This window comes from Pseudomonas sp. SWRI99, assembly GCF_014270125.1.
GTDB classification, from domain to species: domain Bacteria; phylum Pseudomonadota; class Gammaproteobacteria; order Pseudomonadales; family Pseudomonadaceae; genus Aquipseudomonas; species Aquipseudomonas hamedanensis.
Genome location: NZ_JABWQR010000005.1, coordinates 56,615 through 114,285 on the forward strand (window position 1 = coordinate 56,615; position 57,671 = coordinate 114,285).

The window sequence follows — 57,671 nt, forward strand, 5'->3', positions numbered from 1 at the left end:
GCAAGCCCCCGGCTGGCCAGATCATCCGGGTGCATCAGCAACTGATGACGCGGCTTGCCCTTCACCAACCGGTGAAAGTTGTGCATCCAGGAATTGTTGCTGCGCACATGGCGGCGACCGATCATCAACAGCTCATCGGCTGCCGGCGCCTGCAATGCTGCAAAGCGTGCGAGGTCGGCGAGGATTTCCGGCGGTGCAGCCTGAACACGCTGATTCGGCGTTTTCAGGCGTGTGGCCAGATTCGGTTTCAGCGCGCCAAGGTCGATGCCGTGCGGATGATCGAACAGCGTCGCCAACGACAGTTTCTGTTCGGACGCATCGCCGTAGCGGCCCATGCGCAGACCCATGTCGATCATCTTCGCCGGCGGCATTGTTGGCTTCAGTTCCTTGCCGGTCCGCTCGGCAAACGCCTTGGCCAGCCCGACGAAGATTTCCCAGTCGTGCAGCGCGCCTTCGGGTTTGGCAAGGATCGCACGATTGAAACGCGTGACATTGCGCACCGCGAACAGATTGAACGTCGTGTCGTAGTGATCGTTTTCCAGCGCCGAGGTCGACGGCAAGATCAGATCGGCATAACGCGTGGTTTCGTTGATGTACAGATCGATGCTGACCATGAAGTCGAGGCCATCCAGCGCCTGCTCCAGTTGCCGACCGTTGGGCGTCGACAGCACCGGATTGCCGGCTACAGTGACCAGCGCACGAATCTGCCCGTCGCCGGCGGTGAGCATTTCTTCGGCCAGCGCCGACACCGGCAACTCGCCGCCGTACTCTGGCCGCCCCGATACACGGCTTTGCCACTTGTTGAAATGCCCGCCCGAGGTCGAGGCCACCAGATCCACCGCAGGCTCGGTGCAGAGGGCGCCGCCAACACGATCGAGGTTGCCGGTGACCAGGTTGATCAACTGCACAAGCCAATGGCACAGGGTACCGAAGGCTTGGGTCGAGACGCCCATGCGTCCGTAGCAGACGGCCGTCGGCGCGGCAGCGAAATCCCGGGCCAGTTGGCGGATCTGCTCGGCAGGCACCGCGCACAGCGGACTCATGGCCTCAGCGGTAAATGACGCCACGGCGCTGCGCACATCGTCCAGCCCATCGACCGGCAAGTGACTGTCGCGGGCCAGCCCTTCGCTGAACAGCGTGTTGAGCATCCCGAACAGTAGTGCTGCATCGCCACCGGGGCGAACAAACACATGCTGATCAGCCATCGCTGCAGTTTCACTACGTCGCGGATCGACCACTACCACTTTGCCGCCGCGCGCCTGAATCGCCTTGAGGCGCTTTTCGACATCCGGCACGGTCATGATGCTGCCGTTGGAAGCCAGAGGATTGCCGCCGAGGATCAGCATGAAATCGGTGTGGTCGATGTCCGGAATCGGCAGCAACAGGCCATGGCCGTACATCAAATAGCTGCTTAAGTGGTGCGGCAATTGATCGACCGAAGTCGCCGAGTAACGATTGCGCGTCTTCAACAGGCCAAGGAAATAGTTGCTGTGGGTCATCAGCCCATAGTTGTGCACGCTCGGGTTGCCCTGATAGACCGCCACCGCGTTTTGTCCATGCCGCTCTTGAATCGCCGCCAGTTTTTCTGCCACCAGCGCAAACGCTTCGTCCCATTCGATCGGCAACCACTCGCTGCCGACCCGGCGCATGGGCTGGCGCAAACGATCCGGATCATTCTGGATGTCTTGCAGGGCCACGGCCTTTGGGCAGATGTGGCCACGGCTGAAGGTGTCGAGGGCATCGCCCTTGATCGAGGTGATCGCGACGTTGCCATCGGTTTCTGTGGTTTCGATGGTCAGCCCGCAAATGGCTTCGCACAGGTGGCACGCACGGTGATGAAGAGTCTTGGTCATGGCCAGTCTCTGTCTTGTTCTGGGCGGGCAATCGCACCCGCGGGAACAAAACTATGGCCCGTGCGCTGATCCCGCGCCAGCGACGTTCGTCTTGTGAATCGACGGCTATCAGGTGCACCGATAAACCGGCGCGATCAGTTGGGCGGCAACTGGGGTGGCGCGGCCAGCTGGATTTCCTGAATGGTTTCGATCTGCTCGTGGGCGACGTGTACGCCGGTGAGTTCGCCGATCAACCGCCAATGCTCATCAAGCCCGGCGCTGATCGTCGCCATGCGGTCGATCATGTGCCGCCCGGCCGACTTGACCACTTCATCTTCACTGCGCAGCAACTCGAACGACATCGAGGTGACCGACGCGGTGAGATGGGTCAGAGAGCGAGCCGTGTGGCCCAGCAGTTCCATTAACAGTTGTTCTTTCGATTCCATGCGGAGGCTTCCTGCGTCGCTCGAAAGTCATTTATAACCCAGCACTTTGCTTTAGCAAATGTTTCAATCTGAACATCCGACCAAGCGAATACACGGCGCCGTGGCCGTAAACCGACCAAGGCCACACCGTCGCCGCCGCGGCGCATTGCCAAGCCCGGCGGGGCCAGTGTACAAAGAGGCTCGCTGCTTTACTGAATCCGGCTTCATTCGCGCAAGTGCCACGGCACTGCGCCCTGCGAATCCTGCAAACACCGTAGCCTATTGGCGTAACGCGACATTTAGTGTCAATATCGCGCCTTCCCCTATTTCGTCGCCCCGTGCGGCTTACGCCGCAGGTCTCGCCCGTTGTTCCGTTAAACAAGGCTTTGAGCATCTGCGGTTTGTAGCAAAAAGGTAGTCAATGATGAGCGCAAGGCACTTTCTCTCCCTGATGGATTGCACGCCCGAAGAGCTGGTCAGCGTGATCCGTCGAGGCGTTGAGCTCAAGGACCTGCGTAACCGCGGCGTACTGTTCGAGCCTCTGAAAAACCGCGTGCTGGGGATGATCTTCGAGAAATCCTCGACCCGTACCCGGATCTCCTTCGAGGCCGGCATGATCCAGCTCGGCGGCCAGGCGATCTTCCTGTCCCCGCGCGACACCCAACTGGGCCGTGGCGAGCCGATCAGCGACTGTGCCATCGTCATGTCGAGCATGCTCGATGCGGTGATGATCCGCACCTTCGCCCACAGCACCCTGACCGAATTCGCGGCCAACTCGCGCGTGCCGGTGATCAACGGCCTGTCCGACGACCTGCACCCGTGCCAGTTGCTGGCCGACATGCAGACCTTCCTTGAGCACCGTGGCTCGATTCAGGGCAAGACCGTGGCCTGGATCGGTGACGGCAACAACATGTGCAACAGCTATATAGAAGCGGCGATCCAGTTCGACTTCCAGTTACGCGTTGCCTGTCCTGAAGGCTACGAGCCCAACCCTAAGTTCATCGCCAGGGCCGGCGATCGCGTGAGCATCGTCCGTGACCCGCAAGACGCGGTGCGCGGCGCGCATCTGGTTAGCACCGATGTCTGGACTTCGATGGGCCAGGAAGAGGAAACTGCCAAACGCCTCAAGCTGTTTGCCCCGTTCCAGGTCAATCGTGCGCTGCTCGACCTCGCTGCCGAGGACGTGCTGTTCATGCATTGCCTGCCGGCGCACCGCGGCGAAGAAATCAGCCTCGACCTGCTCGATGACCCGCGCTCCGTCGCCTGGGATCAGGCAGAAAACCGTCTCCACGCACAGAAGGCCCTGCTCGAGTTCCTCGTCGAACCGGCATATCACCACGCATGAGCCATGAATTACTGCTGAACCTGCGCAACCTCGCTTGCGGCTATCAAGATCAACGTGTGGTGCAGAACCTCAATCTGCACCTCAACGCCGGGGATATCGGTTGCCTGCTCGGTTCGTCCGGCTGCGGCAAAACCACCACCCTGCGCGCCATCGCCGGTTTCGAACCGGTGCACGAAGGTGAGATCACCCTCGGCGGCGAGACGCTGTCCAGCGCCGGGTTCACCCTGGCACCTGAGAAGCGCCGCATCGGCATGGTGTTTCAGGACTACGCGCTGTTCCCACACCTGAGTGTCGCGGACAACATAGCGTTCGGTATTCGCAAGCATCCCGACAAGACCCGCGTCACCGAAGAGCTGCTCGAACTGGTCAACCTGAAAAACCTTGGCAAACGTTTCCCGCACGAATTGTCCGGCGGCCAGCAACAACGCGTCGCCCTCGCCCGTGCTCTGGCGCCAGAACCGCAACTGCTGCTGCTCGACGAGCCGTTTTCCAACCTCGATGGCGAACTGCGACGCAAGCTCAGCCATGAAGTGCGCGACATTCTCAAGTCCCGGGGCACCAGTGCGATCCTCGTCACCCACGATCAAGAAGAAGCCTTCGCCGTCAGCGATCACGTTGGCGTGTTCAAGGAAGGTCGGCTGGAGCAATGGGACACGCCGTACAACCTCTACCACGAACCGGCGACGCCTTATGTCGCCAGTTTCATCGGCCAGGGCTATTTCATTCGCGGCCAGCTCGCCAGCCCGGAATCGGTGCAGACGGAACTGGGTGAACTGCGCGGCAATCGCGCTTACACCTGGCCGATTGGCGGTGCGGTGGATGTGCTGTTGCGTCCGGATGACATCGTTTATGCACCGGACAGTGCCTTGAAAGCGCAGATTGTCGGCAAGACGTTCCTTGGTGCGGCAACGCTGTATCGCTTGCAATTGCCGACCGGGGCACAGCTGGAATCGATCTTCCCGAGCCATGCCGATCATCTGGTCGGGGCTGAGGTGGGGATTCGTGTAGCGGCTGATCATCTGGTGCTGTTCCAGGCCTCCGGCAGCACCGCGGCGCAGATTCCGGTGGTTGAGAACGGCGTGCGCCGGTTCAGCACCAGCCTCTGATCAAACACCATACCCCTGTAGGAGTGAGCCTGCTCGCGATAGCGGTCTATCAGTTGCCGAAGATGTTGACCGATAAACCGCTATCGCGAGCAGGCTCACTCCTACAAAGGGATGGCGGTTAGCTCAGGTGAAGGGTGCCGCTGGCCACCAGCGTCGCATTCCCGCCAATCTTCACCCGCTCACCCTCCAGCCGACAGAATAACTCCCCGCCCCGCGCCGAGCGCTGGCATGCGGTCAGGTTCGACTTGCCCAGCCGTTTGGCCCAATACGGAATGAGGCTGCAGTGGGTCGACCCGGTCACCGGGTCTTCATCGATGCCGATGGCCGGGGCGAAATAGCGCGAGACGAAGTCGTGCTGATTCCCGCGGGCGGTGACGATCGCGCCCAGCCACGGCAGTTTCGCCAGCGCCGCCATGTCCGGCTTGCAGTCGAGCACGGCCTGCTCCGAGTCCAGCACCACGAACAATTCGTTGGAACCGAGTACGTCAACCGCCTCCACGCCGAGCGCCCGCTCGACGTCCAGCGTCACGCCGATTTCCGAAGGCACGATCGTCGGAAAATCCAGCCACAGCCGATCGCCTTCGCGGCTGACACTCAACGGGCCAGACTTGCAGGTGAAGTCGATGCGCTCGGCGCTTTCCTTATAGATGTCGAACAGCACAAATGCGCTGGCCAACGTGGCGTGCCCACACAACGGTACTTCAGTGGTCGGGGTAAACCAGCGGATATGCCAGGCTTGGCCCTCACGCACCAGAAACGCCGTTTCCGCGAGGTTGTGTTCGGCGGCAATCTTCTGCATCAACTCATCCGCCAGCCATGCCTCGAGCCGATAAACCATCGCCGGATTGCCGCTGAACGGCCGATCGCTGAACGCGTCGACCTGATGAAACGCAAGCTGCATGACTTTCTCCCTGAGTGAGTTGGCGCAAGCTTGCAGCGACTGCGACCTCAGCGCCAGTGACAGAACCGGCGAATTTTCTGCATACAGCGCGAGGCTATGCGCGGCCGATGTCGGCAAATATCGCCTGGGTGTGTTGCGCAAGTATCGCAGGCGCCAGTTCGACTTCCAGTCCGCGTCGACCGGCGCTGACATAAATAGTCGCAAACGCCTGGGCCGAGGTATCGATGAAGGTGCGCAGGCGTTTCTTCTGCCCCAGCGGACTGATACCGCCCAACAGATAACCGGTGGAACGCTGCGCCGCAGCCGGATCGGCCATTTCGGCTTTTTTCACTCCGGCGGCATGCGCCAGCCCTTTGAGGTCGAGCGTTCCGACGACCGGCACCACCGCCACCAGCAACTCTCCTTTTTCGCTGGACGCCAGCAGAGTCTTGAACACCTGGGCCGGCGCAAGCGCCAGTTTCTCCGCGGCCTCGAGCCCGTAGGACGCGGCCTTCGGATCATGTTCGTAACTGTGCACGCGATGTTCGGCACGAACTTTTTTCAACAAGTCCAACGCTGGGGTCATGGCAGCTCCGGGTCCGGCAATCAGAGAAAAACCTGCGGTCGATTCTAGGGCATCACTTGGCAAAAGGCTCTATCTCCGGCCGCGATTGCCGTGGCCTGTAGACATATTCGGGCGCGCCTCTGCGCTGATCATTCACCCAGCGAATAGTTTTATTGTGACCGACAGTTCACTTTCGACCTTTGACAGGTTTGTTTCTTGTCTATATTTTTTCGAATCTGAATAATGCAAGAATCAGCGACATCGCAGCACCCAGCAGTAAACCGGGAAACGAATGGGGATTCCAACCCGGTGAAAATCGCGCCCTGCCGTGACGGCAAGACGCCAGACAACAACAAAAACCGAGGTTTTCAATGACAACTGCTTTACCGCAACCATCGCTTTCGGGCCAATGCATGGCCGAGTTTCTGGGGACTGCATTACTGATCTTCTTCGGCACTGGTTGTGTCGCCGCGCTCAAAGTCGCGGGCGCGAGCTTCGGGCTGTGGGAAATCAGCATCATCTGGGGCGTCGGCGTGAGCATGGCGATCTACCTCACCGCCGGGGTTTCCGGCGCGCATCTGAACCCTGCCGTGAGCATCGCCCTGGCAATCTTCGCTGACTTTGAAAAGCGCAAACTGCCGTTCTACATTCTTTCGCAAATCGCCGGCGCCTTCTGCGGCGCGCTGTTGGTGTACACGCTGTACAGCAACCTGTTCTTCGATTTCGAACAGACTCACCAAATGGTTCGCGGCTCGGCCGCCAGCCTGGAACTGGCCTCGGTGTTTTCGACCTACCCCAATCCGGTGCTCTCGACGGCTCAGGCATTCCTGGTCGAGATGATCATCACCGCGATCCTGATGGGCGTGATCATGGCCCTGACCGATGACAACAACGGTCTGCCGCGAGGCCCGATGGCGCCGCTGCTGATCGGTTTGCTGATTGCCGTGATCGGCAGTTCGATGGGCCCGCTGACCGGTTTCGCGATGAACCCGGCCCGTGACTTCGGTCCGAAACTGATGACTTTCTTTACCGGTTGGGGTGAAATTTCCTTCACTGGCGGCCGCGATATTCCGTACTTCCTGATTCCGATTTTTGCACCGATTGTCGGTGCCTGCCTCGGCGCCGCCGGGTATCGCGGGCTGATCGCCCGCCACCTGACCGGCGCCACACCTGCTACAAAGGATGCAGAACCGGCCATTGACGGCAAACCAAGAACTTCTTGAAACAGTCGGCGCCGGCTCCTGCCCGATAGAGCCTGCGCCCCGGCCCACTCTCCCTTATTTCGTCCAAGGCAATCGACATGACCGACATTCAGAACAAGAACTACATCATTGCCCTCGATCAGGGTACGACCAGCTCCCGCGCGATCATTTTCGACCGCGATGCGAATGTGGTCTGCACCGCGCAGCGCGAATTCGTCCAGCATTACCCGCAGGCTGGCTGGGTCGAACACGACCCGATGGAAATCTTCGCCACCCAGAGCGCCGTGATGGTCGAAGCACTGGCTCAGGCCGGCCTGCATCATGATCAGGTCGCTGCCATCGGTATCACCAACCAGCGCGAAACCACCGTAGTGTGGGACAAAACCACCGGTCGTCCGGTGTACAACGCCATCGTCTGGCAGTGCCGCCGCAGCACCGAGATCTGCCAGCAGCTCAAGCGCGATGGCCACGAAGACTACATCCGCGACACTACCGGTCTGGTCACCGACCCGTACTTCTCCGGCACCAAGCTGAAGTGGATCCTCGACAACGTCGAAGGCAGCCGCGAACGCGCGCGCAACGGCGAACTGTTGTTCGGCACCGTCGACAGCTGGCTGATCTGGAAATTTACCGGCGGCAAAGTACACGTCACCGACTACACCAACGCCTCGCGCACCATGCTCTTCAACATCCATTCGCTGGAATGGGATTCGAAGATGCTGGAGATCCTCGACATTCCTCGCGAAATGCTCCCGGAGGTCAAAGCCTCCTCGGAAATCTACGGGCGCACCAAGAGCGGCATCGCCATCGGCGGTATCGCCGGCGACCAGCAAGCGGCGCTGTTCGGGCAGATGTGCGTCGAGCCGGGCCAGGCGAAAAACACCTATGGCACTGGCTGCTTCCTGCTGATGAACACCGGCGACAAGGCAGTGAAATCGCAGCACGGCATGCTCACCACCATCGCCTGCGGTCCGCGTGGCGAAGTGGCGTATGCGCTGGAAGGTGCGGTGTTCAACGGCGGTTCGACCGTGCAGTGGCTGCGCGATGAACTGAAGATCATCAATGACGCCCACGACACCGAGTACTTCGCCAATAAGGTGAAGGACAGCAACGGTGTGTACCTGGTGCCGGCGTTCACGGGGCTGGGCGCACCGTACTGGGACCCGTATGCCCGTGGCGCGCTGTTCGGCCTGACCCGCGGCGTGCGCGTCGACCACATCATCCGCGCTGCGCTGGAATCGATCGCCTACCAGACCCGCGATGTGCTCGACGCCATGCAGCAGGACTCCGGCGAACGCCTCAAGGCCCTGCGCGTGGACGGCGGCGCGGTCGCCAACAACTTCCTCATGCAGTTCCAGGCTGACATCCTCGGCACCCAGGTCGAACGCCCGCAAATGCGCGAAACCACCGCACTCGGCGCCGCATACCTGGCCGGTCTGGCCTGCGGTTTCTGGGGCAGCCTGGAAGAACTGCGCGGCAAAGCGGTGATCGAGCGCGAGTTCGAACCGAGCCTGGACGAAGTCGAGAAAGAGAAACTCTACAAAGGCTGGAAAAAAGCCGTCAGCCGCACCCGTGACTGGGCGCGTGAGGACGCTGAATAAGCCAGGCTTGAGTAACAGATAGGCATCTAACTGGTCGGGAGCGGATTCCTGCGGCATCATGGGCAAATTTGCACGGCAGCCCAAAGGAAGCCCCATGAATCTGCCTCCCCGTCAGCAGCAAATCCTCGAGCTGGTCCGCGAACGCGGCTATGTGAGCATCGAGGAAATGGCCACGCTGTTCGTAGTCACCCCGCAAACCATTCGCCGCGACATCAATCAGCTCGCCGAAGCCAATCTGCTGCGCCGTTACCACGGTGGCGCCGCCTATGATTCCAGCGTCGAAAACACCGCCTATGCGATGCGCGCCGACCAGATGCGCGATGAAAAGCAACGCATCGGCGAAGCCATCGCCGCGCAGATCCCCGATCACGCCTCGCTGTTCATCAACATCGGCACCACCACCGAATCGATCGCCCGCGCCCTGCTCAATCACAGCCACCTGAAAATCATCACCAACAACCTGCATGTCGCCTCGATGCTCAGCGCCAAGGATGACTTCGACGTGCTGCTGACCGGTGGCAACGTGCGCCGTGACGGCGGTGTTGTCGGCCAGGCCAGTGTCGATTTCATCAATCAGTTCAAAGTTGATTTCGCGCTCGTCGGCATCAGCGGGATCGATGAGGACGGCAGCCTGCTCGACTTCGATTATCAGGAAGTGCGGGTGAGCCAAGCGATCATCGCCAATGCGCGCCAAGTGATTCTGGCGGCGGATTCGAGCAAGTTCGGCCGTAACGCGATGATCCGACTGGGGCCGATCAGCCTGATCGATTGCCTGGTCACCGATCAGCAACCGGTGCCGGCTTTGGCGCAGTTGTTGAGCCAGCACAAGATTCGCCTGGAAGTCGTTTAACCCTCTCGAGCATGACTCCCTTGTGGCGAGGGAGCTTGCTCCCGCCGGGCTGCGAAGCGGCCCCCTGCGAAATTCAACCGTTAATCCATGCACACCGTGCTTGCTGGATTTACGACGGCTGCGCCGCCGAGCGGGAGCAAGCTCCCTCGCCACAACCGTGTTCTCTCGCTTGAATGTTCGAAAATTTTCCTTTCTCTGTCCTTCGATGAGTTTTTTCAATCGAAGTCGACTGGCTGCGCGCGTCTTTATGGGCTACCATTTTCGCAAATGAACATTCATGTTCGATTTCAAATATCGAAAACCAAAAAGAGCCCGAGGCCAGCCGATGTCCACCTCTACCTTGCGTACGCCCCCTCTCTCCGAGATCTATGACGTTGCCGTAATCGGCGGCGGGATCAATGGCGTGGGGATCGCAGCGGATGCCGCCGGTCGCGGTCTTTCGGTGTTCCTTTGCGAACAGGACGATCTCGCCAGCCACACTTCGTCAGCCAGCAGCAAGCTGATCCACGGTGGCCTGCGCTATCTCGAACATTATGAATTCCGTCTGGTGCGTGAGGCGCTGGCCGAACGTGAAGTGCTGCTGGCCAAGGCACCGCACATCGTCAAGCCGATGCGCTTCGTGCTGCCGCACCGCCCGCACCTGCGTCCGGCGTGGATGATTCGTGCCGGCCTGTTCCTCTATGACAACCTCGGCAAACGCGAAAAGCTGCCGGGTTCGAAAAGCCTGAAGTTCGGCGCCGACAGCGCGCTGAAAAGCGAAATCAAGAAAGGCTTCGAATACTCCGACTGCTGGGTCGATGACGCCCGCCTCGTGGTGCTCAACGCCATGGCCGCCCGCGAAAAAGGCGCCCACGTGCACACCCAGACCCGTTGTGTCAGCGCCCGTCGCGCCAAAGGCTTGTGGCATCTGCACCTGGAACGCGCCGATGGCAGCCTGTTTTCGATTACCGCCAAAGCACTGGTCAACGCCGCCGGCCCGTGGGTAGCCAAATTCATCCGTGACGACCTGAAAATGGAATCGCCGTACGGCATTCGTCTGATTCAGGGCAGCCACATCATCGTGCCGAAACTGTACGAAGGTGAGCATGCGCACATTCTGCAAAACGAAGACCAGCGCATCGTTTTCACCATTCCGTACCTGAACCACTTCACCCTGATTGGCACCACCGACCGCGAATACACCGGCGATCCGGCCAAAGTCGCGATCACCGAAGGGGAAACCGATTACCTGCTGAAAGTGGTCAACGCCCACTTCAAGCAGCAGCTCAGCCGCGATGACATCCTGCACAGCTACTCGGGCGTGCGTCCACTGTGCAACGACGAATCCGACAACCCTTCGGCCGTCACTCGCGATTACACCCTGGCGCTGTCTGGCGGCGGCGAAGAAGCGCCCCTGCTGTCGGTGTTTGGCGGCAAGCTGACCACCTACCGCAAACTCGCCGAATCAGCGATGGCGCAGTTGATGCCGTTCTTCACCCAGATGCGCCCGAGCTGGACGGCCACCGCCACCCTGCCCGGCGGCGAAGACATGACCACACCGCAAGCCTTGAGCGCGCTGATTCGCGACAAGTTCGATTTTGTCCCGACAGAAATCGCCCGGCGCTGGGCCGTCACCTACGGCAGCCGCACCTGGCGCATGCTTGAAGGCGTGGAAACCCTGGCCGACATGGGTGAGCACATCGGCGGCGGGCTCTATACCCGCGAGGTCGATTACCTGTGCAGCGAAGAGTGGGCGACCACTGCGCACGACATTCTCTGGCGTCGCACCAAGCTCGGGTTGTTCACCACGGCAGATGAGCAGCAGAAGCTGGCGTCGTATCTGGGCAAGGTTGAGCAGAATCGGAAGATCGAGGCGGCTTGATCTCACCGTTTAAACGAAAGCCCCTGGATCGAGAGATTCAGGGTTTTTTTTTGTTGTGTCCGCAAAATCCAGCCCCCTCACGACATTGGATAGATGAACTCACTGCCCCAGATGCACCAACAGAAAATCGATGAAAACCCGCGATTTGTGCGGCAGATGTGGAGTGTTTGGAAAGACCACATTGATCGATTGCGAGGGCAGCGAGTAACCGGGCAGCAGGCGCACCAGACGACCACTGGCAATATCGTCTTCAACCACCCAGGCCGGCAGTACCGACACGCCCAGCGAGGACAGTGTCATTGATCGAATTGCTGTCGAGGAATTCGACTCGAAGTGGCTGGTGCCGTTGACTTCGATCTCCCCACCCAGACCATCACGTAAGCGCCACTGTGTCGGCGCCTGCAGATTGCTGTTGGCAATCCACGGTACACCATTCAGATCCTGAGGCTGTCGAACCGCGTGCCGGGCGAGAAATCCTTCGGTGGCGACCAATACGATTTCGTAATCCGCCAGCTTTCGGCTTTTGAATGCCGAATCTGCCAAGTTACCCAAGCGAACGACCAGGTCGAGCTTCTCTGCCACCAGATCATTCAGCGAAGAGTTGAAGTTGTAGCACAGGCGAATATCCGGATAGTGCTCGGTAAACAACGGGATCAACGGCAGAATAAACTTCTCACCATACTCGCTGGTGGAACTTATGCGCAACTTTCCAGATACGCGATTATTACCCTTCAATACATTGTCAAAAGCATTATCAATATCAGCGATAATCCCCTTGAACTCTTCATAAAACTCCTGACCTATTTCCGTCAGCGAAATGTTACGTGTATTGCGGATCAGCAACGTGGCCGACAACACTTCCTCCAGCGCCTTGACATGCAGGCTGGCCATGGCTTTGCTGATACTCAGATAATTAGCCGCTTTGGTATAAGAACCAAAATCGACCACCGCGAGAAACGTTTGAACCCGATTAAGATGAGAGTGCATGGCGGTTGGGCTCACTGTTAAATCCTGTCAAACATTGTTTTAAGCATAGTCGTATCGACACTTCAAGTCCATCGCCCCTATGCTGCGCGGCAAAGGGGATACACCATGAACTATCGCTACAAGATCGCGCTGATTTTCTTGATCGGCTTTTTTATTGATTGCATAAATATATTTATGTCCGCTGTCGCATTACCCAGTATATCGGCCACTTTGCAAGTCAGCACTTCTGCAGTGGCATGGGTCGCCAACGCTTACATCCTCGGGTTGACCTTGATCATCCCTGTCAGCACCTGGCTGGCCGGACGCTTTGGCAGTCGTGAAATTCTGACCGTTTCCATGCTGGTATTCAGCGGCTCGGTGTGGATGTGCGGCCAGGCCGACAGTTTCCACGAACTGGTGATCTGGCGCTTCGTCCAGGGCATCGGCGGTGGCTTGTTGATTCCGGTCGGACAGGCGCTGACGTTCAATCTTTTCCAGGGCGAGCAACGGGCGAAGATATCCACGCTGGTGATGGCCGTCGCACTGATCGCACCGGCCATTTCACCCACCGTGGGCGGCATCATCGTCGACAGCAGTTCATGGCGTTGGGTGTTCTATAGCAACATTCCGTTTTCGCTGATCGCCGCCGGTTTGTCCTGGTTCTGGATCAGGGAAAGCAAGCCCGCCGATCTTCAGCGACCCGACATCAAAGGCCTGTTGCTGGTCAGCGCGGCACTCGCCAGCCTGTTGATGGGCATGTCGCTGTACGGCGGCGACTATCCGCCGTTGGCAGCGCTGGGTTTTGTCATCGCGGGCCTGATATTCATAGCCCTTTATCTGTTGCACTACCGCCGTTGCGACAACGCAATCATCGAGTTGAGCTTGCTCAGAAGTAAAAAACTCAGCACCTCGATTCTCATCTATTACGCGATTCCGGGCGTGTTCACCGGAGTCAACCTGATGAGCATTTTCTTCCTGCAGAACATTCTGCACTTCAGCGCCAGGCTGACCGGGATGTTCATGATCCTTTACGCCATCGGTGCGTTCATCGCGATGACCCTTTGCGGCAGGGTCTACAACCGGGTCGGCGCCAAGCGCCTGTTCATTCTCGGCATGTTGTTGCACAGCGCTGGCATCGCCACGTTGGTGGTGGTCAACGCGCCAGGTGATCTGTGGGTCATCGTGATCGCCTACAGCCTGATGGGGATCGGCGGCGGCATCGGTGCCAATACAGCGCAGACGACCTCATTGATGGACTTCGCCGGCGGCGATACGCACAAGGCCAGTGTCATCTGGAACATCAATCGCCAGATGTCTTTCAGCCTCGGCGCCGCGCTGTTTCTGATGATTTTCAATGTGCTGCTCAAGCAGTTCGACACCACGCAGGCCTACCACGCGACCTTCGCGGTTGCGGCGCTGGTCGGGCTGTTCCCGCTGCTGCAGATGAGTCAATTGAATCCTCCAAAGGAATGCCATGAACAACAACCTGGTTGAACGCGCGCAACACAGCATCCATCACGTGCATGAACTGATTCACCGCGTCTTCACCGATGCCGATGGTGTTGGCTTCGATGCCATCGCGCCGCTGATGGACGTTTTCGCCGAGCACTTCAGCATGGTCACCACCTCCGCCGCCGTGGTCGATCGGGCGCGGGTCGAGCAGCTTTTCAGCGGTGCCGTCGGTGCCCGTAGAGGCCTGGAGATCGTGATCAGTGACCTGCATAGGGTCTGGCAGGAAGGCTCGACCGTGGCGCTGCGCTACAAGGAAACCCATCGCCTGAATCAAATCGAAACGGCCCGCGTCTCGGTGGCGATCCTGCAGGTGCGCCATCACGACGTTCAATGGCTGTACCTGCACGAAACAGCGATCCATCAGGAACAGTCTGCATGAACTTCACCGTCACCCATTGCCGAATGCTCTCGGCGTCGATCAAGGAAGTCAGGGTCGTTGGCCCGGTCCCGGCCGCCGCGATGGCCCATGCCGGCGCGCATTTCAAATGGCGGATTCCGGGCCTGGACGACTGTCGGCATTACTCGACCGTCCATGTGCCGGAAGTCGCCGACGACCAGCTCATCTTCGCCATTCGCCTCTCGGCGGACTCCGTCAGCAGTCAGTACATTCGTGCCCTGAAGATAGGCGATCAGGTTGAACTCGAAGGTCCGTTCAACAGCTTCGCTTACCCGCTCGACGTCGGCAGCGGTCGTGATATAGCGATCGCTGGCGGCATCGGCATCACACCGTTGACCGGCATCCTGCGTCACCTGAAATCGCTGGGGCGCGATCCGCAACTGCATTACTTCGCCAAAAGCAGCGCTGACGCCGCCTACGCCGAGCACTTGCAAGACCGTTTGCGCGAGCGCATGCACCTGCACCTCTCCGGTGCCCGGCCGGCAATCGCTCAGCTATTGGCCGACCTGTCTGCCGAAGATCGGCTCTACGTTTGCGGTCCGGCTTCGATGCTCAGCGATGTGCTCAGCCACGCTCAACGCGCAGGTCTGCCCCGGGAAAACATTCATCTTGAAGTGTTCAACCTACAGGTAGGCGACGCTGTGCAAGGTTGTGTCATCGACGCGGCCGACTCCGGCATCAGCGTCAGCGTCGCGCCGGGTCAATCACTGCTTGATGCACTTGAAGCCGCCGGGCTCGATCCGCTCTACGACTGCCGCCGGGGCGAGTGTGGCGTCTGCGCGCTGGACGTGCTGGAAGGCGAAGTGGATCACCGCGATTTCATCATGAGCGCACAAGAAGCGGCCTGCAGCGCACGAATCTACCCGTGCGTTTCGCGGGCGAAAAGTCCACGCCTGAAACTGGCGATCTGAGGAGCCCCCCCCGTTGGACAATTATTTCAATGGCAGAGAAGTGCACAGATCGCTGTTTCTTGACCAGTCTCTGTTCGAGCTGGAACAGCAGCGCGTCTTTGCCGCAAGTTGGTGTTATCTGGGGCACGACAGCCTGATTCCCGAGACCGGTGACTATTTCGCAACGGCGCTCGCTCAGCAGCCGCTGGCAATGGTCAGACAGAAGAACGGCAACGTCGTCGTGCTACACAATCGCTGCCCGCACAAAGGCGTGAAGGTGCTCGCCGAAACTCGCGGCAACGTCGGTCGCTTCATGCGTTGCCCTTATCACGCCTGGACGTTCAAGACCGACGGCGAGCTGTTGAGTATTCCCGTGAAAAAGGAATACGACGACTGCGACCTCAGCAACTGCTCCGCGCACAAAGGCATGCGCCAGGTGAGCGCGGTGAAGAACTATCGCGGCTTCGTGTTTGTGCGCCTGACTGAAGAAGGTGTCGGCTTCGAAGAATTTTTCGGGGAGTCGCTGTCGACGCTGGACAATATGGTCATGCGCTCGCCGCTGGGTCAGTTGAAAGTAATCGGTCAGCCATTACTGCACCGCCATCGCTGCAATTGGAAAATGGTCGTCGACAACCAGACCGACACCTGCCACCCGATGATCGCCCACGAATCCTCGGCCGGCGAAGCGATACGCCTGTGGCAGGAAACCGGCGATCAGGGCAAGCCGCCGATGGCGGTCGAGCTGTTCTCGCCGTTCATGGCGTCCTACGAGTTTTTCGCCGGCATGGGCATTCGGGTCTGGCCCAACGGTCACGGGCACACCGGGGTCAGCAACTCGATCCACAAGGCGTACACCGACATCTGCGGCTACTGGGAGTTGATGGTCGAAAGCTACGGCGAGGAGCAGGCCCGCGCGATCCTCGATGACACCCGTCACAACACCGTTTATTTCCCCAACCTGATGGTCAAGGGCCCGATCCAGACCCTGCGCGTAATCAAACCGGTCAACGCCCGTGAAACCATCGTCGAGTCGTGGATTTTCGAACTGCAAGGCGCGCCGGTGCAGTTGCTCGAGCGCACCGTGCAGTACAACAACCTGATCAACTCGCCCTGCTCGATGGTCGCCCACGACGACGTCGAAATGTATGAACGGGCGATGGAGGGACTGGGCAGCGATGCCAACGAATGGGTCAACGTCAGCCGCCTGTTCAGGCCTGACGAAACCTATGCGCGAACTCAGGTGGTGTCCGGCACCAGCGAGATGGCGATGCGCAATTTCTATAACAGCTGGCAGCACTTGATGCGGGATGACCATGCCACACGATCACACTAATCACCACGCCATCGAGCAACTGATCGAGACCGAATCGGACTTGCTCGACCAGCAGGATTTCAATGCCTGGCAACAGCTGCTCAGCGATGACTACCACTACTGGATCCCCATGACTCGGGAGCAGCGCAGCCCTTTGCACGAGTCATCGCTGGTCTATGAAGACCGCTTTCTGACCACATTGCGCATCAACCGTCTGGCCAACGCGCGCAACTATTCACAGCAGCCGAAAAGCCGCTGCCTGCACATTGCGCAGCGTCCGCGCATCCGTATCGATGAGGCCGGATTCAGCGCGGTTGCCAGTTCCAACATGCTCTATTGCGAAGCCCGCGGCGACAACGAATGGCATTACCCGGTGACCGTCGAACATCAACTGATCAACATCGACGGCACCTGGAAAATCCACGGCAAGAAAATCCTCTTGCTCAATCCCGCACGCGCACTCGAAAGCCTGCAGCTCATCATCTGATCGACCGAGAAGACTTCCTGTGAACTCAATCCCCAACGGCTCCAACCAGGCGTCCGCGTGCCTGTCTTTTCCCTACGTCGATCTGCTGTATGACTACGGCCAGTTCCTGCGCAACGCCAGCCAGGCCGTCGGCTGTCTGCCGCCGCACAGCGCGCAAAAGCACATCGGTATCATCGGCGCCGGTTTGACCGGGCTGGTCGCCGCGTATGAACTGCTGCGTGCCGGCGCGCGCCGCGTTACGGTATTCGAAGCGGAAGAACAGCACCTGGGCGGGCGCTTCCTGACCCGGTGCTTCGACGAGAACCAGCCACAGTTCATTGCCGAAATGGGCGCCATGCGCTTTCCACCCAGCGAGGTCGGGTTGTTTCATTACCTGAACCGCTTCGGCATTGAAACCACTGAGGCGTTTCCCGATCCGGGTGTCGTCGATACCGAAATTCACTACCGCGGCGAAACCCATCACTGGCCGGCGATGCAACCGCCACCGGCATTGTTCGCCACCGTACATAAAGGCTGGAGCGCTTTTCTCAGCGAAGGCGTAACCCTCGACGACGGCACGTGCCTGGCGCCGCCGCTGCTTCTGACCGAGTTGCTCAAACAGCACAACTATTGCGAAGTGCAGCCGGAGTGGCAACGCTACCTGGACTGCTTCGGCGACAGCTCGTTCTACTCGGCTATGGTGCAGATCTTCACCGGCAAGAATCCGCCTGGCGGCAAACCCTGGCGCAAACCGCAAGACTTCCATCTGTTCGGCTCACTGGGCATTGGCTCGGGTGGTTTCCAGTCGGTGTACCGCGCTTCATTCACCGAGATCCTGCGGCTGGTGATCAATGCCCTTGAGGTCAACCAGCGCCTGGTGCCCAACGGCATTTCAACACTGACCGAGCGGATCGCCGACAGCACCTTCAACGGCATCCAGTTGCGCGACATGATCTGCCGCACACGCATCGAATCGATCAACAAAGGCGCGGATGGGCAGATCCTGCTGGCGGGCAGCAACGGCGAAATCTATGCCTGTGACCGCGTGATCACCACGACCACCACCCGCGCCTTGCAGGTGAACCTCAAGCTCACTCAGAACCAGGCGTTCGTAAATCGTGACGTGGCCCGTGCGATCAACGAGACGCACATGGTCGGCTCTTCGAAATTGTTCATCCTGACCAAGGACAAATTCTGGCTCAAGCACGGTCTGGCGCAGAACATCCAGACCGATACGCTGGTCAAGGGCGTCTATTGCCTCGACTATGCACCCAACGACCCGGACGCCTGGGGCGTGGTACTGATCAGTTACACCTGGGAAGACGACTCGCACAAGATGGTCTCGATGAAGGACAAGGCGCAACGCTGCCTGCGGCTGGTCGACGAACTGGCGATGAGTGCGCCGGAATTTGCCAGCCACCTGATCCCGCTGGACGGTGACTATCAGCGCTACGTTCTGGAATACGACTGGCTGACCGACGAGCACGCACTCGGCGCCTTCAAACTGAATTTTCCTGGCGACGACATTTACTCCGAACAGCTGTTCTACCAGTTCAGAACCGCACTCGACCCAAAGCAGGACACCGGTCTGTACCTCGCCGGTTGCGGCGCATCTTTCACCGGAGGCTGGGCCGAAGGCGGCATCCAGACGGCGCTCAACAGCGCGTGCGCGGTCATCAGCAGCCTGGGTGGCGACTTGCTGCCCGGCAACCCGCTCGATGACCTGCGTTCGCACTACCGCTACAGCTGATTCGTCCCTGTCCATTCGCCGAGAATCAATCATGTCTTCCCAGCTTTCCATTGAACAGCTCATCAGCGGATTCCGCAGCGGCCAGCACTGTCCGGAGCTCTGGCGGCAAACCCTGTGCGAGCGTCATGCGCAACTGCACCATCTGAACAGTTTCATCACCTTCGGCCCGACAGCACCCAGCGCAGAAAGCACCGGACGCGGCGCCGGGTTGTATGGCCTGCCCGTGTCATTCAAGGACAACATCAATGTCAGCGGCATGCCGACAACCGCCGGCACACCGGGCCTTGCCGATTATGTGCCGCAAAGCGATTCAGGCATCGTTCGGCGCTTCAAGCAATTGGGCGCGCAAGTCGTCGGCAAGAACAACATGCATGAACTGTCATTCGGCGTCACTTCCGCCAATCACGCTCACGGCGCGGTCATCAATCCGGTCGATCAACGTTACAGTGCCGGTGGCAGTAGCGGTGGTTGCGCAGCGGCCGTTGCCGCCGGGCTGGTGTCATGTGCGGTCGGCACTGACACCGGCGGGTCGGTGCGGATCCCGGCAGCGTTCTGCGGCATCGTCGGATTTCGCCCCAGCACCGGGCTCTACCCGGCAGACGGCATTGTCCCGGTGTCGCAAACCAAGGACACGCCCGGCCTGCTGACCCGCACAGTCGAAGATTGCCAGTTCGTTCACGCGCAGCTGACGGCCAACTGCTATCAAGCTGAAGATCGTCCCTTGCGCGTCGGCATTCCGGAGCGTTTCCTCTGGAGCGACCTGGAGGACAACGTACACCACGCCTGCCGTGCAGCCATCGATACGCTTGCCGATCGAGGCGTCAGCATTGTTCCGGTCGATGACAGCCTGATTGGCGAGATCAACGAAGGCATTCAGTTTCCATTGCCGATCTTCGAGTTTTTTATCGACTTTCCGAGGTTCCTGATGAAGGCCGGTCGCGGCGAGCAGTTCCTCGACATCATTGGGCAGATCCGTGATCCGGCGATCAAGCGAATCCTTACGGCGCAACTGGAAAGTCCGGCGATTTCCTATACCGATTACGTGCAGGCGCTGATGAGCAAACTGCGCCTGGAAAAGGTTTACCGGGCGCTTTTCGAACAGCATCAGCTGGACCTGATCGCCTACCCGACGGTCACTTGCAGCGCACCCTTGCTCAGCGACTGCTCGGCTGAAAGCAACTTCGAAACCTTCGTGCGCAATACCGACCCGGCAAGCAATCTGGCTGCACCCAGTATCAGTATTCCGGTGGCCGCTGCGGGCGCGCTGCCGGTGGGGCTGTCGTTCGATGCATTGGCGGGGCAGGACGATTTTCTGCTGGCAAAGGTGCGGCATCTGTCGCACCTGCTCAACATCGGTTAAACCACGATCCCTGTGGTAGCGAGCTTGCTCGCGAAGACGCCGTGCCAGTCGACATCAGCCTTGTCTGCCACACCGCTATCGCGAGCAAGCTCGCTACCACAGGAGCCTTGCATCAATGCACCTATAACAATTCAAATTGCGGGCCCTGCCATGCGCGTCACCTCCATATCCGCCGTTGCCGCTGTCGAACGCACCCCGTCAATTCTCGGCGGCGCCATGATCATCGGCGGCACCATCGTCGGTGCCGGCATGTTCTCGCTGCCGGTGATCATGTCCGGGCTGTGGTTCTACGGCTCGATCGCCGTGCTGCTGTTTGCCTGGTTCTGCACGTTGCACTCAGGCCTGATGATTCTGGAAGCCAATCTCAACTACCGTGAGGGCGCGAGCTTTTCCACGATCACCCGCGACCTGCTTGGTCGCAGCTGGAACCGCTTGAACGGTCTGAGCATTGTGTTCGTGCTCTACACGCTGACCTACGCCTATATCTCCGCCAGCGGCTCGGTGATTCATCACACTGCGCAATCGCTGGGCTTCGATCTGTCGTCACGGCTCGGTGGCCTGGCTTTTACATTGCTGGTCGCCTTCATCGTCTGGCTCAGCACCACCGCTGTGAGCCGTATGACCACGCTGGTGTTCGGCGCCAAGATCCTTGCCTTCTTTCTGACCTTCGGCGGCTTGCTGGGGCATGTGCAGAGCGCCACGCTGCTGAACGTGGACGGCGGCGATAAACACTACTGGCCCTACCTGCTGGTCACTTTGCCCTTCTGCCTGACTTCGTTCGGCTTTCACGGCAATGTTCCAAGCCTGATGAAACACTATGGCAAGGACCCGCGGCGGATCCGCGCCTGCCTGTTCGCCGGCACTCTGCTCGCACTGGGACTGTATCTGGTGTGGCTGCTGTGCAGCATGGGCAACATTCCCCGCGATGCCTTCAAGGACGTCGCCCGCCAGGGCGGCAATATCGATGTGCTGATTGGTGCTCTCGGCTCGCGCCTCAACAGCGCCAACATCGACCTGTTGCTGACGTTCTTCTCCAATTTTGCCGTGGCGTGCTCGTTTCTGGGCGTGACGCTGGGGTTGTTCGATTACCTGGCAGACGTGCTCGGTTGCGAGGACACACCAATGGGTCGCCTGAAAACCGCTGCGAGCACATTTTTGCCGCCGATGCTCTGCGGGTGGCTCTGCCCCGAGGGTTTTCTCCATGCCATCGGATTTGCCGGCCTGGCGGCGACCTTGTGGGCGGTCATCACCCCGGCGTTACTGGCGCGGGCCTCGCGCAAGCGCTTTGGCAGCCCGCACTACCGCGTATGGGGCGGCACACCGATGATCATCCTGATCCTGATATTTGGTGGGCTATGCGCGATATCCCACCTGCTGTTCATGTTTGACTGCCTGCCTGTCTGGAAATGACGCCAAGCATTCGGTTTTCCGAACGCGACTCCACAGTCAATTCGGTTAGCCGGATCAGGCAAGATGAAAATAACCGCCATAAAACTTTAATAACGTTATTAATCAATAGATTAGGCATTCGCGACTGGTCTGGCACGAGTCATGCTCTACACTCTCTCGACGAATGCCTGCTGTGCCAACACTTCAGGAGCCGTCAGGCATTCGAAGCACAAAAAGGGCCGCCAAACTGGCTCCATAAAAAAAACAATGTCGAGGAAAATTTGATGCGCATCGTTCCCCATATCCTGGGCGCAGCCATTGCTGCCGCTCTGATCAGCACGCCAGTTTTCGCCGCCGAACTCACCGGCACCCTGAAGAAGATCAAAGAGTCCGGTGTCATCACCCTGGGCCACCGTGACGCCTCCATTCCGTTCTCCTACATCGCTGACGCTTCCGGCAAGCCGGTCGGCTACTCCCACGATATCCAGCTGGCCATCGTCGAAGCGATCAAGAAAGACCTCGACCTGCCCAACCTGCAAGTCAAATACAACCTGGTGACTTCGCAGACCCGTATCCCGCTGGTGCAGAACGGCACCGTGGACGTCGAGTGCGGTTCGACCACCAACAACGTCGAGCGTCAGCAGCAGGTCGACTTCTCCGTCGGCATCTTCGAAATCGGTACCCGTCTGCTCTCCAAGAAAGACTCCAAGTACAAGGATTTCGACGATCTGAAAGGCAAGAACGTCGTGACCACCGCCGGCACCACCTCCGAGCGCATCCTCAAGGCGATGAACGCCGACAAGCAGATGGGCATGAACGTCATCTCCGCCAAAGACCACGGCGAGTCCTTCCAGATGCTGGAATCGGGCCGTGCCGTGGCGTTCATGATGGACGACGCGTTGCTCGCAGGCGAAGCGGCCAAGGCCAAGAAAGCCGCCGATTGGGAAGTCACTGGCACCGCGCAGTCGTACGAAATCTACGGCTGCATGATGCGCAAGGGCGACGCCCCGTTCAAAAAGGCTGTGGATGACGCCATCGTCGCCACCTACAAGTCAGGCGAAATCAACAAGATCTACGAGAAGTGGTTCATGCAGCCGATTCCGCCAAAAGGCCTGAACCTGAACTTCCCGATGAGCGACGAGCTCAAGAACCTGATCGCCAACCCGACCGACAAAGCGGCTGACGACAAGAAATCCTGATTTCTGACTAACCTTATCCCCTGAGGAGGCGCCTGCCTTTTCAGGGGATGGTCACTCCCTGCTGGCACTTTTTTGGAAACACTCGAACCGGTAGCTGTCGAGCCGATCGCGTGTGCCTGATGTTCACATCAGGCGGGAACGGAGTTTCCCCAGGCGGGCACTTGTACATCGATCGAATCGAGGGGAGACCCTAATGAATTACAACTGGGACTGGGGCGTGTTCTTCAAGTCCACCGGCGTGGGCAGCGAGACCTATCTCGACTGGTTCATCTCCGGGCTGGGCTGGACCATCGCCATCGCCATCGTCGCGTGGATCATCGCCCTGCTGCTGGGCTCGATACTGGGCGTGATGCGCACCGTACCGAACCGTATCGTGTCGGGCATCGCGACCTGCTACGTCGAACTGTTCCGTAACGTGCCACTGCTGGTTCAGCTGTTTATCTGGTACTTCCTGGTACCCGATCTGCTGCCCGCGGATATGCAGGAGTGGTACAAACAGGACCTGAACCCGACCACCTCGGCCTACCTGAGCGTCGTCGTGTGCCTCGGCCTGTTCACTGCCGCGCGTGTTTGCGAGCAAGTACGCACCGGTATCCAGGCGCTGCCCCGCGGCCAGGAATCGGCCGCTCGCGCCATGGGTTTCAAGCTGCCGCAGATCTACTGGAACGTGCTGCTGCCCCAGGCCTACCGGATCATCATTCCACCGCTTACCTCGGAATTTTTGAACGTGTTCAAGAACTCCTCCGTGGCGTCCTTGATCGGCCTGATGGAGCTACTGGCGCAAACCAAACAGACCGCCGAGTTCTCGGCCAACCTGTTTGAAGCGTTCACCCTGGCGACCCTGATCTACTTCACCCTCAACATGAGCCTGATGTTGCTGATGCGCATGGTCGAGAAGAAAGTCGCCGTGCCCGGCCTGATCTCCGTGGGGGGTAAATAATGGAATTCGATTTCAGCGGCATCGTCCCGGCCATTCCCGGTTTGTGGAACGGCATGGTGATGACCCTCAAGCTGATGGCCATGGGCGTGGTCGGCGGGATCATTCTCGGCACCATTCTCGCGCTGATGCGTCTGTCGCACAGCAAACTGCTGTCGAGCATCGCTGGCGCCTACGTCAACTATTTCCGTTCGATCCCGCTGCTGCTGGTGATCACCTGGTTCTATCTGGCGGTGCCGTTCGTGCTGCGCTGGATCACCGGCGAAGACACGCCGATCGGTGCGTTCACCTCATGCATCGTGGCGTTCATGATGTTCGAAGCGGCGTACTTCTGCGAAATCGTCCGTGCCGGCGTGCAGTCGATCCCCAAAGGTCAGATGGGCGCGGCGCAAGCGCTGGGCATGACTTACGGGCAGATGATGCGCCTGATCATCCTGCCGCAGGCGTTCCGCAAAATGACCCCGCTGTTGCTGCAGCAGAGCATCATTCTGTTCCAGGACACTTCGCTGGTTTACACCGTAGGCCTGGTTGACTTCCTCAATGCCTCCCGCGCCAGCGGCGACATCATCGGCCGCTCCAACGAGTTCCTGATTATCGCCGGTCTTGTGTACTTCATTATCAGCTTCGCCGCCTCGCGGCTGGTCAAGCAACTGCAAAAAAGGTTCGCCGTATGATCTCTATCAAAAATATCAACAAGTGGTATGGGGACTTCCAGGTGCTGACTGATTGCAGCACCGAGGTCAAAAAAGGCGAAGTGATCGTGGTCTGCGGCCCGTCGGGTTCCGGCAAGTCGACGCTGATCAAATGCGTCAACGCGCTGGAGCCGTTTCAGAAGGGTGACGTCGTGGTTGATGGCACCTCGATTGCCGACCCGAAGACCAACCTGCCGAAACTGCGTTCGCGGGTGGGCATGGTGTTCCAGCATTTCGAACTGTTCCCGCACCTGACCATCACCGAAAACCTGACCATCGCGCAGATCAAGGTGCTGGGCCGCAGCAAGGAAGAGGCGACCAAAAAAGGTCTGCAACTGCTTGAGCGCGTCGGCCTGTCGGCGCACGCCCACAAACATCCGGGGCAACTGTCCGGCGGTCAGCAACAGCGTGTGGCGATTGCCCGTGCGCTGGCGATGGACCCTATCGTCATGCTGTTCGACGAACCGACCTCGGCGCTGGACCCGGAAATGGTCAACGAAGTGCTCGACGTGATGGTGCAACTGGCCCACGAAGGCATGACCATGATGTGCGTGACCCACGAAATGGGCTTCGCCCGTAAAGTGGCGGACCGGGTGATTTTCATGGACCAGGGCAAGATCATCGAAGACTGCCCGAAAGAGGAATTCTTCGGTGACATCAGCGCCCGTTCCGAACGCGCGCAGCACTTCCTCGAGAAAATCCTGCAGCACTAAGACAACACCGATCTGCCCTTGTGGCGAGGGAGCTTGCTCCCGCTGGGTCGCGCAGCGGCCCCAAAACCGGCAAACGCCGTTGTATCTGACACAACGCACTGGCCGATTTTACGACTGCTGCGCAGCCGAGCGGGAGCAAGCTCCCTCGCCACAGATCCCCGCTCCAGCAATCCGGTGCGCTGTGCATGGCAACTGGTTGACCCAAGGCATCTGTGATGAAATGCGACCCCACCCTCTATCGCGCTGCAAAGCCATCACTTGCCGTGAAGCCCCGTCTGATTCGCCATCTGTTCCTGCCGCCGCTGGTCATCGCCCTGATGATCGGCCTGGGGTTTATCGGCTTCTGGACCAGTGAGCACTTCGGCATCCGCAGCCTCGGCGAGAACGGCCAGCGTCAGTTGGAGTTGCACGCCCGTGCGGTCGAAAGCGAAATCAGCAAGTACACCTACCTGCCCAGCCTGCTGGAACTCGAAACGAGTGTGCCGCAGTTGCTGGCCGACCCGACCCCGGAACACCGGCAAACGGTCAACGATTACCTTGAGGGCCTGAACCGCCGCAGCCGCAGCCGGGCCATCTATGTGATGGACACCACCGGCCGCGTCATGGCCACCAGCAACTGGCGCGATGTCGACAGTTACCTGGGTGAGGACCTGTCCTTCCGCGCCTATTTCAAGGACGCCGTGCGCGGCCAGCCCGGGCGTTTCTACGGCATCGGCAGCACCAACGGCGAACCCGGTTACTACCTGGCCCACGGCCTGGAAGAGCACGGCAAGATCATCGGCGTCGCGGTGGTCAAGGTGCGCCTGGAAGCCATGGAAGAACGCTGGCAGCGTGCGCGTCTGGAAGCCTTCGTCAGTGACGAAAACGGCATCATCATTCTTTCCAGCGATCCGGCCCGGCGGCTGAAATCGGTGGTCCCGCTGAGCGACGAGGTCAAGGAAAAACTCGCCCGCAGCCTGCAGTACTACTGGTTCCCGCTCAACGAGCTGCAACCGCTGGCCCGCGAGACCTTGTCCGAAGGCGTGGAAAAACTCACCTTCCCGGCCAACAGCGAAGTGGCGTCCGACGAGGATGACATCAGTTACCTGGCGCAGACCCGGCCGCTGAGCGACACGCCGTGGAATTTCACCCTGCTCACGCCCCTGCAGGACCTGCGCCGCGAGGCGATCAATCAAGGCATTCTGGTGGCGGTCGCGTTCGCCCTGTTCGCCTTCCTGCTGATCGCCTGGAACGAGCGGCGCAAGGTCCTCGCCACCCGCCTCGCGGCCCGCGAAGCCTTGCAGGAAGTCAACAGCCAGCTGGAGCGACGGATTACCGAACGCACTGCCGATCTGCGTGCCAGCAACGAACGGCTCAAGAGCCAGATCCGCGAACGCCGCCAGGCCGAAGAAACCTTGCGCCGCGCCCAGGATGAACTGGTGCAGGCCGGCAAACTCGCCGCGATCGGCCAGATGTCCACCAGCATTGCCCATGAATTGAATCAGCCCCTGGCAGCGATGCGCACGTTGTCAGGCAATACCGTGCGCTTTCTTGAGCGCGGCCAGCTCGACGTCGCCAGCACCAACCTCAAGACCATCAACGACCTGATCGACCGCATGGGCCGGATCACCGCCAGCCTGCGCTCCTTTGCCCGGCGCGGCGATAACAAGGGCCAGGCCAGCCTCGGCAAAGCGGTCGACGCCGCGCTGCAAGTGCTCGGCGCGCGCCTAGAGACCTCGGCGCTGCAAATGCACCGGCAGTTCAGCGACGTGCAATTGCAGATCGACCAGACCCGTCTCGAACAGATTCTGCTCAACCTGATCGGCAACGCCCTCGATGCCATGCAGGCCCAGGCGCAGCCGCAACTGTGGCTCGAAGGCGAAGAGTTCAACGGCAAATATCGCCTGCGCGTACGTGACAACGGTCACGGCATCGACGCCGAGGCGCGCAAGCACTTGTTCGAACCGTTTTTCACCACCAAGCCCGGCGAGCAAGGCCTGGGCCTGGGCCTGACGCTTTCCGCCAGCCTCGCCGCCGCCACCGGCGGCCATCTGGGTGTCGAACACCCGGCCAGCGGTGGCACCACCTTCGTCCTCAGTTTACCGTTGGTAAGCCCTACACCTGCCGAGCCAATATGAACCACGAACTCAGTGTGCTGATTGTCGAAGACGACCCCCATGTGCTGCTCGGCTGCCAGCAGGCGCTGACCCTGGAAGACATTCCCTGCATCGGCGTGGGCAGTGCCGAAGAAGCGCTGGAGCAGGTCGGCGATAATTTCGCCGGTATCGTCATCAGCGATATCCGCCTGCCGGGCATCGATGGCCTGGAACTGCTGACCCGCCTCAAGCAACGCGACCGCAGCCTGCCGGTGGTGCTGATCACCGGCCATGGCGACATCTCCATGGCAGTCGGCGCGATGCAGAAAGGCGCTTACGATTTCATGGAAAAACCGTTCTCGCCAGAGCGTCTGGTGGACGTCGCCCGGCGTGCCCTGGAGCAACGCAGCCTCGCCCGCGAAGTCTCGTCGTTGCGGCGCCAACTGGCCGAACGCGATTCTCTGGAAGGACGGATCATCGGCCGCTCGCCGGCGATGCAGAACCTGCGCGAACTGATCGCCAACGTCGCCGACACCTCGGCCAACGTGTTGATCGAGGGCGAGACCGGCACCGGCAAGGAACTGGTCGCCCGCTGCCTGCACGACTTCAGCCGCCGTCACGGCAAACAGTTCGTCGCACTGAACTGCGGCGGCCTGCCGGAAAACCTCTTTGAAAGTGAAATCTTCGGCCACGAAGCGAACGCCTTCACCGGGGCCGGCAAGCGCCGTATCGGCAAGATCGAGCACGCCGACGGCGGCACGCTGTTTCTCGATGAAGTGGAAAGCATGCCGCTGCCGTTGCAGATCAAACTGCTGCGCGTGTTGCAGGAGCGCACCCTCGAACGCCTCGGTTCAAACCAGAGCGTGGCGGTGGATTGCCGGGTGATTGCGGCGACCAAATCCGACCTCGACGAAGCCAGCAAAGCGGGGGCCTTTCGCAGCGACCTGTATTACCGCCTCAACGTGGTGACGCTGGAATTGCCGCCCCTGCGCGAACGCCGCGAAGACATCCTGCAACTGTTCGAACACTTCACCCAGCAATCGGCCCTGCGCTTCGACCGCGCATTGCCGGAGCTGGACAATCAGACCCTGTCGCACCTGATGAGCCACGACTGGCCCGGCAACGTGCGCGAACTGCGCAACGTCGCCGAGCGCTTCGCCTTGGGCCTGCCGGCCTTCAAGAAGTCCGGCGCCGGCAGCGGCGGTCAAGGCCTGGCATTCGCCGAAGCGGTGGAGGCATTCGAGCGCAACCTGCTCAGCGACGCCCTGCAACGCAGCGGCGGCAACCTGACCCAGGCCAGCCTGGAACTGGGCATGGCCAAGACCACGCTGTTCGACAAAGTGAAAAAATACGGCCTGAGCCATTAAGCGAGAACGACGTGGACCTGATATTCAAAGCCCTGCTGGGCGCCGCCGTGGTGGTGATGATCGCGGCGCTGTCAAAGACCAAAAACTATTACATCGCAGGTCTGGTCCCGCTGTTTCCGACCTTTGCGCTGATTGCCCATTACATCGTTGGCAAGGGCCGCTCGATCGATGACCTGAAAACCACGATCGTGTTTGGGATGTGGTCGATCATTCCGTACTTTGTCTATCTGGCCACGCTGTATGTGATGGTTGACCGGATGCGGCTGGAGGCGTCGCTGGCCGTGGCGGCGGTCGCGTGGTTGATGGCGGCGACTGTTTTGGTGACCGTTTGGGTGCGTATTCACAGCTAAGGTCAGTGTTGGCGACCATGATGGCCCCTTCGCGAGCAGGCTCGCTCCCACAGGGGAATGCATTGCAAATGTGGGAGCGAGCCTGCTCGCGAAGGGGCCGAACGATCACCGCAAAACTTTCAGTTAAAGCAAGTTCCCCTTTTCCACCGGCTCGACCCGCGCCCAGTGCGAAGTGTCCTCACGGTGCGCCTGAAGATATGGCAACACCGCCGCCAGCAGCGGTTCCTTGAACGCCTCCTGAAACCGATGGGCCAGCCCCGGAATCAGTTTCAACTGACTGCCCTGGATATGCGCCGCCAGATGCACACCGTGCATCACCGGCAGCAACGGATCGGCCGTGCCATGCACCACCAGCGTCGGCACGCGCAGTTGATTGAGCAACGCCACTCGACTTGGCTCGGCGAGAATCGCCATGATCTGCCGCTTGACGCCCTCAGGGTTGAACGCGCGGTCATAGGAAGCCGCGGCCTGTTGCAATAACGCTTGGCGATCATCGCTTACCGCCGGGCTACCCAGTGCCGCGAGCAGATCAGCCTGTTGTTCCAGCGCCACCTGACGGTTCGGTGCGCCGCGCCGCGACAACAGCTGCACCAACGCCGCATTCGGTGCCGGCAAGCCAGCGGCCCCGGAAGTGGTCATCAGCAGCGTCAGGCTTTCGACCCGTTGCGGTGCCATCGCCGCCATGTGCTGGGCGATCATCCCGCCCATGCTCGCGCCCAGCACATGAAAGCGCTCGACCTTCAGCGCGCTCATCAACCCCAATGCATCGTCGGCCATGTCCGTCAGGCTATAGGGCGCCGAAACCGGCAGGCCGAGTTTGTAGCGCAACACTTCAAACGTCAGATTGGCCTCGACCGGAGGTTGGCGCCAGGTCGACAGGCCGACATCGCGGTTGTCGTAACGGATGATCCGAAAACCTTGCTGACACAACGCCACAACCACTTCGTCCGGCCAGTGAATCAACTGACCGCCAAGGCCCATGACCAGCAGCAAGGCCGGATCCGAGGCACGGCCGATGCTCTGATAGGCGATGCTCACCGCCGGCAGGTCGACCCGCTCGGTCGGCACATTCACATCACAACGCGAAGCCGCCAGCGACGGCAGGCCGACCAACAGCGCGGCCAGAAAGAACAATACACGCATGAAAAAACACCAAAACGCAGAACCCCAGTAGAGCGCGAGTCTGATGATATTTGTGCGAGCGCGCTGCCACAGTTGCGTGACAGTTTGATGAACAGCGCCGAGCGGTCACTGGCCCGGAGACTACGTTGCGCCATCGACAGCCGGTTCAACATGAGACAAACTCAACATCTTTAATTTGATCACGAGTTCTACTCATGGAGACCTGCGGTGCTTGAGATCCGTCACCTGAAAACCCTGCACGCCCTGCGCGAAGCCGACAGCCTGGTCGACGCCGCCGATCGCCTGCACCTGACCCAGTCGGCGCTCTCCCACCAGTTCAAGGAACTGGAAGAGCGCCTGGGCATGGCGTTGTTCGTGCGCAAGACCAAACCGGTGCGTTTCACCAGCGCCGGCCTGCGCCTGCTGCAACTGGCTGACGCCACCCTGCCGCTGTTGCGTGCCGCCGAGCGCGACATCAGCCGACTGGCCGGCGGGACCGCCGGGCGTCTGCACATGGCCATCGAATGCCACAGCTGCTTTCAGTGGCTGATGCCCACCATCGATCAGTTTCGTGACGCGTGGCCGGAAGTCGAACTCGACCTGGCCTCGGGTTTTTCCTTCGCACCGCTGCCAGCCCTGGCCCGTGGTGATCTGGACCTGGTGGTGACCTCCGATCCGCTGGACATCGCCGGCATTACCTACGTGCCGCTGTTCACTTACGAAGCCATGCTGGCGGTGGCCAACCAACATGCGCTGGCGAGCAAGCCGTACATCGTGCCCGACGATCTGCTGACGGAAACGCTGATTACTTATCCGGTGGAACGCGACCGCCTGGACATCTTCACCCGGTTCCTCGAACCTGCCGACATCGAGCCGGCGCAGGTGCGCACCTCGGAGCTGACGGTGATGATGATGCAACTGGTCGCCAGCGGCCGCGGCGTCTGCGGCATGCCGCACTGGGCCCTGCACGAATACAGCTCGCGCGGTTACGTGAAGGCCAAGCGCCTGGGCGAGAAAGGATTGTTCGCGACGCTGTACGCAGCGATCCGCACGGACATGCTGGACGCCCCATACATGCGCGACTTCCTGCTGACCGCCAAGGACACCTCGTTCTCAACACTCGATGGCGTCAGCGCCGTGCGCTGAGCACATCCACAACAAATCCCCTATGGGACCGCCGTTTGGACTGGAGAAATGCGGTCAAACTGTGGGAGCGAGCCTGCTCGCGAAAGCGGTGGGCCAGGCAATATCTGCGGCGGCTGACAAGGCCCCTTCGCGAGCAAGCTCGCTCCCACAAGGGAACAAGAGCAGCGCTGTGTCAGAGCTGGCGCCACATGTGGATTTTGTCGAAGTAATCCTCGCCTACCCGCACCGCCAGCGGTTCCAGGCCGAACTGGATGAAGCCGCAGCGTTGGTACAGCTTGAAGGCGGCATCGTTGCCGGCAGTGACGGTGAGCTGGATGACTTTCAGCCCGGCATGGTTTTGTGCTTCGAGGAGGGCCGCCTGTACCAGCTCGAAACCCAGGCCCTGCTGGCGGAAGTCAGTCGAGACATACATGCCGAACAAAGTAACTTTATGGCGGGCCTTTTCCCTGGGTTCGAGCGCGAGGCCGACAATGCCGGCCAGCGTGCCGCCGTCAAAGGCGCCGAGCAGCACATCGAGTTTGCTGGTCAAGCGCCCTTCCCACCAGCTCAGCGGCATCACCGCACGCTCACGCACGCTGGAAGTGAACGCCTGCGGGTGGCGGTCATAGGCTTCAAGCATGCGTTCGCGATACGCCAGGGCATGGCTGGCATCGAGCCGCTCGATCCACATGTTCAGGCCGTCCTGCGCTGTTCGAGCATCAGCCGTACGGCCAGACCGCCGAGCACCAACCCCATGAAATAACGCTGCATCGCCAGCCACGTCGGGTTACGCACGAACCATGAGGCAATGCCCGCCGCAAACAGCGCGATCAGCAGGTTGACGGTAAAACTGACGCTGATCTGCGTCAGCCCCAGAACAACGCTCTGGACGAACACCGAGCCGTGTTCAGGGCTGATGAACTGCGGAAACACCGACAGATAGAACACGGCGATTTTCGGGTTCAGCGCACTGGTGAGAAAGCCCATGGTGATCAGTTTGCGTGACGAGTCCGGCGGCAGTTGTTGCGCCTCGAACGGCGAACGCGCCCCGGGTTTGACTGCTTGCCAAGCCAGCCACAGCAGGTACAGCGCCCCCGCCCACTTCAGCACTTCATAGGCCATCGGCACGGCGAGGAACACCGCCGTCAACCCGGCCGCGGCGGCGAACATATGCACAAAGAATCCGCCAACCACGCCCAGCAATGAAGTCACCCCGGCCCGGCGGCCCTGACAAATCGAGCGCGAGATCAGATAAATCATGTTCGGCCCCGGCGTCAGTACCATCAGCAACGCGGCAGCGGCGAAAATCAGCAGGTCTGGAAGCGGGATCATGGCAAAGTCCTTTGCGTGAATGATCAGGCGAGTGCGGTCAGCGAGCGCCGATAAAACGGCAGGATCAGGTCGCGTGTCAATGGTGCCAGATCAACCGCCGGATCAGTGGCCGGGTCGACCCAGATCACCTCTTCGATTTCAGCGGCCGGGCAAACCTCGGCATCGATCGTCAATTGAAAAATCTGTGCGCAGACGACATACCCAGGCTCATTCGCAGCCGGCGCCGCAAACTCACCGAGGAACGCAGCCTGCGTCGCATCGATACGCAGGCCCAGTTCTTCCTCCAGCTCGCGAGCCAGCGCGTGCACCGGTAATTCCCGGGGTTCGATCTTGCCGCCCGGCTGCATGAACGCTGTGGTGCCGCGCTTGCGTACCAACAGGGTCTGGCCCTGCGCATTCAGCAGCAGCGCGGCGGCGATGTGGATAGTTTGAGCGGAAGCGACAGATGCGAGCGTCATGGGTGACAACAGTCCCTGGGTCAAAAAAACCAAGGATCCCACGCCCGCCCCTGTCTCGTCATGCCCTTCAGCCCTCAGCCTGCAGCAAGCCCGGCTCGTCCTGCGGCACTTTGACAAAAACCTGATACTTGCCGCCCTCCATCGCTTCGAAAGCAATCAGCTTTTCAATCAGCGGAGCACTGAGTACCTTGCCGGCGTTGAGCAGGAGCATGCCGTTATCGGCGTTGAGGTTACGCGCCAGCACTGTTCCGGCTGTCAGCTCGCGGGTGGTCACGACCTTGACGTCCGGGTCGATCAGGGTGATATCGCTGAGGAATGCCGCGCACACCTGGATGAAGTCCTCGACCAGTTCCGGGTCGTACAGACGGCCACTGTACTGACGCAGGTAAAGCAGCGCTTCGTCGCTGTTCATCTGCCGTTCGAGAATCAGCCCGCGTTGCAGTTCGACAAAGTCCACCGCCAGCTTCAACAAGCGCGAGCCGAACGGAATCGCCTCGCCCTTGAGGCGATCGGGAAAGCCGCTGCCGTCCCAGCGCTCCTGATGATGGAGGATCAGCCGCGCGGCATCCTTCATCGGATCGAGTGTCATCAACAGCGATTCGCTCTGCTTCGGATATCCGCGATAACGCTCGCGCTCAGCGGAGTGCAGCAGATCCGACGGCGTGACCATCATGGTGTCGGGCCAGCTAAGTTTGCCAATGTTATACAGGGCGGCCGCCATGGCCAGGTCGCGACTGGTGGCTTCGTCCAGGCCATGCGCCTTGCTGTAGCCGCGCACCAGTTCGATGATTTGCCGGTTGGTCTGTTTGGCCGGCGGCAGACGCAGATTGGCCAGCAGGGAGAACACTTCGGTGCCAGTGACGTAGCTGTGTTTGAGTTCTTCGTAAGCCAGATCGAGCATGTCGGCGGTCTGCTGCAACTCGGCGGTACGCGCGGCGACGTGCTTCTCCAGCGTGCTGTTGAGCAGCTTGAGCTGATCGTTCTGCACCCGGGCCAGGCGCTCCAGGCGCTGACGCTCGCGCTCGGAATGCTGGTGTTCCAGCGACTGGCGCAGAATCACCAGCAGTTCTTCGTCATTCCACGGTTTGCTGATGTAGCGGTGGATCTGCCCGTCATTGATCGCCTTGATGATCGCCGTCGGATCGGCATAGCCGGTGAGCATGATGCGCATCGTCGCCGGCCAGCGCTGACGGACCTGCGCCAGCAACGAGGCGCCGTCCATGTTCGGCATGCGCGCGTCACTCATCACCAGGTCCACTGGCTGCTGCGCCAGTATCTCCAGCGCCTGGGCACCGCTGGTGGCCAAAAGGACATCGTAGGGCTGGCCGCGCAACAGGCGGCGCAGACTGTTGAGAATCGATTCTTCGTCATCGACCAGCAGCACCTTGGGGCGCTGGCTCGTCGAGGTGGTTTGTTCTTCCATGGTATGGCCTCAAGCGCAACAGTGGACGTCAACGACGCGGCGCTCTGCCCCCGGCACCGACCCGCATCTGCCTTAAAGGCTAGATGATTTTGCCGATTGCTCACGCAAAACTTCTGCCTGGATGCGCAGGCAAAGTGACGAACGGCCAACTACGCTCAAGACAGTGAGCGGTTCCGTCCGCTGATAGGCTAGGCAATAAGGGAAAGGGATGCTCTTGACGACAACCGCGTATGAAATCGCAAGCAGCACGGCATGAACGCGCCACTTACGCAGATCAATCGGCGCGTACTCATCGTTGACGACAGTGCGTCGATCCATGAGGACTTCGCCAAGATCCTTAGTCCGATCGCGCTTGACGATGACGGGTTGGGCGCCACCGAAAATCTATTGTTCGGCACCCCGTCGGCGGCGCCGACCCTGCGCTTCGAACTGGATTCGGCCTTCCAGGGCCACCAGGCGCTGGAAAAGATCGAAGCCGCGCTGGCCAATCAGCGGCCCTATGCCATGGCTTTTATCGACATGCGCATGCCGCCGGGCTGGGACGGCCTGGAAACCATCGAACGGCTGTGGCAGGCCGACCCGAAATTGCAGGTCGCGCTGTGCACGGCGTATTCCGACTATTCCTGGGAAGACATCGACCAGCGCCTGGCGCTGAACGACCGCCTGCTGATCCTGAAAAAACCCTTCGACGCCATCGAGATCCGCCAGATGGCCAGCGCCCTCACGGTCAAATGGCAAATGACCGAAGACGCCGCGCTGAAAATGAACCTGCTGGAACAAGCCGTCGAGGAGCGCACCCGGGAGCTGTCCGACGCCAACATCATTGTGCAGAACAGCCCGACCATCCTTTACCGGCTGCGCGGCGAGCCGTCGTTTCCGCTGATGTACATCTCCCACAACATCACCCGTTATGGCCATGTCGCGGCAGAACTGGTGCGTTCGCCCAACTGGGCACAAGCATTGATTCATCCCGACGACCAGGCCAGCGTCGATGCGGCCATGGCCCGGGTCCTTGACCGGCACGCGCTGGGCGCTTCGATCGAGTTTCGTATGCGCACCGGGGACGGCACCTGGCGCTGGGTGGAAAACCGCTATATCCCGGTGCGCGACGATGACGGCCGCCTGCTCGAAGTCGAGGGCATCATCCTCGACATCACCGAACGCCGCGTGGCCGAGGAAAAACTCGCCTTGCTGGCCCGCTCCGATGGCCTGACCGGGCTCGCCAATCGCGCGACGCTGATTGAGCGGCTGCACCAGGCCTTCGCTGCCGCGCGTCGGGGCGCCGCGCCGTTCGCCGTGTTTTATCTGGACCTGGACCACTTCAAGCGGATCAACGACACCCTCGGCCACCCGGTGGGTGATCTGCTGTTGCAGGAAGTCGCCCGGCGCATCAAGGCCAGCGTGCGCGAAAACGACGTGGTCGCGCGCCTCGGTGGCGACGAGTTCGCGATTGTGCAACTGGACGTCAGCGACCCGACCCAATCGGCGGCCATGGCCAACAACATCCGCGACACGCTGCTGGCGCCCTATCACCTGGCCGGCAATGCCCTGCACGTGTCGGTGAGCATCGGCATCAGCACCTACACCGCGGCCAGCCTCGACCCCGACAGCCTGCTCGGGCAGGCCGACATGGCGCTGTACCGCGCCAAGGAAATGGGCCGCAACCAATATCACTTCCACTGCGCCGAGATCTCCCGGGAGGTGGCTGAACGCATGACCCTGGCCAGCGAGTTGCTGACGGCGCTGGACGGCGACGAACTGACCCTCAACTACGCGCCGGAAGTGGATCTGCACAGCCGCCGGATTCTCGGCATGGAGGCGCAGATCGTCTGGCAGCATCCGCGTCTGGGCCTGCTGCCGGCCAGCGCGTTTGTGCCGGCGGCGCAACGCACCGGCGCGATCATTGCGCTCGGGCGCTGGGTCCTAGACCGGGCCTGTCGCCAGATGCGCCTGTGGCGCGATGAAGGCGTGGCCCCGCCGGTGATGGCGATCAAGCTGTCCCTGGCGCAACTCAAAAGCGGTCCGGAACTGATCTACGACGTACTGCGCACCACCGCACGCTGGGAACTCGCGCCGTGGGACCTGCGCTTCGATGTCACCGAGGCCACGCTGGCGCAGACCAAGTGGACCCACAACGATGTGTTGCCGCGTTTGCGCGAGCTGGGCGTGACCATCGCCATCGATGACTTCGGCACCGAGTACTCATCATTCGATTACCTGAAAACCTACCGGGTCAATCACCTCAAACTGGCTCAGACGTTCATCGACAGCGCGAGCAGGGATCCGGCCAGCGCCAACGCCCTGCGTGCGATCGTCAACTTCGCCCGGGATCTGGACATCGGCATCATTACCGAAGGTCACACAGCCCCCGAGGCGCCGCTGATCGAGGGGAGCGAAGCGCCACTTTCCAGCGCGCAGGGGTTGTACTTCAGCGAGGCGGTCAGCGCCGAACAGGCGGAGCAACTGCTGCGCAACAGCGAATTGCCGCCGAAGGGGAATGAGGCATGAAGAACCCGTTCCCGCAGACCAACCGACGCATTCTGATCATCGACGACACGCCGGCGATCCATGCTGACTTCCGCAAGATTCTCGCGCCACAGGCGCAGGACCCGGCCGATTTGCAGCAACTGGAGCAGACGCTGTTCGGCACCCACCCGTCGGCGCACCTGACCTTCCAGCTCGATTCCGCCTATCAGGGCCAGGAAGCCCTGGCCCTGGTCGAGCGCGCCCTTGCCGCCGGCACCCCGTATGCCCTGGCCTTCATCGACATGCGCATGCCGCCCGGCTGGGATGGCCTGGAAACCATCGAGCAGCTCTGGCAGGTCGATCCGAACCTGCAAATCGCCTTATGCACCGCTTACAGCGATTACAGCTGGGAAGCCATGGCCGAACGGCTGGCGTTCGGCGATCAATTGCTGATTCTGAAAAAGCCGTTCGACAGCCTGGAAATCCGTCAGATGGCCAACGCTCTGACCTGGAAATGGCAACTGGCGCAGGACGCGGCATTGAAGATGCTCGCCCTTGAGCAAACCATCGAGGCGCGGGTGCATGAACTGCTCAAGGTCTCGCACCTGCTGCAATACGACGCCCTCACGGGACTGCCCAACAGCACGCTGCTCGGCGATCGCCTGAGTCAGGCGCTGGCGGTCTGCCGGCGCCATGACAAGCAACTGGTGGTGATGTTTCTCGGTCTCGACCGCTTCAAACGCATCAACCATGCCCTGGGCCATCCGGCGGGCGACGAGATGCTCAAATGCACCGCGCGGCAATTAACGCTTTGCCTGCGCGATTCGGACTCGGTCTTTCGCTACGGCGCCGACGAATTCGTGGTGATCCTCAACGACATCAACCACCCGCAGCAAACCCACGGCGTCGCAGAAAAACTGCTCGCGGCCATTCGTGCACCGCAGACGATTGCCGGGCATGACGTCAGCGTTACCGCCAGCCTGGGCATCAGCGTTTACCCCGAAGACGGGCTGGACGCCATCGAGCTGATCAAAAAAGCCGAAACCGCGATGCGCAACGTCAAGGAGCACGGTCCCGATGAAATCGGCTTTTTCATCGAAGCCATGAACCAGCACGCCCGGGAACAGCACAGCATCGAATCAGGTCTGCGCCGGGCCCTGCAAGCGCAAGAACTGGTCCTGCACTATCAACCCAAAGTCGACCTGCGCAGCGCCCGCGTGGTCGGGGCCGAGGCGCTGGTGCGCTGGCAGAAACCGGGGCATGGCTGGGTGTATCCCTCGGCATTTATCCCGGTGGCCGAGGACACTGGTCTGATCGTGCCGTTGAGCAAATGGGTGCTGAATGAGGCCTGTCGTCAGCTGCGCGAATGGCAACTGGCCGGACTGCCGCCGATTCGCCTGTCAATCAACACCTCGCCCATCGACTTTCGCCAACGCGACTTCGTTGACGGTGTCGAACAGGCGCTGAAGCAAAACAACCTGGCCGCCGAATGGCTGGAGCTGGAAATCACCGAAGGTGTGCTGATGCAAAACGTCGAGGCCACCCTGACCGCGCTCAATCGGTTGAAGGCGCTGGGTACACGGCTGGCCATCGACGACTTCGGCACCGGTTATTCCAGCCTGAGTTATCTACGCCGCTTTCCCATTGATGTGCTGAAAATCGATCAGTCGTTCATTCGCGGGCTGAGTAGCGACAGTCACGACGCCGCGCTGGTCAGCGCGATCATCAACCTGGGCAAGAGCCTGGGTTTGAACGTCATCGCCGAAGGGATCGAAACCGCCGAACAACTGGCCTTTCTCAAGGCCCATCACTGTGAAGAAGGCCAAGGGTTTTATTTCAGCGAAGCCTTGCCGGCAGATACCTTCGCCCGCTGGCTGGCGTCGGGAGAATGTGCACCGTGGAGCGCACCATGAATCGGTCGACGGGCCTGGTGCCCTATGCCCTCGCGCTGCTGCTGAGCGGCGGCGCTGCCAGCGCCATCGCCGAACCGTTGAACGAGCCGCTCAAACCGCTGCCCGAGGTGCCCCGCCAGGATGCCGGACGCGTGGCCCTCGGACGGCAGCTGTTTCATGACCCCAGATTATCGGTCAACAACACCTTGTCCTGTGCCAGTTGCCATCAACTGGAGCACAACGGTGCCGACAGCCGAGCGCTTTCACTGGGCTTCGACGGCAAACCCGTGGCGGTCAACACGCCGACGGTATTCAACGCCAGCCTCAACTTCCGCCAGTTCTGGGACGGTCGCGTCGAAACGCTGGAGGAACAGAGCAACATCGTCATCACCAGTCCTCACGAAATGGGCAGCGACTGGAAGACCGTGATCGAGCGGATCGCCAGCGACGCCGGTTATCGCCGGGACTTCGCCGCGGCGTACCCGGACGGCGTGACCCGGGCCAATATCCAGCAGGCGCTGGCTGCCTTCGAACGTACCTTGCTGACCCCCGGTTCGCGTTTCGATCAATACCTGCTGGGCGATACCGCCGCCATCAGCTATGAGGAAAAACAGGGTTATCAGCGCTTCAAGGATTACGGCTGCATCGCCTGCCATCAGGGCGTGAATATCGGCGGCAACATGTTCCAGAAATTCGGCGTGTTCGGCGACTACATCGCCGACCGCGGCAACCCGACATCGGCTGACCAAGGGCGCTTCAATGTCACCGCCGACGAGGCCGATCGTGCGGTGTTCAAAGTGCCGAGCCTGCGTAATGTCGCGCTGACCGCACCGTACTTCCATGACGGCTCGGCAGCCGACCTCGAGCGGGCTGTGGATATCATGTTCCAGTACCAGTTGGGCCGCATGCCCAGCGCGGAAGACAAAACCCTGATCATCCAGTTTCTCAAGACCCTGACCGGCAAGACGGAGGGCAAGCCATGATCGACATTTCACGCCGGCGCAGCCTGTTGCTGCTCGCCCTGATTGCCCTGGCGCTGGCCTCGGTGCTGCTGTTTCTGTACCTCAAGTCCAACTCCGAGCAGACCATGACTTACACCGAGTCGCGGGATCTGATCCGGCAGATCAAGCAGCAGGACTCGCTGTGGGAAAACGAGATCCTCAAGGCCAGGGTAGCGATTTCGCACAACTACGACCCGCTGGTGTCGCCGATGAACGAGATGAACCGGCTCTGGGCGCAGTTCGATTCACTGGAATCCGGCCACGGTCGCAACGACCTGGCGCAATGGAACGGCGCCCATGAAGCCTTTTTGCAGGCGATGCAGGAAAAGACCCGCCTGGTCGAACAGTTCAAGTCGCATAACGCCCTGCTGCGCAACTCACTGGCGTTTCTGCCGACCGCCGAGGACGACATTCAGCAGCAACTCGCCGCGCTGTCCGATTTCGACAAACTGCAGCAACAGAACATCGTCACCGACACCTACGACCTGCTGCTCAGCACCCTGGAATACGCCCAGGTCACCACTGTGGAAAAAGCCGCCGAAATCGAGCTGGGCCTGAACAAACTGGCGGTTAACGCCGAACGCCTGCCAGCGGATTTCAAGGCCCCGATCAGAATCCTCAGCAACCACATCGCTCTGATTGCCCGGGAGCAGCCGGTGGTCAATCAGTTACTCGAAAGCATCGAGGCCATCCCCGTCGCCGAACAGCTGGACAGCCTCACCACCCTGCTCGATCGCGACCAGCGGCGCGTCGAGATAACCGACCGCCAGTATCACTTCTACCTGCTGCTGTTTTCTGTGCTGCTGATGTTGTCACTGGTGTGGCTGGCGATCCGTCTGATCGGCAGCTTCGCGGAAATCAACCGGGTCAACGCGGCGTTGCAGACTGCCAACGATGTGCTGGAGCAACGGGTCGAGGAACGCACCCGCGAGCTGCGCAATGCCCAGAGCGAACTGCTCGACGCAGCCCGTCAGGCCGGCATGGCGGAAATCGCGACCAATGTGCTGCACAACGTCGGCAACGTCCTCAACAGCGTGAACATTTCGTCTGACCTGATCGCGCGCAAATTGCGCAACAGCAAGACCCAGGGCCTGGGCAAAGCCATGCAATTGATCAATGACCATCCCGATGACCTGGGGGTGTTTCTCAGTGAAGACGCCAAGGGCAAACTGCTGCCCGGCTATCTCAATCAACTGGTCACCGCCATCGCTCAGGAACAGCAGGAAATGGCCGACGAACTGACCCAGATGAGCAAAAGCGTCGATCATATCAAGGACATCGTCGCTACCCAGCAGTCCTACGCCGGCGCCAGCAGCATGACCGAACCGCTGTACATCGATCAGTTGCTCGAAGATGCCTTGCGCATGAACGCCGGCGCGCTGACCCGGCATCACGTCACCGTGGTCAAGGCCTACGACGACGTGCCGCAAGTGATGGGCGACAAACACCGTCTGCTGCTGATTCTGATCAACCTCATCAGCAACGCCAAATACGCGATGTCGGACCTGAGCAATCGTCCGCGCACCATGACTCTGGGCGTCAGGACTGTCGATGAGCGCTTTCTCGAAATCAGCGTCAAGGACGACGGCGAAGGCATCGCCGCCGAGAACATGACGCGGATCTTTGCCCACGGTTTTACCACCCGCAAGGAAGGCCACGGCTTCGGCTTGCACAGCTGTGCGCTGGCAGCCATCGAAATGAACGGCCATCTCACCGCCCACAGCGACGGGCCGGGCACAGGTGCGCTGTTCACCTTGCAGATACCCTTGATCACCGTCACGGAGAACGCATGAGCGAGCTGTCGAACCGCCGCATTCTGCTGATCGACGACATGCCGTCGATTCACGAGGATTTTCGCAAGATACTCATGCCCGCCACACCGCAGTCGGTGGAGCTGGACGAAATGGAAGCCGCGCTGTTTGGCGCCCAGGCCCGGCCCGAGCGGCCGCTGTTCGAACTGGACTCGGCCTACGGCGGCGAGGAAGGCCTGGGCAAACTGATCCAGGCCCTACAGGAACAACGCCCCTATGCACTGGCGTTCGTCGACATGCGCATGCCCGATGGCTGGGACGGCGCAAAAACCATCGAACACCTTTGGCAGCACGATCCGCAATTACAGGTGGTGGTGTGTACCGCCTATTCGGATTATTCCTGGGACGAATTGCTCGACCGACTCCAGGCCCACGATCGCTTGCTGATCCTGAAAAAACCCTTCGACAACATCGAAGTCCAGCAGATGGCCAACACGCTGCTGACCAAATGGCAGATGACCGAAAGAGCCTCGCTGCAGATGCACCATCTGGAACATCTGGTCGATCAGCGCACCGCCCAGTTCAAGCAGGCCAGCGAAGACTTGCAGCGGGAAATCGACGAGCGCAAACAACTGGAAGGGCAACTGGTGCAGTCGGAAAAACTCGCCTCGCTGGGGCAATTGGCGGCGGGGGTCGCCCACGAAATCAACAACCCGATCGGCTTCATTTCTTCCAACCTCGGCACCCTCGACGGTTATTTCAATCAGCTGCGTCCCCTATTCGATGCCTACCACAGCATCGGTCAAAGCCTGGGCGGCGAGTCCGCCGTCCGTTTGCAGCAACAGCGCGAAGCGGCCGAACTGGACTTTCTTCTCGAAGACATCCCGCTGCTGATCCGTGAATCCAAGGAGGGCATCGGCCGGGTCGGGCAGATCGTCAAGGACTTGAAAGACTTCTCCCGCGTCGACACCCAGCAGCAATGGCAATGGGCGAATCTGCAGCAAGGCATCGAATCGACCCTGAACATCGTCGCCAGCGAACTCAAATACAAGGCCGATCTGGTCAAGGATTACCAGCCTCTGCCGGACATCGAATGCCTGCCCTCGCAAATCAATCAGGTCATCATGAACCTGGTGGTCAACGCCGCGCAGGCCATGGGTCCGGAGCGCGGCACCATTACCTTGCGCACCGGCGTCGAGGGCGACAACGTCTGGATCGAAGTCGTCGACACCGGTTCGGGCATTCCTGCGGACACGCTGCAGAAAATCTTCGATCCGTTCTTTACCACCAAACCGGTCGGCCAGGGTACGGGGCTCGGGCTGTCGCTGTCCTATGGCATCGTGAAAAAACACGGCGGCGATATTCAGGTTCGCAGCGAATTGGGCGTGGGAACGACATTCCGTGTCGAACTGCCCATACGCCAGAACCGACTGGCCGTTTGAGGCACATTCAGCCCGCTTCCTGAAAATCCAGTTCCGGCGGCTGACGACGGAAGCCACCGGTGAGCACTGCGAGGTACACCACGCCAATCGCCAACCAGCTCAGCCCCAGCCAGACCGCCAGATGATCGAGGCTGACCATCAGCCACAAATCCGCAACGAGGCCGATCAGCGGGCAGAACAAAAACAGCAGCAGCTCGCGCGGACCTTTTTTCTCGCCGCCGATCCAGTAGTGGAAAATCACCGACAGGTTGACCAGGCTGAACGCCAGGAACGCGCCGAAGTTAATGAACGAAGTCGAGGTGGTGACGTCGAGTTTCAGCGCCAGCAACGCCACTGCCGCGCACAGCAGAATGCTGTTGACCGGGGTACCGAAGCGCGCGTGCAAGGTGCCGAAAAACGACTTCGGCAAGACCCCGTCTCGGCCCATGGCGAACAGCAGCCGCGAACCGCTGGCCTGCGCCGACAAGCCTGAGGCGAACTGGCCGACGATCAGACCAATGAGGAAGATCGACACAAACAGATCGCCGCCGATGTTGCGGGCGATTTCATAGGCTGCCGAATCGACGCTGTCGAACTGGAACGACGGATGTGCGATTTGCACAAAGTACGAGACGCCGACGAAGATCAAACCGCCGATCAGGGTGATCAGCATGATCGCCCGGGGAATGGTGCGGCGCGGATCGCGGGTTTCTTCGGTCAGGGTACTGACCGCGTCGAAGCCGAGGAACGAATAGCAGGCAATCGCCGCGCCGCTCATGATCAGCGGCATCTGCATGTCGCCGTTGAAGAACGGTTTGATCGACCATAGCGGCGTGCTGGCATCGCCGCCGATGTAGTGAATGCACAGCGCAACGAACGCGATCAGCACGAGGAACTGCACCAGCATCAGCAAGGCGTTGATGCCATTGGCCAGTTTCAAGCCGATGATATTGATCGCACTGGTGATGCCGATGAACGCCAGCACCCAGATCCACTGCGGGATCGACGGGAACGCCGAAGCCAGGTAGGCCGAGCCGATCAACCAGATGGCCATGGGCAGAAACAGGTAATCGAGCAACACCGCCCACCCGGCAATGAAACCGAGTTTCGGGCTGATTGCCTTGCGTACATAGCTGTAAGCCGAGCCGGCCACCGGGAAAGCGGCGGCCATGCGTCCGTAACTCATGGCGGTGAAGAACATTGCCACCAGTGCTGCCAGGTAGGCCGCCGGGACCATGCCGACAGTGGCCTGGGCGAGGATGCCGAAGGTGCCGAGGACAATGATCGGCGTCATGTAGGCGATGCCAAACAGCACCACCGACCCTAGCGAAAGGGTGCGTTGCAAACGAGCCATGGGCGTCTTACTCCGAATGTTATTGGATTTATGGCAGAGCCGGATTCGGCGAAAATTTCGGGTGTGACTTTGTTGTTTTTATGCTGTTTGAGCGGGCCTCTTCGCGGGCAAGCCCGCTCCCACAGTGTCCGAGGGGAACACAATTTTTTTGTACGCCCAGCCCCTCTGTGGGAGCGGGCTTGCCCGCGAAGACGTCAGCCGGCACGATGCAGCATTCGGATCAACGCGCAGGAATCAGCAGCTCCCGCACACCAGAAGCCTGCTCCACCCTCTCCCCCGGCAACTTCAGACGCTGATCATCCAGATAGCGATAATCCTTGCGCGCAATTTCCAGTTGAGCGAAATCCAGCTCGACCCCGAACTGCCCCTCCTCCCGTCCGGCCTCGAACAGCAGCGTCCCCAGCGGATCCACCAGCGCACTGCCACCGGCAAACACCAGACCGTCATCCCCCGCCTCGACACGATTGACCATCAGCGCAAACGCCTGGTTTTCCTGAGCGCGGGCCATGATCGCGGTGCGGTGGGTCGGGCCGTACGGGTCCATGTTGCCGTTGGTGACGATGAGCAATTCCACCCCCAGTTGCGCGAGGGCGCGGGCGGTTTCCGGGAACTCGATGTCGTAGCAGATCAACAGGCCGACGCGCACGCCGTTCCACACGCAGGTGGCGTAACGGTCGCCGGCTTCGAATACGCCACGATCCGAGGCCCACAGGTGGGTCTTGCGGTATTTCAGGGCGATGCCTTCGGGGGTGATCAGCAAAGTGGTGTTGTAGAAGCGCCCGCTGTCGCTCTCGGCCATGCCGATGACCACCGCTATATCGCGCTCACGCGCTGCTGCGAGCACGGCGCTGACGGTCGGGCCGTCGAGCGGTTCGGCGATCTGCGCCACGGTTTCAGCGTTGGGGAAGCCCATCAGGTGAGTTTCCGGAAATACGATCATCTGCGTATCAGCCGCGCAGGCAGCAATCGCCGCCAGCGCGCGTTGGAGGTTGTAAGCCGTGTCGTGGTCACGGCCCGCCAGTTGGGCGAGTTCGACTTTCATGGGCATTCCTTGTTATGTGCGCCGGGCCTTGAAAGATTGCCCGGTGACTGTCTGTGGGCCAGTATGCGCAGCAAGCAACCGGCCAGGGAATCACGCGGCCGGGGTAACCCGATAGGGGTAGATCGATGACACTTTCGTTGAATGACATCACTTGGCACCGCGCCGTCGGGCAATTGATCGACGCACTCGACAAGCCGAATTTCTGGGCGCAACTGGTGCGTCTGCTCGAGCAGTACGTGGTGTTCGATAGCTGGGTGGTGCTGCTGTTCAGTGCCGACCAGCATCCTCAAGTCTTCGCCGAATGCCCCGGTGAGGACGGCAGTCCTGATCCGTTGTTTCAGGATTATCTGCGCGGTCTGTACCTGCTCGACCCGTTCTACATCGCCTGCCGCGAGCAATCGCGCACCGGCCTGTATCGCCTGTCGGAAGTTGCCCCGGAGCATTTCGAGCTGACCGAGTATTACCAGCGATACTTTCGTCTGAATGTGGTGGCCGACGAAATCCAGTTCAATTGCCAGCTCGAAGGCGAGCGCACGCTGTGCCTGTCGCTGGGCAGTGAAAAACGTTTCACTGGCGAACAGATCGCTTTGCTGTCTTTGATTCAGCCATGGGTGCTGGGTCTGTTGCGCCAACGCCTACCATACGAGATCAACGAAACCGTGGCCCTCGCCGCCGCGCCTGCGCAGACAGACTGGCGGGTGCAACTGGAAGCGTCGGTGCAACGGCTCAAGGGCGCACAGTTGACCGCGCGCGAGCTGGATGTCGGGCGCTTGATGCTCAGCGGTTGCTCCAGTAAAGAAATCGCCCGTAAGCTGGAAATCTCCGTGGAAACCGTGAAAGTCCATAAGAAACACATGTACAGCAAGCTGGGGATCAAGTCCCAGTCCGAGCTGTTTTCGATTTTTCTGCAGGCGCAGAGCGCCTGAGCGCCGGGTATTGTTGCCTTTTGTAGGAGTGAGCCTGCTCGCGATGGCGCCAGGTCAGCGAAACTTTTGTAGCTGATATACCGCTATCGCGAGCAGGCTCACTCCTACAGGGGAATGTGTATATCCCAAAATCTTCGCTGAATATTCGAGTCCGAACCCAAGGAAACCGTATGAGCCTGTCGCTGCTGAGCCGCTACGCCTTCTTTGCCGCCTGTGTGATTTTCACCCTCGCCAGCCTGCCTTTTCTCGAACACGACTGGCTGTGGCCGCTCACCGCCGTGACTGCCGTGCTGAGCCTGCTCGGCGTTTTCGACTTGTTGCAGACCCGTCACGCGGTGCGCCGCAACTATCCGATCCTGGGCAACATCCGTTATCTGGTTGAAGGCATCCGCCCGGAGATTCGCCAATACCTGCTCGAATCCGACAGCGATGCCCTGCCCTTCTCCCGCGCCCAGCGCTCGCTGGTGTACTCGCGCGCCAAGAATGAAACCGCCGACAAGCCCTTCGGCACGCTGATCGATGTCTACCAGTCCGGCTTCGAATTCATCGGCCACTCGATGCGCCCGGCGCCGTTGAGCGACCCGAACGGTTTCCGTGTCACCGTCGGCGGGCCGCAGTGCACGCAGCCGTACTCGGCGTCGATCTTCAACATTTCGGCAATGAGCTTCGGCTCACTCAGCGCCAATGCCATTCGCGCGCTGAACCAGGGCGCCAAGCTTGGCAATTTCGCCCACGACACCGGCGAAGGCAGCATCAGCCCGTATCACCGCGAACACGGCGGCGACCTGACCTGGGAACTGGGCAGCGGCTACTTTGGTTGCCGCACCAGCGACGGCCGTTTCGACCCGGAACGCTTCGCCGTCCAGGCGCAGAATCCGCAAGTGCGAATGATTGAAATCAAGATGAGCCAAGGCGCCAAACCCGGCCACGGCGGCATCCTGCCCAAGCACAAGGTCACCCGAGAGATTGCCGACACCCGCGGCATCCTGATGGGCGAAGACTGTGTCTCGCCGTCACGCCACAGCGCATTTTCCACGCCGATCGAAATGATGCAGTTCATCCAGCAACTGCGTGAGCTGTCGGGCGGAAAACCGGTGGGTTTCAAATTCTGCCTCGGCCATCCATGGGAGTTCATGGGCATCGCCAAGGCCATGCTCGAGACCGGCATTCTTCCTGACTTTATCGTCGTCGACGGCAAGGAAGGCGGCACCGGCGCCGCTCCCGTAGAATTTACCGACCACATCGGCGTGCCGATGCGCGAAGGCCTGCTGTTCGTGCACAACACACTGGTCGGCCTGAACCTGCGCGACAAGATCAAACTCGGCGCCAGCGGCAAGATTGTCAGCGCCTTCGACATCGCCAGCGTGCTGGCCATCGGCGCCGACTGGGCCAACTCCGCGCGCGGCTTCATGTTCGCCATCGGCTGCATCCAGTCGCAGTCGTGCCACACCAATAAATGCCCGACCGGCGTGGCGACTCAGGATGCGTTGCGCCAGCGCGCCCTGGTGGTGCCGGACAAGGCCCAGCGGGTTTACAACTTCCATCGCAGCACGCTCAAGGCACTCGCCGAAATGCTCGCGGCGGCCGGACTTGAGCACCCGTCGCAACTGTCGGCCAAGCATCTGGTGCGGCGCATGTCGGCAACCGAGATCAAGCTGTTTTCGCAGCTGCATGTGTTCTTGAAACCGGGGGAATTGCTCACTGGGGAAGTGAACGGGGAGTTTTATTCGCGGATGTGGCAGATGGCGCGGGCGGACAGTTTTGAGCCGAATGAGGTGGCAGCCGCGTGAGACTGGCAATGTGCTGACACGTAGTTTTCCCCGCTGTGCAGCGCTCACGAAAAAGCCCCGGTCTCACTCACGACCGGGGCTTTTCTGTTTTCAGCGATTGAACGTTACGAAACCGAACGCGCCGTGTCTTGCGACACCTGAGTCGGTTGCAACTTGAACACATAGAACAACACCGTCAGCAGCACCAGAAACGCCGGCCCTACATACAGCGCCACGCGGGTGTCCGGGAAGTACGCCATCAGGCCGACCACCAGCACCAGAAACGCCAATGCAAAGTACGAACTGACCGGGTACAGCCACATTTTGTATTTGAGGCCGGCACGTTCGCTGGCGCTCAGGCCTTTGCGGAATTTCAGTTGGGCGAGCAGGATCATCACCCACGTCCAGACCGCGCCGAAAGTGGCGATCGAGGTGACCCAGACGAAGACTTTTTCCGGTACCAGATAGTTGAGCACTACACCCAGCAGCAACACCGCAATCGACAGCAACAGCGCACGACGCGGCACGCCATTGTTCGATGTCTTGGCAAAACCGGCCGGGGCCTGGCCGTTCTGCGCCAGGCTGTAAAGCATGCGCCCGGTGCTGAAGATGCCGCCGTTGCACGACGACAGCGCTGCGGTGATCACCACGAAGTTGATGATGCCGGCGGCGGTCTTGATGCCCAGACGCTCGAACGTCATCACGAACGGGCTGCCTTGCGTGCCGATTTCATTCCACGGATAGATCGACAGGATCACGAACAACGCACCGACGTAGAACAGCAGAATCCGCCAGAACACCGAGCCGATCGCATCAGGAATGGTCTTTTGCGGGTTCTTCGCTTCGCCGGCGGTCAAACCGATCATCTCGACGCCGAGGTAGGCGAACATGACCATTTGCAGGGACATCAGCACGCCCGTTACGCCGTTGGGCATGAAGCCGCCGTGCGCCCACAGGTTGGAAATCCCCAGCGCCACGCCGTCATTGCCGAAACCGAAGGCGATGATGCCGACGCCGCCAATGACCATGGCAATGATGGTGACGATCTTGATCAGGGCGAACCAGAACTCGAATTCACCGAAGGCCTTGACCGCGATCAGGTTGATCGAGCCCATGCTGATCAGCGCCGCGAGGGCCCAGATCCAGCGCGGCACATCGGGAAACCAGATGCCCATGTACACCGCCACCGCGGTGATTTCCGCGACGCAGGTTACCAGCCACAGGAACCAGTAGTTCCAGCCGGTGAGAAAACCGGCCAGCGGACCGAGATAGTCTTGGGCGTAGCGGCTGAACGAACCGGCCACCGGGTTGTGCACCGCCATCTCGCCGAGGGCGCGCATGATCACCAGGATCGCCAGACCGCCGAGGATGTAGGAAAGCATGATTGCCGGGCCGGCCATTTCAATGGCCTTGGCCGAACCCAGGAACAGACCGACGCCGATACAGGCACCGAGCGCCATCAGGCGAATATGCCGTTCGCCGAGTTCGCGTTTGAGCGGACCGCCCTGAGCGGTTTCGCCGTGAGGCAGATGATTGCCGACTGGCATAAGGGTGCAACCTCGTTTTGTTATTGGATATGACCACCGGGTCTCGAAGCGTCGGCCGATAGGCCTTGGCTGGGCAGGAAACCGCGTCGGCTTCGTGGGCAGACGCGTCTTGCAGGGCAACCTGCAAGATCAGCGGGGCATGCAGTATAAAAAGCCTTTGGCAGGTCTTTTCACTCTATAAACCACAACATTCAGTGACAACTCTTGGCACAAGTGCGGTTTGCGGAAGGCATTACCTGCCTTGCGTAGGAAGACTCGCCACTGAAAAAGGCGCCGAGTATTGCACAGCAATGGTGCAGCGTCATGCCGCCCGTGTGTCGGTCATGCCGCCCACCTGTGGCGAGGGAGCTTGCTCCCGCTCGGCTGCGAAGCAGTCGTCAATCCGTCAATGCCCGTTGGCTAGTTCTGGGGGCGCTACGCGACCCGGCGGGAGCAAGCTCCCTCGCCACAGGTGTGTCTCCCTGACCATCCTGCACAAATCGCGGAAATCTCCCACAGACTTCTCAGCGCCAACTCATCCGGTCAACAACTAGCGTTTCAGAAGGATCATTCGAACTGGACGTAACGGAATGCGTAAACATCTACATTCACACCGACTTCGCCGCGGACGCTGCTCAGAACCCGGCCGCGCGTATCTGATCACTGCCGTTGTTTATCAACGCAAGAAAATCTTCAGTGATTGGCGACTTGGCCGCCTATTGGTGGCAGAGCTGCGTAAAGCCCATGAAGATGGCTGCGTCAACTCGATCGCGTGGGTTGTCATGCCCGACCATTTTCACTGGCTTGTTCAACTTGAGGAAACCGGCCTTGAGCGTCTCATGCAAGCCGTCAAGTCGCGAAGCACGCTGACCATAAACCGCGCCCTGAGTCGCCGCGGAGCATTTTGGCAAACCGGCTACCACGATCGCGCGATCCGCGACGGCGAAGACTGGGAGCCGTTCGCCCGCTACATCATCGCCAACCCCTTGCGCGCCGGACTGGTCGATAAAATCGGTGACTACCCGCTATGGGATGCCTGCTGGCTCTGACGGTCGTACCGCAATTGTGGCGAGCAAGCTTGCTCCCGCTCGGCTGCGAAGCAGTCGCCCACCCGTCAATGCCCGTTGGCTAGTTCTGGGGTCGCGATGCGACCCGGCGGGAGCAAGCTCCCTCGCCACAGTGCCAATCGCCTGATCCAGCTTTATTCAGAAATCGTACAGTGCTCCGCCCCTTCACAATTTTTTCACCCGCGCCAACCACCGTCTAAGCTTCAGACAAGTCCGATCAATCTGCGTGAATGGATCAATCGACTATGGGCGCTTTGTGGCAAACCGATTCGAGTAAAGCCGTGGTTCCGACTGAACGTGTGGATGAAGCGCCTATTCCTGAAAAAACCCGCCGTCGCCGGCATGGGTGGAAGGCTTTCTGGTTGTTGCTGGTGATCATTGCGGTCGTCGTGGGGTTGGCTGCGTCCAAGGAAATGCGCACCTCGCGCTTTCAGTCCCGGGAATTGAGCCAGTACGCCGCTTCGCTGACTTACAAGCTTGAACCCGGCCCCAGCGAAGCGATTCGTTATCCAGGCAACGGGCCGTTCGATCTGCGCCTGGGCTACAGCTCGCTCGACGAATTTCTGCCGCGGCTGCTCAAACGCAATTATGTGATTACCGAGCAGACGCGTTTTTCCCCGGCCCTGCTCAGCTACACCGACAAGGGCCTGTTCGTGCCCTATTCCGAAAAGATTCAGGCCGGGTTGTCAATCACCGATTGCCGCGCCGCGCCGTTGTACCAATACAACTATCCGCAACAGCTGTACGCCAGCTTCGCGGCGATTCCGCCGGTGGTGGTCAACAGCCTGCTGTTCATCGAAAACCGCTTTCTGCTCGACCCGAAACAACCGTTGGCCAACCCGGCGGTGGACTGGCCGCGCTTTGGCATGGCGGCGTGGTCGCAGGTGGCGAAGTTGCTGCGCCTGCCGGGACAGTCGGCCGGTGGCAGTACGCTGGCGACGCAACTGGAAAAGTACCGGCATTCACCGGATGGCCTGACTGTGTCGGGTGCCGAAAAGATTCGCCAGATGATCTCCGCCAGCGTGCGCGCCTATCAGGAGGGTCCGCAAACCCTCGGCGCGCGGCAGAACGTTGTGCGCGACTACCTCAACAGCGTGCCACTGTCGGCGGTGCCGGGGCATGGTGAAGTGCACGGCATGGCCGAAGGGTTGCGGGTCTGGTATGGCAGCGACTTCAACAAGGCCAACGAACAACTCAACAGCCCGGCCACCGATCCGCAAAGCATGGCCGCCAAAGGCCTGGCCCTGCGCGAAATGCTCTCGCTGATGATCGCCCAGCGCCGCCCATCGCACTACCTGACCAAGGGCCGCGAAGAGCTCGCCAACCTCACCGACAGCCACCTGCGCCTGCTCAAGCAGAACGGCGTGATCGACAGCGCACTGGCCGACGCCGCCCTGGCCAGCACCGTCAGCTACCGCGACTGGCAGACCCAACCAACGATGCAGCCGATTGAAACCAACAAAGGCATCAGCGTCGCCCGCAGCCGCCTGGCGAGCATGCTCAACCGGCCGCTGTATGACCTCGATCGCCTCGACCTTTCCGCCACCAGCACCCTGCAAGGCGATTTGCAGAGCCAGGCCACCGTCTACCTGAAAAAACTCGCCGACCCGGCCTACGCCGCCGAAATCGGCCTGCTCGGCGAACGCCTGCTGACCCCGACCAGCACCACCCAGGTGCGCTACAGCTTCACCCTGTTCGAGCTGACCCCGGACGGCTCCCGCGTACGCGTGCAGACCGATAGCACCGACCAGCCGTTCGACATCAACGAAGGCAGCAAACTGGAACTGGGCTCGACCGCAAAAATGCGCGTGCTGACCACTTACCTGCAAATCATTGCCGAACTGCACGACAAGTACGCCACCATGGACGTGCCGGAACTGAAAAAAGTCGAGATCCCCGAGCAGGATCGCCTGAGCCGCTGGGTTCTCGATTACCTGATCCAGAACAAGGACCACGACCTGTCGAAGATGCTCGGCGCAGCGCTGGACCGCAAATACTCGGCGAGTCCCGGCGAGGCGTTTTTTACCGGCGGTGGCTTGCACACCTTCAATAACTTTCGCAAAGAGGACAACGGCCGCCTGCCGACCCTGCGCGATGCCCTGCGCGAGTCGATCAACCTTCCGTTCATTCGCCTGATGCGCGACGTGGTGCGCTACGTCACCTACTCCGGCCCCAACAGCAGTGCCGAACTGCTCAAGGACGACCGCGACCCGCGCCGTCAGGAATACCTGGCCAGTTTTGCCGACCGCGAGGGCACTTCGTTCCTGCTCAAGTTCTGGAAAAAGTACCGGAACAAGGACACCCAGGCGCGACTGGAGACCTTCCTCGACGGCATGCGCCCGACGCCGATCCGCCTGGCCGCCGTGCATCGCTACCTCCTGCCCGAAGCCAATCAGAAAGACTTCAACAGTTTTGTCCGCTCGCACCTGAAGGGCAGCAAACTCAACGAAAAACTCACCGATGATCGCCTGATCAGGCTTTACGATGCCTACGGCCCGGGCAGCTACGACCTGCCGGATCAGGGCTTCATCGCCAAGGTGCATCCACTGGATCTGTGGCTGATGGGCTACCTGCTCAACCATCCGGACGCGACGTTCAGCCAGATCGTCAAAGCCAGCCATTTCGAGCGCCAGGAAGTCTACAGCTGGCTGTTCAAGAGCAAGCACAAGGGCGCACGCGACAGCCGGATCCGCACCATGCTGGAAATCGAAGCCTTTCTTGAGATTCACCAGCGCTGGCAGAGCGTCGGTTATCCGTTCGACCACCTGGTGCCGTCACTCGCCACCGCCATCGGCAGCTCCGGCGACCGCCCAGCGGCACTGGCCGAACTGATCGGTACGATCCTCAATGACGGCGTGCGCCTGCCCACGCTGCGCATCGACAGCCTGCATTTTGCTGCCGGCACGCCTTATGAAACCCGCCTGGTCAACGACCCGCATGTCGGCAAGCGCGTGATGCCGGTCGAAGTCGCCAGGGCCATGCGTGAAGCGCTTTCACAGGTTGTTGATGCCGGTACCGCAAAACGTGTTTCCGGCAGTTTCAAATTGGCTGATGGCACGCCATTGGCCATGGGTGGCAAAACGGGCACCGGTGATAACCGCATACAGGCCATCGGATCGGGCGGCAGAATCCTCAGTTCGAAGTCGATCAACCGCACCGCGACCTTCGTGTTCTACATCGGCGATCACCATTTCGGCACTCTCACCGCGTTCGTGCCGGGGCGCTCGGCGGAGACCTTCAAATTCACCTCGGCCCTGCCCACACAGGTGCTCAAGGGCATGGCGCCGATCCTGACGCCCTACCTGCAACCGGGCAGCGACTCGCAATGCCGGCCTGCTGCAAATACTCAGGTAACGATGGCGGCAACGGCTGAATCCGAATGGCATGGCCGCGAAGACTCACTCCGCTAACCCACCTCCGAATCCCAGATCACCGTGACGCTGCCCGAATAGCTTCGGGCAGTGCCGGGCTTGATCATTTCATCCACCGCATCCTGCGCGACCTCGAAGTGCAAAGTGCCGACCTTGCGATCCAGATAAAAACCCGGCTGGAACAACTCAGTGCCGCTGCCATCACGCAACAACCGACGGCGGTTGACCGGCTGGCCGGCGCCATCTGTCAGGCCGGTGGGCAACGTCACACTGACCTCCAGCGGGGCCGAGTGGCCGGAGGTCGACTCCCATAACGCACAGGTGTTGTTGCTGTAATACTGGCATTGCAGGTTCATCTTGAACCGGCTCGAGGCCGAAAGATTGAACGCTTGGTCACGCAGCAAACGCGTCGGCTTGCGGCCCTGATTCAACCAGGATTGCCAGCCGCCCGCAGGTTCCAGCACCACGCGATTGCCGCCGGGCGGAATGTCGACCTTCATGGTGTGGGTGACTTTCAGGCTGAAATTGAGAGTCAGCAGCGGGTCGGCCGGAATCATCACGTCGCCCATGTCGAAATCCATGTTTGGGCCGACGGTGTAGCTGATTGATCCGGTATAGGTTCCGGCCTCCATTTTCAAGGGATCGGGGGTGCGCAATTCATAGCCGTAAACGAAGTAGAGATAGCGCATCGACATCGGAATCTGGAACTTCGCCTGTTTGCTACAAACCCCGGCGCCCTCCGGGACTCGCCAGAAACTGTTGTAGCCGTATTCACCGGCCGTCGACCGGCCGACGCCCAGACACGGGGCAGGTGCGTAAACCCAGGCCCCGCCTCCCCACAATTGATCCCACCATGCTCCGCCGGTCAGTTCCCTGACCGGACGCGGTAAAGCGGTCTCGTGTCCTATACCGGCAATCCTTAACTGGACACGATGGGTGTCGCCGGAAGCATGGGTGACCATGACATCGCGCCACTCGGATGGCACCTTGGCCATCCCGCCCTTGCGCGGGTCGGAGTGGTTGGCCTCAATCGGCGCATTGGCCGTGAACGGTATTTGCGCGATAAGGCTGAAAAGCCCCAACGATTCACAGGTCGCCGGCAATTGACGGCAGAACCCTTCGGACGGTGTCTGGTTCTTGAACTTATTGCGCTGAGGATTGGCAAAGTCCGGCTCGAAAGTGGCTTCGATGTCATGCACTTCCGCTGCGGCGGTAGCGGCCCACAGCGCCAGCAGCAAACCCGCCCATGGTCGGGATTTCGAAATGGAATTCGCCACAGGATTCACGCTCTCGGTGTCTTGGAGTTGAACAAAATACAGTACGCTTTCAGGCTGGCCGGGCTAACCGACCTCCGAATCCCAGATCACCGTGATATTGCCCTTGTAGGGTTTGTCCCGGGCGTTGTCGATCAGCCAGTTGACGTCCCTCTGGTCAACCTCGAAATGCAGCGTCCCGGGTTTGCGGTCGACATAGATGCCGGGCTGAAACGAGCTGCTCGGCGTCAGGCGCAATGGCACGCGCCGGACCGGTTGCCCGGAACTGTCGGTCACTCCGTTGGGCAGGCTGACGCTGACATTTACGGCGCCGACGTAGCCCGTCTCGCGGTCCATGATGCCGCAGCCGTTGCCAAAGCCCAGGTCATGCTCGCACTCGATCTTCATGGTGAATTTCGACGAGGCGGAAATATTGAACACTTGATCCCGATAAAGACGCGTCGGCCGGCGGCCGTGTTCCAGCCAGCCCTGCCATCCGCCCTGGGGTTCCAGCACGACTTTGTTTCCGCCCGGCGGGAGATCGACCTTCAGGGTGTGTTGCACGTCGAGAACGAAATCCAGAGTGAGGCTGTCGTCATCCGCATCCATCATCGAGCCCATCTGGAAATCGCCACTGGAGCCCAGGGTGTAGGTGATTGAACCGGTATATAGACCGCTGCTCATGCTCAACGGATTTGGAGTTTTCAGCTCGTAAGCAATATCGATGCCCTGGAAGTACATGGAGGGTATGCCGAAGGCTGCTGTTTTTGTGCAGGCCGCTTCCACCGGCATCCGCCAGAAAAAATGATAAAGGGTGGCGGTATACCCGGCCACGCCGGTCCCCAGACAGGGCGCAGGGGCATAAAGCCAGCCGGCACGGGATGTCCAGAGCACGTCATGGCCGGAAGGGTGAACCACTCCGGTCAGCTCCTCGACGGTGTTGCTCAGGATGTACCGCGAGCCGATGCCGGTAATGCGTACCTCGACGTCCTCTGTCTCTTGAGTATCAGTGTTGGTTACCGTCAACCGTCGCCAGGCCACGGGAACCCGCAGCGAAAGATCGTCCCCCGGTACGATCGCGCGGTTTGAGTCAAAACGGACGGGTAACTGAATACTGAACATATTGGCATTGGCGCACTGCACAGGATAGCTTGCGCAGTAGCCACTGTTGGGCGTCTGGTTGACGAACAGGTTCTTGCTCGGCTGGGACGGGTCGGGCTGAAACAGCGCACGGATTTCCTGATTGGCCGCCTGCACCCCGGTGGTACTCAACACCGCGAGCAACGCCAGACATTGGCTGACCCGAGGCATGCGCCGGCCTTGTTTGTGAAATTTCATCAGTGTCATCCCGCATCAGGGGTTTGGGCATTGAACAGCAACAGCACATTGCCGGCATAATCTCCCTGGCGGTACCCAGCGGCCGGCTTGATCGGGGCGATCTCCAGCATTACCCGTTTGCCCGCCGCCGCTTCTTCGCGGGTCAGCACCTGCCGCGGCGTCATCGCCGCACTCAGTTCAACGCCATTGAAGGTCACGCGCAGGCTGATATCGTCCTCGGGGCGGCCATTGGACAGATAGGGTTCGGCCTCCAGCCGCGCTTCGATTGCGCTGCTGTCATGGCGCACGTCGAAATTCTTTTGCACGCTGCTCAAGGTGGAGGTGGGGTAATCCCAGTTGAGGCGCTGCGGTCGATGAATCCAGTCCGGTTCTGCCGGGATCACGTAAAACGGCCGACTGGGAATGGTCAGGGACACTTCGAAGGTATGTTCTTCCCGAGCCGCCCAGGCAGCGCTGGCGGCCAGAGCCGCCGTGGCCATCAGCGCGACGGCGGTGCATTGCTTGATCATGTTGGTTACCCGTTGCATCAATAGAAAGCCGCCCTAGCGGCGGGCGATCCTGAGGTTTTTCTTGTCGTTGCCTTCGATCAGGAAGAAGCGGTATTCGCGGCCCTTTTCCTTGTCGAACGAGAAGGTCTTGCCGGCCAGCACATGGTGCTTGGTGGTCGCGCCGCAATCGGTTTCCTTGGTCAAGGAGCAGCTCTTGAACTCGTCGACGATCACCACGGTGTTGCCGTCGTTGCGCAGTTCGTAACGCTCGTCGGTTTCATTGATGACCGTGGCAAAACGCGCATCCTTGGGCCGCACAAAAAAGATCGTGCCGAAACCGGTCATCACGTTGACCCCGGCGGTGAGGGTCTTTTTGTAGTCCTCGCGTTCCTCGCCGCTGACGGCAAACTCGTCTTCCTTTTCCGGCACCACCGGCACGAACCGCACGCGAAAGTAACGCTCGCGGTCACGCTCGCCCATGTACAACAATCGCGTACCCTGCAT

At 60.4% G+C, this 57,671-nt stretch carries 48 protein-coding genes (2 of these 48 running past the window's edge); 31 read left to right on the forward strand and 17 right to left on the reverse strand.

What is annotated here, in order from left to right:
* On the reverse strand, window positions 1–1,853 hold the 5' portion of the coding sequence (locus HU743_RS05655) for a molybdopterin oxidoreductase family protein (protein WP_186647494.1). Its footprint begins 253 nt before the window's first position; the window shows 1,853 of its 2,106 coding nt (coding positions 1–1,853); it begins with the start codon at window positions 1,851–1,853; its stop codon lies off the left edge, out of view.
* Between the two features lie 134 nt (window positions 1,854–1,987).
* A complete protein-coding gene (locus tag HU743_RS05660; protein WP_186550022.1) occupies window positions 1,988–2,278 on the reverse strand; it encodes a hypothetical protein in 291 nt (96 codons plus the stop codon).
* Window positions 2,279–2,681: 403 nt separating this feature from the next.
* Between HU743_RS05660 and argF the strand changes: the two genes are divergently transcribed.
* Complete coding sequence (argF, locus tag HU743_RS05665; RefSeq protein WP_186647496.1) at window positions 2,682–3,602, forward strand: ornithine carbamoyltransferase; 921 nt, start codon at window positions 2,682–2,684, stop codon at window positions 3,600–3,602.
* On the forward strand, window positions 3,599–4,708 hold the full coding sequence (locus tag HU743_RS05670) for an ABC transporter ATP-binding protein (RefSeq protein WP_186550018.1): 1,110 nt from the start codon (window positions 3,599–3,601) through the stop codon (window positions 4,706–4,708). The genes argF and HU743_RS05670 overlap by 4 nt, the downstream gene beginning before the upstream one ends.
* A 118-nt stretch (window positions 4,709–4,826) precedes the next feature.
* On the opposite strand, the gene HU743_RS05675 is transcribed toward HU743_RS05670, so the two are convergent.
* Together HU743_RS05675 and ybaK are read right to left on the reverse strand one after the other, a co-directional pair.
* A complete protein-coding gene (locus HU743_RS05675) occupies window positions 4,827–5,609 on the reverse strand; it encodes a PhzF family phenazine biosynthesis protein (protein ID WP_186550016.1) in 783 nt (260 codons plus the stop codon).
* A 94-nt stretch (window positions 5,610–5,703) separates the two neighbouring features.
* Entirely contained in the window at window positions 5,704–6,174 is a 471-nt protein-coding gene (gene ybaK / locus HU743_RS05680; RefSeq protein WP_186550014.1) for a Cys-tRNA(Pro) deacylase, read from the reverse strand.
* A 350-nt stretch (window positions 6,175–6,524) separates the two neighbouring features.
* Here ybaK and HU743_RS05685 point away from each other — a divergent pair, with 350 nt between their 5' ends.
* The 4 genes from HU743_RS05685 to glpD all read left to right on the forward strand — a co-directional run bounded on the left by HU743_RS05685 (window position 6,525) and on the right by glpD (window position 11,667).
* Window positions 6,525–7,376 carry an MIP/aquaporin family protein gene (locus HU743_RS05685; protein WP_186622234.1) on the forward strand — a complete coding sequence of 284 codons (852 nt, stop codon included), beginning with the start codon at window positions 6,525–6,527 and terminating at the stop codon, window positions 7,374–7,376.
* 77 nt (window positions 7,377–7,453) lie between these two features.
* Window positions 7,454–8,956 carry a glycerol kinase GlpK gene (gene glpK, locus HU743_RS05690; protein ID WP_186622233.1) on the forward strand — a complete coding sequence of 501 codons (1,503 nt, stop codon included), beginning with the start codon at window positions 7,454–7,456 and terminating at the stop codon, window positions 8,954–8,956.
* 94 nt (window positions 8,957–9,050) lie between these two features.
* Window positions 9,051–9,806 carry a DeoR/GlpR family transcriptional regulator gene (locus HU743_RS05695; RefSeq protein WP_007953179.1) on the forward strand — a complete coding sequence of 252 codons (756 nt, stop codon included), beginning with the start codon at window positions 9,051–9,053 and terminating at the stop codon, window positions 9,804–9,806.
* 325 nt (window positions 9,807–10,131) lie between these two features.
* On the forward strand, window positions 10,132–11,667 hold the full coding sequence (gene glpD, locus HU743_RS05700; protein WP_186647498.1) for a glycerol-3-phosphate dehydrogenase: 1,536 nt from the start codon (window positions 10,132–10,134) through the stop codon (window positions 11,665–11,667).
* A gap of 99 nt (window positions 11,668–11,766) precedes the next feature.
* On the opposite strand, the gene HU743_RS05705 is transcribed toward glpD, so the two are convergent.
* Window positions 11,767–12,654 carry a LysR family transcriptional regulator gene (locus HU743_RS05705; protein ID WP_186622624.1) on the reverse strand — a complete coding sequence of 296 codons (888 nt, stop codon included), beginning with the start codon at window positions 12,652–12,654 and terminating at the stop codon, window positions 11,767–11,769.
* 105 nt (window positions 12,655–12,759) lie between these two features.
* Here HU743_RS05705 and HU743_RS05710 point away from each other — a divergent pair, with 105 nt between their 5' ends.
* From HU743_RS05710 to HU743_RS05780, 15 genes are all read left to right on the forward strand, one after another.
* Window positions 12,760–14,127, forward strand: coding sequence for an MFS transporter (locus tag HU743_RS05710; protein ID WP_186647501.1), 1,368 nt, complete (start codon window positions 12,760–12,762; stop codon window positions 14,125–14,127).
* Entirely contained in the window at window positions 14,108–14,524 is a 417-nt protein-coding gene (locus HU743_RS05715) for a DUF4440 domain-containing protein (RefSeq protein ID WP_186647503.1), read from the forward strand. The genes HU743_RS05710 and HU743_RS05715 overlap by 20 nt, the downstream gene beginning before the upstream one ends.
* Entirely contained in the window at window positions 14,521–15,453 is a 933-nt protein-coding gene (locus HU743_RS05720; RefSeq protein ID WP_186647505.1) for an iron-sulfur cluster-binding domain-containing protein, read from the forward strand. Before HU743_RS05715 ends, HU743_RS05720 begins: the two co-directional genes overlap by 4 nt.
* 40 nt (window positions 15,454–15,493) lie before the next feature.
* Entirely contained in the window at window positions 15,494–16,765 is a 1,272-nt protein-coding gene (locus tag HU743_RS05725) for a Rieske 2Fe-2S domain-containing protein (protein WP_346656504.1), read from the forward strand.
* Window positions 16,746–17,231 carry an aromatic-ring-hydroxylating dioxygenase subunit beta gene (locus HU743_RS05730; protein WP_186647509.1) on the forward strand — a complete coding sequence of 162 codons (486 nt, stop codon included), beginning with the start codon at window positions 16,746–16,748 and terminating at the stop codon, window positions 17,229–17,231. Before HU743_RS05725 ends, HU743_RS05730 begins: the two co-directional genes overlap by 20 nt.
* A 19-nt stretch (window positions 17,232–17,250) precedes the next feature.
* Window positions 17,251–18,960 carry an FAD-dependent oxidoreductase gene (locus HU743_RS05735; RefSeq protein WP_186647511.1) on the forward strand — a complete coding sequence of 570 codons (1,710 nt, stop codon included), beginning with the start codon at window positions 17,251–17,253 and terminating at the stop codon, window positions 18,958–18,960.
* Between the two features lie 31 nt (window positions 18,961–18,991).
* Window positions 18,992–20,320, forward strand: coding sequence for an amidase family protein (locus tag HU743_RS05740; protein ID WP_186647513.1), 1,329 nt, complete (start codon window positions 18,992–18,994; stop codon window positions 20,318–20,320).
* A gap of 150 nt (window positions 20,321–20,470) precedes the next feature.
* Complete coding sequence (gene mtr / locus HU743_RS05745) at window positions 20,471–21,730, forward strand: tryptophan permease (RefSeq protein WP_186647515.1); 1,260 nt, start codon at window positions 20,471–20,473, stop codon at window positions 21,728–21,730.
* A 263-nt stretch (window positions 21,731–21,993) separates the two neighbouring features.
* Window positions 21,994–22,908 carry a glutamate/aspartate ABC transporter substrate-binding protein gene (locus tag HU743_RS05750; protein ID WP_186647517.1) on the forward strand — a complete coding sequence of 305 codons (915 nt, stop codon included), beginning with the start codon at window positions 21,994–21,996 and terminating at the stop codon, window positions 22,906–22,908.
* Window positions 22,909–23,101: 193 nt separating this feature from the next.
* Window positions 23,102–23,848 (forward strand): amino acid ABC transporter permease, encoded by a 747-nt coding sequence (locus tag HU743_RS05755; RefSeq protein WP_186622590.1) that lies wholly within the window; start codon window positions 23,102–23,104, stop codon window positions 23,846–23,848.
* A complete protein-coding gene (locus HU743_RS05760) occupies window positions 23,848–24,519 on the forward strand; it encodes an ABC transporter permease subunit (protein WP_186549998.1) in 672 nt (223 codons plus the stop codon). Before HU743_RS05755 ends, HU743_RS05760 begins: the two co-directional genes overlap by 1 nt.
* Window positions 24,516–25,250 carry an amino acid ABC transporter ATP-binding protein gene (locus HU743_RS05765; protein WP_016773390.1) on the forward strand — a complete coding sequence of 245 codons (735 nt, stop codon included), beginning with the start codon at window positions 24,516–24,518 and terminating at the stop codon, window positions 25,248–25,250. The genes HU743_RS05760 and HU743_RS05765 overlap by 4 nt, the downstream gene beginning before the upstream one ends.
* A gap of 215 nt (window positions 25,251–25,465) precedes the next feature.
* Window positions 25,466–27,367 (forward strand): ATP-binding protein, encoded by a 1,902-nt coding sequence (locus HU743_RS05770; protein ID WP_186647519.1) that lies wholly within the window; start codon window positions 25,466–25,468, stop codon window positions 27,365–27,367.
* Complete coding sequence (locus tag HU743_RS05775) at window positions 27,364–28,692, forward strand: sigma-54 dependent transcriptional regulator (RefSeq protein ID WP_186549994.1); 1,329 nt, start codon at window positions 27,364–27,366, stop codon at window positions 28,690–28,692. The genes HU743_RS05770 and HU743_RS05775 overlap by 4 nt, the downstream gene beginning before the upstream one ends.
* A 20-nt stretch (window positions 28,693–28,712) precedes the next feature.
* Window positions 28,713–29,042: a GlpM family protein gene (locus tag HU743_RS05780; protein ID WP_186550135.1), complete on the forward strand. Its 330-nt coding sequence runs from the start codon at window positions 28,713–28,715 to the stop codon at window positions 29,040–29,042.
* Window positions 29,043–29,165: 123 nt separating this feature from the next.
* On the opposite strand, the gene HU743_RS05785 is transcribed toward HU743_RS05780, so the two are convergent.
* The gene (locus HU743_RS05785) at window positions 29,166–30,185 is read right to left on the reverse strand and encodes an alpha/beta hydrolase (protein ID WP_186647521.1); all 1,020 of its coding nucleotides are present in this window, start codon (window positions 30,183–30,185) and stop codon (window positions 29,166–29,168) included.
* A 207-nt stretch (window positions 30,186–30,392) separates the two neighbouring features.
* On the opposite strand from HU743_RS05785, the gene metR reads away from it, so the two are divergent.
* Window positions 30,393–31,310 (forward strand): transcriptional regulator MetR, encoded by a 918-nt coding sequence (gene metR, locus HU743_RS05790; RefSeq protein WP_186549989.1) that lies wholly within the window; start codon window positions 30,393–30,395, stop codon window positions 31,308–31,310.
* Between the two features lie 172 nt (window positions 31,311–31,482).
* Here the strand turns inward: metR and HU743_RS05795 are convergent, their stop codons facing one another.
* The 4 genes from HU743_RS05795 to HU743_RS05810 all read right to left on the reverse strand — a co-directional run bounded on the left by HU743_RS05795 (window position 31,483) and on the right by HU743_RS05810 (window position 34,502).
* Window positions 31,483–31,980, reverse strand: a complete 498-nt coding sequence (locus HU743_RS05795) for a GNAT family N-acetyltransferase (protein WP_186633888.1) — start codon at window positions 31,978–31,980, stop codon at window positions 31,483–31,485.
* Window positions 31,981–31,982: 2 nt separating this feature from the next.
* Window positions 31,983–32,621: a LysE family translocator gene (locus HU743_RS05800; RefSeq protein ID WP_186622582.1), complete on the reverse strand. Its 639-nt coding sequence runs from the start codon at window positions 32,619–32,621 to the stop codon at window positions 31,983–31,985.
* 23 nt (window positions 32,622–32,644) lie between these two features.
* Complete coding sequence (locus HU743_RS05805) at window positions 32,645–33,079, reverse strand: NUDIX domain-containing protein (RefSeq protein WP_186622580.1); 435 nt, start codon at window positions 33,077–33,079, stop codon at window positions 32,645–32,647.
* Window positions 33,080–33,146: 67 nt separating this feature from the next.
* Window positions 33,147–34,502 (reverse strand): HD domain-containing phosphohydrolase, encoded by a 1,356-nt coding sequence (locus tag HU743_RS05810; protein WP_186647523.1) that lies wholly within the window; start codon window positions 34,500–34,502, stop codon window positions 33,147–33,149.
* A gap of 252 nt (window positions 34,503–34,754) precedes the next feature.
* Between HU743_RS05810 and HU743_RS05815 the strand changes: the two genes are divergently transcribed.
* From HU743_RS05815 to HU743_RS05835, 5 genes are read left to right on the forward strand one after another with little or no spacing between them, the layout of a single operon-like run.
* Window positions 34,755–37,010: an EAL domain-containing protein gene (locus HU743_RS05815; protein WP_186647525.1), complete on the forward strand. Its 2,256-nt coding sequence runs from the start codon at window positions 34,755–34,757 to the stop codon at window positions 37,008–37,010.
* Window positions 37,007–38,881 carry a GGDEF and EAL domain-containing protein gene (locus HU743_RS05820; RefSeq protein WP_186647527.1) on the forward strand — a complete coding sequence of 625 codons (1,875 nt, stop codon included), beginning with the start codon at window positions 37,007–37,009 and terminating at the stop codon, window positions 38,879–38,881. The genes HU743_RS05815 and HU743_RS05820 overlap by 4 nt, the downstream gene beginning before the upstream one ends.
* Complete coding sequence (locus tag HU743_RS05825) at window positions 38,878–39,843, forward strand: cytochrome c peroxidase (RefSeq protein WP_238351695.1); 966 nt, start codon at window positions 38,878–38,880, stop codon at window positions 39,841–39,843. Before HU743_RS05820 ends, HU743_RS05825 begins: the two co-directional genes overlap by 4 nt.
* Window positions 39,840–41,654, forward strand: coding sequence for a DAHL domain-containing protein (locus tag HU743_RS05830; RefSeq protein ID WP_186647531.1), 1,815 nt, complete (start codon window positions 39,840–39,842; stop codon window positions 41,652–41,654). Before HU743_RS05825 ends, HU743_RS05830 begins: the two co-directional genes overlap by 4 nt.
* Window positions 41,651–43,054 carry an ATP-binding protein gene (locus HU743_RS05835; protein ID WP_186647533.1) on the forward strand — a complete coding sequence of 468 codons (1,404 nt, stop codon included), beginning with the start codon at window positions 41,651–41,653 and terminating at the stop codon, window positions 43,052–43,054. Before HU743_RS05830 ends, HU743_RS05835 begins: the two co-directional genes overlap by 4 nt.
* Window positions 43,055–43,061: 7 nt before the next feature.
* Here HU743_RS05835 and HU743_RS05840 read toward each other — a convergent pair whose 3' ends face one another.
* Complete coding sequence (locus HU743_RS05840) at window positions 43,062–44,387, reverse strand: APC family permease (RefSeq protein ID WP_186647535.1); 1,326 nt, start codon at window positions 44,385–44,387, stop codon at window positions 43,062–43,064.
* Window positions 44,388–44,607: 220 nt separating this feature from the next.
* Window positions 44,608–45,429, reverse strand: a complete 822-nt coding sequence (locus HU743_RS05845) for a carbon-nitrogen hydrolase family protein (protein ID WP_186647537.1) — start codon at window positions 45,427–45,429, stop codon at window positions 44,608–44,610.
* Window positions 45,430–45,554: 125 nt separating this feature from the next.
* Here HU743_RS05845 and HU743_RS05850 point away from each other — a divergent pair, with 125 nt between their 5' ends.
* Together HU743_RS05850 and HU743_RS05855 are read left to right on the forward strand one after the other, a co-directional pair.
* On the forward strand, window positions 45,555–46,355 hold the full coding sequence (locus HU743_RS05850; RefSeq protein WP_186647539.1) for a LuxR C-terminal-related transcriptional regulator: 801 nt from the start codon (window positions 45,555–45,557) through the stop codon (window positions 46,353–46,355).
* A 170-nt stretch (window positions 46,356–46,525) separates the two neighbouring features.
* Window positions 46,526–48,145 (forward strand): FMN-binding glutamate synthase family protein, encoded by a 1,620-nt coding sequence (locus HU743_RS05855; RefSeq protein WP_186647541.1) that lies wholly within the window; start codon window positions 46,526–46,528, stop codon window positions 48,143–48,145.
* A 104-nt stretch (window positions 48,146–48,249) separates the two neighbouring features.
* Here HU743_RS05855 and HU743_RS05860 read toward each other — a convergent pair whose 3' ends face one another.
* Complete coding sequence (locus HU743_RS05860) at window positions 48,250–49,671, reverse strand: amino acid permease (RefSeq protein WP_186647542.1); 1,422 nt, start codon at window positions 49,669–49,671, stop codon at window positions 48,250–48,252.
* Window positions 49,672–50,240: 569 nt separating this feature from the next.
* Between HU743_RS05860 and HU743_RS05865 the strand changes: the two genes are divergently transcribed.
* Together HU743_RS05865 and HU743_RS05870 are read left to right on the forward strand one after the other, a co-directional pair.
* Complete coding sequence (locus tag HU743_RS05865) at window positions 50,241–50,699, forward strand: transposase (protein WP_186647544.1); 459 nt, start codon at window positions 50,241–50,243, stop codon at window positions 50,697–50,699.
* A 263-nt stretch (window positions 50,700–50,962) separates the two neighbouring features.
* Window positions 50,963–54,127: a transglycosylase domain-containing protein gene (locus HU743_RS05870; RefSeq protein ID WP_186647546.1), complete on the forward strand. Its 3,165-nt coding sequence runs from the start codon at window positions 50,963–50,965 to the stop codon at window positions 54,125–54,127.
* Here HU743_RS05870 and HU743_RS05875 read toward each other — a convergent pair.
* The 4 genes from HU743_RS05875 to HU743_RS05890 form a co-directional block, all read right to left on the reverse strand.
* On the reverse strand, window positions 54,124–55,365 hold the full coding sequence (locus tag HU743_RS05875) for a hypothetical protein (RefSeq protein ID WP_186647548.1): 1,242 nt from the start codon (window positions 55,363–55,365) through the stop codon (window positions 54,124–54,126). The genes HU743_RS05870 and HU743_RS05875 overlap by 4 nt on opposite strands.
* Before the next feature lie 63 nt (window positions 55,366–55,428).
* Entirely contained in the window at window positions 55,429–56,679 is a 1,251-nt protein-coding gene (locus tag HU743_RS05880) for a hypothetical protein (protein ID WP_238351696.1), read from the reverse strand.
* A gap of 5 nt (window positions 56,680–56,684) precedes the next feature.
* The gene (locus HU743_RS05885) at window positions 56,685–57,188 is read right to left on the reverse strand and encodes a CS1 type fimbrial major subunit (protein ID WP_186647671.1); all 504 of its coding nucleotides are present in this window, start codon (window positions 57,186–57,188) and stop codon (window positions 56,685–56,687) included.
* Between the two features lie 33 nt (window positions 57,189–57,221).
* On the reverse strand, window positions 57,222–57,671 hold the 3' portion of the coding sequence (locus HU743_RS05890; RefSeq protein ID WP_186647550.1) for a molecular chaperone. Its footprint extends 294 nt past the window's final position; the window shows 450 of its 744 coding nt (coding positions 295–744); its start codon lies off the right edge, out of view; its stop codon occupies window positions 57,222–57,224.

Bases quoted from the DNA above. Each gene is read 5' to 3' on its own strand.
- HU743_RS05660 (WP_186550022.1), bottom strand. From the start codon at position 2,278: ATGGAATCGAAAGAACAACTGTTAATGGAACTGCTGGGCCACACGGCT.
- argF (WP_186647496.1), top strand. From the start codon at position 2,682: ATGAGCGCAAGGCACTTTCTCTCCCTGATGGATTGCACGCCCGAAGAG.
- HU743_RS05670 (WP_186550018.1), top strand. From the start codon at position 3,599: ATGAGCCATGAATTACTGCTGAACCTGCGCAACCTCGCTTGCGGCTAT.
- HU743_RS05675 (WP_186550016.1), bottom strand. From the start codon at position 5,609: ATGCAGCTTGCGTTTCATCAGGTCGACGCGTTCAGCGATCGGCCGTTC.
- ybaK (WP_186550014.1), bottom strand. From the start codon at position 6,174: ATGACCCCAGCGTTGGACTTGTTGAAAAAAGTTCGTGCCGAACATCGC.
- HU743_RS05685 (WP_186622234.1), top strand. From the start codon at position 6,525: ATGACAACTGCTTTACCGCAACCATCGCTTTCGGGCCAATGCATGGCC.
- glpK (WP_186622233.1), top strand. From the start codon at position 7,454: ATGACCGACATTCAGAACAAGAACTACATCATTGCCCTCGATCAGGGT.
- HU743_RS05695 (WP_007953179.1), top strand. From the start codon at position 9,051: ATGAATCTGCCTCCCCGTCAGCAGCAAATCCTCGAGCTGGTCCGCGAA.
- glpD (WP_186647498.1), top strand. From the start codon at position 10,132: ATGTCCACCTCTACCTTGCGTACGCCCCCTCTCTCCGAGATCTATGAC.
- HU743_RS05705 (WP_186622624.1), bottom strand. From the start codon at position 12,654: ATGCACTCTCATCTTAATCGGGTTCAAACGTTTCTCGCGGTGGTCGAT.
- HU743_RS05710 (WP_186647501.1), top strand. From the start codon at position 12,760: ATGAACTATCGCTACAAGATCGCGCTGATTTTCTTGATCGGCTTTTTT.
- HU743_RS05715 (WP_186647503.1), top strand. From the start codon at position 14,108: ATGAACAACAACCTGGTTGAACGCGCGCAACACAGCATCCATCACGTG.
- HU743_RS05720 (WP_186647505.1), top strand. From the start codon at position 14,521: ATGAACTTCACCGTCACCCATTGCCGAATGCTCTCGGCGTCGATCAAG.
- HU743_RS05730 (WP_186647509.1), top strand. From the start codon at position 16,746: ATGCCACACGATCACACTAATCACCACGCCATCGAGCAACTGATCGAG.
- HU743_RS05740 (WP_186647513.1), top strand. From the start codon at position 18,992: ATGTCTTCCCAGCTTTCCATTGAACAGCTCATCAGCGGATTCCGCAGC.
- mtr (WP_186647515.1), top strand. From the start codon at position 20,471: ATGCGCGTCACCTCCATATCCGCCGTTGCCGCTGTCGAACGCACCCCG.
- HU743_RS05750 (WP_186647517.1), top strand. From the start codon at position 21,994: ATGCGCATCGTTCCCCATATCCTGGGCGCAGCCATTGCTGCCGCTCTG.
- HU743_RS05755 (WP_186622590.1), top strand. From the start codon at position 23,102: ATGAATTACAACTGGGACTGGGGCGTGTTCTTCAAGTCCACCGGCGTG.
- HU743_RS05760 (WP_186549998.1), top strand. From the start codon at position 23,848: ATGGAATTCGATTTCAGCGGCATCGTCCCGGCCATTCCCGGTTTGTGG.
- HU743_RS05765 (WP_016773390.1), top strand. From the start codon at position 24,516: ATGATCTCTATCAAAAATATCAACAAGTGGTATGGGGACTTCCAGGTG.
- HU743_RS05770 (WP_186647519.1), top strand. From the start codon at position 25,466: ATGAAATGCGACCCCACCCTCTATCGCGCTGCAAAGCCATCACTTGCC.
- HU743_RS05775 (WP_186549994.1), top strand. From the start codon at position 27,364: ATGAACCACGAACTCAGTGTGCTGATTGTCGAAGACGACCCCCATGTG.
- HU743_RS05785 (WP_186647521.1), bottom strand. From the start codon at position 30,185: ATGCGTGTATTGTTCTTTCTGGCCGCGCTGTTGGTCGGCCTGCCGTCG.
- HU743_RS05795 (WP_186633888.1), bottom strand. From the start codon at position 31,980: ATGTGGATCGAGCGGCTCGATGCCAGCCATGCCCTGGCGTATCGCGAA.
- HU743_RS05800 (WP_186622582.1), bottom strand. From the start codon at position 32,621: ATGATCCCGCTTCCAGACCTGCTGATTTTCGCCGCTGCCGCGTTGCTG.
- HU743_RS05805 (WP_186622580.1), bottom strand. From the start codon at position 33,079: ATGACGCTCGCATCTGTCGCTTCCGCTCAAACTATCCACATCGCCGCC.
- HU743_RS05810 (WP_186647523.1), bottom strand. From the start codon at position 34,502: ATGGAAGAACAAACCACCTCGACGAGCCAGCGCCCCAAGGTGCTGCTG.
- HU743_RS05815 (WP_186647525.1), top strand. From the start codon at position 34,755: ATGAACGCGCCACTTACGCAGATCAATCGGCGCGTACTCATCGTTGAC.
- HU743_RS05820 (WP_186647527.1), top strand. From the start codon at position 37,007: ATGAAGAACCCGTTCCCGCAGACCAACCGACGCATTCTGATCATCGAC.
- HU743_RS05825 (WP_238351695.1), top strand. From the start codon at position 38,878: ATGAATCGGTCGACGGGCCTGGTGCCCTATGCCCTCGCGCTGCTGCTG.
- HU743_RS05830 (WP_186647531.1), top strand. From the start codon at position 39,840: ATGATCGACATTTCACGCCGGCGCAGCCTGTTGCTGCTCGCCCTGATT.
- HU743_RS05835 (WP_186647533.1), top strand. From the start codon at position 41,651: ATGAGCGAGCTGTCGAACCGCCGCATTCTGCTGATCGACGACATGCCG.
- HU743_RS05840 (WP_186647535.1), bottom strand. From the start codon at position 44,387: ATGGCTCGTTTGCAACGCACCCTTTCGCTAGGGTCGGTGGTGCTGTTT.
- HU743_RS05845 (WP_186647537.1), bottom strand. From the start codon at position 45,429: ATGAAAGTCGAACTCGCCCAACTGGCGGGCCGTGACCACGACACGGCT.
- HU743_RS05850 (WP_186647539.1), top strand. From the start codon at position 45,555: ATGACACTTTCGTTGAATGACATCACTTGGCACCGCGCCGTCGGGCAA.
- HU743_RS05855 (WP_186647541.1), top strand. From the start codon at position 46,526: ATGAGCCTGTCGCTGCTGAGCCGCTACGCCTTCTTTGCCGCCTGTGTG.
- HU743_RS05860 (WP_186647542.1), bottom strand. From the start codon at position 49,671: ATGCCAGTCGGCAATCATCTGCCTCACGGCGAAACCGCTCAGGGCGGT.
- HU743_RS05865 (WP_186647544.1), top strand. From the start codon at position 50,241: ATGCGTAAACATCTACATTCACACCGACTTCGCCGCGGACGCTGCTCA.
- HU743_RS05870 (WP_186647546.1), top strand. From the start codon at position 50,963: ATGGGCGCTTTGTGGCAAACCGATTCGAGTAAAGCCGTGGTTCCGACT.
- HU743_RS05880 (WP_238351696.1), bottom strand. From the start codon at position 56,679: ATGAAATTTCACAAACAAGGCCGGCGCATGCCTCGGGTCAGCCAATGT.
- HU743_RS05885 (WP_186647671.1), bottom strand. From the start codon at position 57,188: ATGATCAAGCAATGCACCGCCGTCGCGCTGATGGCCACGGCGGCTCTG.